This is a genomic window from Variovorax sp. FW301-JW7 (genome assembly GCF_058788795.1).
The window spans coordinates 110,613-164,238 of the sequence record NZ_JBYTBC010000009.1; the positions used below are offsets into that span (position 1 = coordinate 110,613).

The 53,626-nt window shown below is 69.3% G+C and carries 55 protein-coding genes and 2 pseudogenes (2 of these 57 only partly in view); 31 read left to right on the forward strand and 26 right to left on the reverse strand.

Annotated elements, in window-relative coordinates:
• From AC3WQM_RS23290 to AC3WQM_RS23335, 10 genes are all read left to right on the forward strand, one after another.
• Nucleotides 1-107, forward strand: the 3' portion of a protein-coding gene (locus tag AC3WQM_RS23290; protein WP_492682051.1) for a pirin family protein. It extends 748 nt beyond the left edge of the window; the window shows 107 of its 855 coding nt (coding positions 749-855); its start codon lies beyond the left edge, outside the window; its stop codon occupies nt 105-107.
• A gap of 96 nt (nt 108-203) precedes the next feature.
• Nucleotides 204-1,409, forward strand: a complete 1,206-nt coding sequence (locus AC3WQM_RS23295; protein ID WP_492682053.1) for a M20 aminoacylase family protein — start codon at nt 204-206, stop codon at nt 1,407-1,409.
• 39 nt (nt 1,410-1,448) lie between these two features.
• Nucleotides 1,449-2,423, forward strand: a complete 975-nt coding sequence (locus AC3WQM_RS23300; protein ID WP_492682055.1) for a tripartite tricarboxylate transporter substrate-binding protein — start codon at nt 1,449-1,451, stop codon at nt 2,421-2,423.
• A 449-nt stretch (nt 2,424-2,872) separates the two neighbouring features.
• Nucleotides 2,873-4,015 (forward strand): branched-chain amino acid ABC transporter substrate-binding protein, encoded by a 1,143-nt coding sequence (locus tag AC3WQM_RS23305; protein WP_095948363.1) that lies wholly within the window; start codon nt 2,873-2,875, stop codon nt 4,013-4,015.
• A 15-nt stretch (nt 4,016-4,030) separates the two neighbouring features.
• A complete protein-coding gene (locus AC3WQM_RS23310; protein WP_492682057.1) occupies nt 4,031-4,966 on the forward strand; it encodes a 4-hydroxyproline epimerase in 936 nt (311 codons plus the stop codon).
• A gap of 11 nt (nt 4,967-4,977) precedes the next feature.
• Complete coding sequence (locus AC3WQM_RS23315; RefSeq protein ID WP_492682059.1) at nt 4,978-6,081, forward strand: NAD(P)/FAD-dependent oxidoreductase; 1,104 nt, start codon at nt 4,978-4,980, stop codon at nt 6,079-6,081.
• On the forward strand, nt 6,078-6,326 hold the full coding sequence (locus AC3WQM_RS23320; RefSeq protein WP_492682061.1) for a (2Fe-2S)-binding protein: 249 nt from the start codon (nt 6,078-6,080) through the stop codon (nt 6,324-6,326). Before AC3WQM_RS23315 ends, AC3WQM_RS23320 begins: the two co-directional genes overlap by 4 nt.
• Entirely contained in the window at nt 6,323-7,597 is a 1,275-nt protein-coding gene (locus AC3WQM_RS23325) for an FAD-dependent oxidoreductase (protein ID WP_492682063.1), read from the forward strand. Before AC3WQM_RS23320 ends, AC3WQM_RS23325 begins: the two co-directional genes overlap by 4 nt.
• Nucleotides 7,594-8,310, forward strand: a complete 717-nt coding sequence (locus AC3WQM_RS23330) for a GntR family transcriptional regulator (protein ID WP_373866845.1) — start codon at nt 7,594-7,596, stop codon at nt 8,308-8,310. Before AC3WQM_RS23325 ends, AC3WQM_RS23330 begins: the two co-directional genes overlap by 4 nt.
• A 79-nt stretch (nt 8,311-8,389) precedes the next feature.
• Complete coding sequence (locus tag AC3WQM_RS23335) at nt 8,390-9,316, forward strand: fatty acid desaturase family protein (RefSeq protein WP_492682065.1); 927 nt, start codon at nt 8,390-8,392, stop codon at nt 9,314-9,316.
• A gap of 4 nt (nt 9,317-9,320) precedes the next feature.
• On the opposite strand, the gene AC3WQM_RS23340 is transcribed toward AC3WQM_RS23335, so the two are convergent.
• The gene (locus AC3WQM_RS23340; RefSeq protein WP_492682067.1) at nt 9,321-10,217 is read right to left on the reverse strand and encodes an EamA family transporter; all 897 of its coding nucleotides are present in this window, start codon (nt 10,215-10,217) and stop codon (nt 9,321-9,323) included.
• A gap of 88 nt (nt 10,218-10,305) precedes the next feature.
• Here AC3WQM_RS23340 and AC3WQM_RS23345 point away from each other — a divergent pair, with 88 nt between their 5' ends.
• Nucleotides 10,306-11,241 carry a LysR family transcriptional regulator gene (locus tag AC3WQM_RS23345; protein ID WP_492682069.1) on the forward strand — a complete coding sequence of 312 codons (936 nt, stop codon included), beginning with the start codon at nt 10,306-10,308 and terminating at the stop codon, nt 11,239-11,241.
• Here AC3WQM_RS23345 and AC3WQM_RS23350 read toward each other — a convergent pair.
• From AC3WQM_RS23350 to AC3WQM_RS23385, 8 genes are all read right to left on the reverse strand, one after another.
• Nucleotides 11,130-12,344, reverse strand: a complete 1,215-nt coding sequence (locus AC3WQM_RS23350; protein WP_492682071.1) for an acyltransferase family protein — start codon at nt 12,342-12,344, stop codon at nt 11,130-11,132. The genes AC3WQM_RS23345 and AC3WQM_RS23350 overlap by 112 nt on opposite strands.
• Before the next feature lie 34 nt (nt 12,345-12,378).
• Nucleotides 12,379-13,401 (reverse strand): MerR family transcriptional regulator, encoded by a 1,023-nt coding sequence (locus tag AC3WQM_RS23355; RefSeq protein WP_492682073.1) that lies wholly within the window; start codon nt 13,399-13,401, stop codon nt 12,379-12,381.
• An 18-nt stretch (nt 13,402-13,419) separates the two neighbouring features.
• Nucleotides 13,420-13,740, reverse strand: a complete 321-nt coding sequence (locus AC3WQM_RS23360; protein WP_492682075.1) for a hypothetical protein — start codon at nt 13,738-13,740, stop codon at nt 13,420-13,422.
• A gap of 88 nt (nt 13,741-13,828) precedes the next feature.
• Complete coding sequence (locus AC3WQM_RS23365) at nt 13,829-13,999, reverse strand: hypothetical protein (protein WP_180288607.1); 171 nt, start codon at nt 13,997-13,999, stop codon at nt 13,829-13,831.
• Between the two features lie 96 nt (nt 14,000-14,095).
• Nucleotides 14,096-15,538: an ATP-dependent RNA helicase DbpA gene (dbpA, locus tag AC3WQM_RS23370; protein ID WP_492682077.1), complete on the reverse strand. Its 1,443-nt coding sequence runs from the start codon at nt 15,536-15,538 to the stop codon at nt 14,096-14,098.
• 121 nt (nt 15,539-15,659) lie between these two features.
• On the reverse strand, nt 15,660-15,929 hold the full coding sequence (infA, locus tag AC3WQM_RS23375) for a translation initiation factor IF-1 (protein ID WP_099794175.1): 270 nt from the start codon (nt 15,927-15,929) through the stop codon (nt 15,660-15,662).
• Between the two features lie 58 nt (nt 15,930-15,987).
• The gene (locus tag AC3WQM_RS23380) at nt 15,988-16,245 is read right to left on the reverse strand and encodes a hypothetical protein (protein ID WP_099794174.1); all 258 of its coding nucleotides are present in this window, start codon (nt 16,243-16,245) and stop codon (nt 15,988-15,990) included.
• Nucleotides 16,246-16,634: 389 nt separating this feature from the next.
• Nucleotides 16,635-17,876: an MFS transporter gene (locus AC3WQM_RS23385; RefSeq protein WP_492682079.1), complete on the reverse strand. Its 1,242-nt coding sequence runs from the start codon at nt 17,874-17,876 to the stop codon at nt 16,635-16,637.
• A gap of 87 nt (nt 17,877-17,963) precedes the next feature.
• On the opposite strand from AC3WQM_RS23385, the gene pdxR reads away from it, so the two are divergent.
• Nucleotides 17,964-19,430 (forward strand): MocR-like pyridoxine biosynthesis transcription factor PdxR, encoded by a 1,467-nt coding sequence (gene pdxR / locus AC3WQM_RS23390; protein WP_492682081.1) that lies wholly within the window; start codon nt 17,964-17,966, stop codon nt 19,428-19,430.
• 9 nt (nt 19,431-19,439) lie between these two features.
• Here pdxR and AC3WQM_RS23395 read toward each other — a convergent pair whose 3' ends face one another.
• The gene (locus AC3WQM_RS23395; protein WP_492682083.1) at nt 19,440-19,916 is read right to left on the reverse strand and encodes an Lrp/AsnC family transcriptional regulator; all 477 of its coding nucleotides are present in this window, start codon (nt 19,914-19,916) and stop codon (nt 19,440-19,442) included.
• Between the two features lie 120 nt (nt 19,917-20,036).
• On the opposite strand from AC3WQM_RS23395, the gene AC3WQM_RS23400 reads away from it, so the two are divergent.
• Nucleotides 20,037-21,335 carry an aspartate aminotransferase family protein gene (locus AC3WQM_RS23400; RefSeq protein ID WP_492682085.1) on the forward strand — a complete coding sequence of 433 codons (1,299 nt, stop codon included), beginning with the start codon at nt 20,037-20,039 and terminating at the stop codon, nt 21,333-21,335.
• On the opposite strand, the gene AC3WQM_RS23405 is transcribed toward AC3WQM_RS23400, so the two are convergent.
• The gene (locus AC3WQM_RS23405; protein ID WP_492682087.1) at nt 21,332-22,384 is read right to left on the reverse strand and encodes a sugar phosphate isomerase/epimerase family protein; all 1,053 of its coding nucleotides are present in this window, start codon (nt 22,382-22,384) and stop codon (nt 21,332-21,334) included. The genes AC3WQM_RS23400 and AC3WQM_RS23405 overlap by 4 nt on opposite strands.
• A 105-nt stretch (nt 22,385-22,489) precedes the next feature.
• Here AC3WQM_RS23405 and AC3WQM_RS23410 point away from each other — a divergent pair, with 105 nt between their 5' ends.
• Nucleotides 22,490-23,377, forward strand: a complete 888-nt coding sequence (locus AC3WQM_RS23410) for a gamma-glutamyl-gamma-aminobutyrate hydrolase family protein (RefSeq protein ID WP_492682089.1) — start codon at nt 22,490-22,492, stop codon at nt 23,375-23,377.
• An 18-nt stretch (nt 23,378-23,395) separates the two neighbouring features.
• Here the strand turns inward: AC3WQM_RS23410 and AC3WQM_RS23415 are convergent, their stop codons facing one another.
• From AC3WQM_RS23415 to AC3WQM_RS23425, 3 genes are read right to left on the reverse strand one after another with little or no spacing between them, the layout of a single operon-like run.
• Nucleotides 23,396-24,910, reverse strand: a complete 1,515-nt coding sequence (locus AC3WQM_RS23415) for a class I adenylate-forming enzyme family protein (protein WP_492682091.1) — start codon at nt 24,908-24,910, stop codon at nt 23,396-23,398.
• Nucleotides 24,911-24,929: 19 nt separating this feature from the next.
• Entirely contained in the window at nt 24,930-26,570 is a 1,641-nt protein-coding gene (locus tag AC3WQM_RS23420; protein ID WP_492682093.1) for an acyl-CoA dehydrogenase family protein, read from the reverse strand.
• A gap of 37 nt (nt 26,571-26,607) precedes the next feature.
• Nucleotides 26,608-27,444, reverse strand: a complete 837-nt coding sequence (locus AC3WQM_RS23425; RefSeq protein WP_492682095.1) for a thioesterase family protein — start codon at nt 27,442-27,444, stop codon at nt 26,608-26,610.
• Nucleotides 27,445-27,516: 72 nt separating this feature from the next.
• On the opposite strand from AC3WQM_RS23425, the gene AC3WQM_RS23430 reads away from it, so the two are divergent.
• On the forward strand, nt 27,517-28,149 hold the full coding sequence (locus AC3WQM_RS23430) for a TetR/AcrR family transcriptional regulator (protein WP_492682097.1): 633 nt from the start codon (nt 27,517-27,519) through the stop codon (nt 28,147-28,149).
• Nucleotides 28,150-28,158: 9 nt separating this feature from the next.
• Here the strand turns inward: AC3WQM_RS23430 and AC3WQM_RS23435 are convergent, their stop codons facing one another.
• From AC3WQM_RS23435 to AC3WQM_RS23445, 3 genes are all read right to left on the reverse strand, one after another.
• Nucleotides 28,159-28,338, reverse strand: a complete 180-nt coding sequence (locus tag AC3WQM_RS23435; protein WP_062480395.1) for a hypothetical protein — start codon at nt 28,336-28,338, stop codon at nt 28,159-28,161.
• A 95-nt stretch (nt 28,339-28,433) separates the two neighbouring features.
• Nucleotides 28,434-29,315 (reverse strand): N-formylglutamate amidohydrolase, encoded by an 882-nt coding sequence (locus tag AC3WQM_RS23440; protein ID WP_492682099.1) that lies wholly within the window; start codon nt 29,313-29,315, stop codon nt 28,434-28,436.
• A 12-nt stretch (nt 29,316-29,327) separates the two neighbouring features.
• A complete protein-coding gene (locus tag AC3WQM_RS23445) occupies nt 29,328-30,290 on the reverse strand; it encodes a tripartite tricarboxylate transporter substrate binding protein BugE (protein WP_492682101.1) in 963 nt (320 codons plus the stop codon).
• 109 nt (nt 30,291-30,399) lie between these two features.
• Here AC3WQM_RS23445 and AC3WQM_RS23450 point away from each other — a divergent pair, with 109 nt between their 5' ends.
• A complete protein-coding gene (locus tag AC3WQM_RS23450; RefSeq protein ID WP_492682103.1) occupies nt 30,400-31,335 on the forward strand; it encodes a LysR substrate-binding domain-containing protein in 936 nt (311 codons plus the stop codon).
• 4 nt (nt 31,336-31,339) lie between these two features.
• Here the strand turns inward: AC3WQM_RS23450 and AC3WQM_RS23455 are convergent.
• The 3 genes and pseudogenes from AC3WQM_RS23455 to AC3WQM_RS23465 all read right to left on the reverse strand — a co-directional run.
• Nucleotides 31,340-32,137, reverse strand: a pseudogene (locus tag AC3WQM_RS23455) (tripartite tricarboxylate transporter substrate binding protein); the annotation flags it as partial.
• 270 nt (nt 32,138-32,407) lie between these two features.
• A pseudogene (locus AC3WQM_RS23460) lies at nt 32,408-32,584 on the reverse strand (tripartite tricarboxylate transporter substrate binding protein); the annotation flags it as partial.
• A 6-nt stretch (nt 32,585-32,590) separates the two neighbouring features.
• Nucleotides 32,591-35,560 carry a DNA topoisomerase III gene (locus AC3WQM_RS23465; protein ID WP_492682105.1) on the reverse strand — a complete coding sequence of 990 codons (2,970 nt, stop codon included), beginning with the start codon at nt 35,558-35,560 and terminating at the stop codon, nt 32,591-32,593.
• Between the two features lie 84 nt (nt 35,561-35,644).
• Here AC3WQM_RS23465 and AC3WQM_RS23470 point away from each other — a divergent pair, with 84 nt between their 5' ends.
• From AC3WQM_RS23470 to AC3WQM_RS23480, 3 genes are read left to right on the forward strand one after another with little or no spacing between them, the layout of a single operon-like run.
• Nucleotides 35,645-36,373 carry an SET domain-containing protein gene (locus AC3WQM_RS23470; RefSeq protein ID WP_390347754.1) on the forward strand — a complete coding sequence of 243 codons (729 nt, stop codon included), beginning with the start codon at nt 35,645-35,647 and terminating at the stop codon, nt 36,371-36,373.
• Between the two features lie 2 nt (nt 36,374-36,375).
• Entirely contained in the window at nt 36,376-37,191 is an 816-nt protein-coding gene (locus AC3WQM_RS23475) for a biotin--[acetyl-CoA-carboxylase] ligase (RefSeq protein ID WP_492682107.1), read from the forward strand.
• 8 nt (nt 37,192-37,199) lie between these two features.
• Nucleotides 37,200-37,400: a sporulation protein gene (locus AC3WQM_RS23480; protein ID WP_492682109.1), complete on the forward strand. Its 201-nt coding sequence runs from the start codon at nt 37,200-37,202 to the stop codon at nt 37,398-37,400.
• A gap of 6 nt (nt 37,401-37,406) precedes the next feature.
• Here the strand turns inward: AC3WQM_RS23480 and AC3WQM_RS23485 are convergent, their stop codons facing one another.
• Both AC3WQM_RS23485 and AC3WQM_RS23490 read right to left on the reverse strand, forming a co-directional pair.
• Nucleotides 37,407-38,132, reverse strand: a complete 726-nt coding sequence (locus AC3WQM_RS23485; protein ID WP_492682111.1) for a HEAT repeat domain-containing protein — start codon at nt 38,130-38,132, stop codon at nt 37,407-37,409.
• Nucleotides 38,129-39,571: a sensor histidine kinase gene (locus tag AC3WQM_RS23490; RefSeq protein ID WP_492682113.1), complete on the reverse strand. Its 1,443-nt coding sequence runs from the start codon at nt 39,569-39,571 to the stop codon at nt 38,129-38,131. Before AC3WQM_RS23490 ends, AC3WQM_RS23485 begins: the two co-directional genes overlap by 4 nt.
• 143 nt (nt 39,572-39,714) lie before the next feature.
• Between AC3WQM_RS23490 and AC3WQM_RS23495 the strand changes: the two genes are divergently transcribed.
• Nucleotides 39,715-40,671, forward strand: a complete 957-nt coding sequence (locus tag AC3WQM_RS23495; protein ID WP_492682115.1) for a hypothetical protein — start codon at nt 39,715-39,717, stop codon at nt 40,669-40,671.
• A 26-nt stretch (nt 40,672-40,697) separates the two neighbouring features.
• Here the strand turns inward: AC3WQM_RS23495 and AC3WQM_RS23500 are convergent, their stop codons facing one another.
• Nucleotides 40,698-41,372 carry a response regulator transcription factor gene (locus tag AC3WQM_RS23500; RefSeq protein ID WP_056575150.1) on the reverse strand — a complete coding sequence of 225 codons (675 nt, stop codon included), beginning with the start codon at nt 41,370-41,372 and terminating at the stop codon, nt 40,698-40,700.
• Between the two features lie 62 nt (nt 41,373-41,434).
• On the reverse strand, nt 41,435-41,920 hold the full coding sequence (locus tag AC3WQM_RS23505; RefSeq protein WP_062482795.1) for a MarR family winged helix-turn-helix transcriptional regulator: 486 nt from the start codon (nt 41,918-41,920) through the stop codon (nt 41,435-41,437).
• A gap of 146 nt (nt 41,921-42,066) precedes the next feature.
• On the opposite strand from AC3WQM_RS23505, the gene recA reads away from it, so the two are divergent.
• Genes recA through AC3WQM_RS23520 form a run of 3 tightly spaced genes read left to right on the forward strand, consistent with a single transcriptional unit; the run spans nt 42,067 to nt 44,122 of the window.
• Complete coding sequence (recA, locus tag AC3WQM_RS23510) at nt 42,067-43,176, forward strand: recombinase RecA (protein ID WP_062482792.1); 1,110 nt, start codon at nt 42,067-42,069, stop codon at nt 43,174-43,176.
• A 60-nt stretch (nt 43,177-43,236) separates the two neighbouring features.
• Nucleotides 43,237-43,710, forward strand: a complete 474-nt coding sequence (gene recX / locus AC3WQM_RS23515; RefSeq protein WP_492682117.1) for a recombination regulator RecX — start codon at nt 43,237-43,239, stop codon at nt 43,708-43,710.
• Entirely contained in the window at nt 43,679-44,122 is a 444-nt protein-coding gene (locus AC3WQM_RS23520) for an SRPBCC family protein (RefSeq protein WP_492682119.1), read from the forward strand. Before recX ends, AC3WQM_RS23520 begins: the two co-directional genes overlap by 32 nt.
• A gap of 12 nt (nt 44,123-44,134) precedes the next feature.
• Here the strand turns inward: AC3WQM_RS23520 and yiaA are convergent, their stop codons facing one another.
• Nucleotides 44,135-44,575, reverse strand: a complete 441-nt coding sequence (gene yiaA, locus AC3WQM_RS23525; RefSeq protein ID WP_095747315.1) for an inner membrane protein YiaA — start codon at nt 44,573-44,575, stop codon at nt 44,135-44,137.
• A gap of 114 nt (nt 44,576-44,689) precedes the next feature.
• Between yiaA and AC3WQM_RS23530 the strand changes: the two genes are divergently transcribed.
• The 3 genes from AC3WQM_RS23530 (at nt 44,690) to scpC (ending at nt 48,064) form a co-directional block, all read left to right on the forward strand.
• Nucleotides 44,690-45,412, forward strand: coding sequence for a hypothetical protein (locus AC3WQM_RS23530; protein WP_492682121.1), 723 nt, complete (start codon nt 44,690-44,692; stop codon nt 45,410-45,412).
• A 133-nt stretch (nt 45,413-45,545) separates the two neighbouring features.
• The gene (locus AC3WQM_RS23535; protein ID WP_492682123.1) at nt 45,546-46,496 is read left to right on the forward strand and encodes a bestrophin family protein; all 951 of its coding nucleotides are present in this window, start codon (nt 45,546-45,548) and stop codon (nt 46,494-46,496) included.
• A 68-nt stretch (nt 46,497-46,564) separates the two neighbouring features.
• On the forward strand, nt 46,565-48,064 hold the full coding sequence (gene scpC / locus AC3WQM_RS23540; RefSeq protein WP_492682125.1) for a succinyl-CoA:acetate CoA-transferase ScpC: 1,500 nt from the start codon (nt 46,565-46,567) through the stop codon (nt 48,062-48,064).
• Nucleotides 48,065-48,123: 59 nt separating this feature from the next.
• Here the strand turns inward: scpC and argC are convergent, their stop codons facing one another.
• Complete coding sequence (gene argC, locus AC3WQM_RS23545; RefSeq protein ID WP_095950437.1) at nt 48,124-49,047, reverse strand: N-acetyl-gamma-glutamyl-phosphate reductase; 924 nt, start codon at nt 49,045-49,047, stop codon at nt 48,124-48,126.
• A 207-nt stretch (nt 49,048-49,254) separates the two neighbouring features.
• On the opposite strand from argC, the gene sucC reads away from it, so the two are divergent.
• From sucC to AC3WQM_RS23570, 5 genes are all read left to right on the forward strand, one after another.
• Nucleotides 49,255-50,421, forward strand: a complete 1,167-nt coding sequence (gene sucC / locus AC3WQM_RS23550; RefSeq protein ID WP_489060597.1) for an ADP-forming succinate--CoA ligase subunit beta — start codon at nt 49,255-49,257, stop codon at nt 50,419-50,421.
• A 10-nt stretch (nt 50,422-50,431) separates the two neighbouring features.
• A complete protein-coding gene (sucD, locus tag AC3WQM_RS23555) occupies nt 50,432-51,325 on the forward strand; it encodes a succinate--CoA ligase subunit alpha (protein ID WP_489060599.1) in 894 nt (297 codons plus the stop codon).
• Nucleotides 51,326-51,441: 116 nt separating this feature from the next.
• Entirely contained in the window at nt 51,442-52,125 is a 684-nt protein-coding gene (locus AC3WQM_RS23560; RefSeq protein ID WP_489060601.1) for a TerC family protein, read from the forward strand.
• A 28-nt stretch (nt 52,126-52,153) separates the two neighbouring features.
• A complete protein-coding gene (locus tag AC3WQM_RS23565) occupies nt 52,154-52,963 on the forward strand; it encodes a Stp1/IreP family PP2C-type Ser/Thr phosphatase (protein ID WP_489060603.1) in 810 nt (269 codons plus the stop codon).
• Between the two features lie 73 nt (nt 52,964-53,036).
• Nucleotides 53,037-53,626 carry the 5' portion of an FHA domain-containing protein gene (locus tag AC3WQM_RS23570; RefSeq protein WP_099794133.1) on the forward strand. 61 nt of this gene lie beyond the right edge of the window, so the window shows 590 of its 651 coding nt (coding positions 1-590); the start codon lies at nt 53,037-53,039; its stop codon lies off the right edge, out of view.

The following is a 53,626-nucleotide window of genomic DNA, read 5'->3' on the forward strand; positions in this document are numbered from 1 at the left end:
TGATGGGCCATTACTCGGTGCACACGAGCCGCGCGACGCTCGATCGGGGCGAGGCCGAGATCCGCCGCATCGGCGCGAAGCTGCGCGAGGAAGGCCGGCTCGCCTGAGCGACGAACCGCGCGTAAGCCAGCATGCGCCGCGCGGGCGGCTGCGCCAGAATCGTTCGCTTCTGTTTTTCGCGAACGATCCCGCAGCCGCCCGCCATGAATCTCGTCGACGCCTTCGCCGCCCACGCCACCCGTTTCATCGACATCCGGCGCGACATCCACGCGCACCCCGAACTCGGTTTCGAGGAGCACCGCACCTCCGAGAAGGTCGCGAGCCTGCTCACTGAATGGGGCATCGAGGTGCACCGCGGCATCGCGGGCACGGGCCTGGTCGGCGTGCTGCGCAAGGGCACGGGCAGCCGCACCATCGGCCTGCGCGCGGACATGGACGCGCTGCCGCTGCACGAAGCCAACGAGTTCGCCCACAAGTCGACGAACCCCGGCCGCATGCACGCCTGCGGCCACGATGGCCACACGACGATGCTGCTGGCCGCCGCCTGGCACCTGTCGCAGCAAGGGCCGGATGATTTCGACGGCACCGTGCATTTCATCTTCCAGCCCGCCGAAGAGATGGGCAAGGCCGGCGCCAAGAAGATGATCGACGAGGGCCTGTTCGAGCGCTTTCCGTGCGATGCGGTCTTCGGGTTGCACAACTTCCCGGTCGGCGATGTGGGCCGCTTCGCGCTCAACGAAGGCGCGCTGATGGCCTCGAGCAACACCTACAGGATCACCGTGCGCGGGCGCGGCACGCACGCCTCGATGCCGCACACCGGCATCGATCCGGTCGCCGCGGTGGTCACGCTGGCGCAGCAGCTGCAGACCATCGTGGCGCGCACCATTCCCAGCACCGAGCGCGCCCTGCTGGCGGTCACGCAGCTGCAGGGCTCGGATGCGCCCAATGTGATTCCCGATGTGGCGACGGTGGGCGGCACGATCCGCACCTTCTCCATCGAGGCCATCGACAAGCTCGAGGCGCGGCTGCGCGAAGTGGCGGCCGGCGTGGCGGCGGCGCATGGCTGCACGGCCGAGGTGTACTTCAACCGCTCCTCGCCGCCGACCGTGAACCATCCGGCCGAGGCGCGCTTTGCCGCGGGCGTGATGCGCGAGGTGGTGGGCGACGACATGGTCACCGACGACTTTCCTGCCGTGATGGGCGCCGAAGATTTTGCCCACATGCTGCTGGCGCGGCCCGGCTGCTACGCCTTCCTGGGCAATGGCGACGGCGACCACCGGCTCGACGGCCACGGGCCCGGCCCTTGCATCATCCACAACACCTCGTTCGACTTCAACGACGAGATCATCCCGATCGGTGCCAGCTACTTCGTGAAGCTGGTGCAGCGCTGGCTGCCGTCGGGCACCTGAAAAACGACTTTTTTGTTGACGATGAAAGCGGCCACCTCGATGACTTTTCCCCTGTTCACCCGACGTTCGCTGGCTGCGCTTGCAGCCGCCGTGGCCCTGGGCGGCCTTGGTGCCGCGCACGCGCAGCAGCGCGTGATCCACATCATCGTGCCCTTCGGCACGGGCGCCGTGCAGGACACGGTGGCGCGCGCCTTCAACAACGAGCTGGGCGTCGCGCTCGGCGGCAGCGCCATCGTCGAGAACCGCGCGGGCGCGGGCGGCACGGTGGGCGCGGCGGTGGCGGCCAAGGCGTCGGCCGACGGCAACACGCTGGTGCTGGCGGCGGCCAGCCACAACATCGCGGGCTTCCTGTACAGCAAGCTGCCCTACGACCCGCTGAAGGACTTCGTCGGCGTGGCCAACGTGGGCAATGCGGGCTACGTGCTGGCGGTGGCCAGCGGCATGAACGTGGCGAGCACGGCCGACTTCATCAAGGAGGTCAAGGCCAACCCCGGCAAGTACAACTACGCCTCGGCCGGCAACGGCAGCGCCACGCACCTGGCGATGGCGTCGTTCCTCGCGAAGGCGGGGCTGCAGATGACGCACATCCCGACCAAGTCGACCGGCGAAGCCGTCAACGAAGTGCTCGCGGGCCGCGTGCAGGCGGTGATCTCGTCGAGCATCGGCGTGATGGGCTTCCAGGACGACGCGCGCATGAAGCTGCTGGCCTCCACGGGCCAGTCGCGCAGCCCCTTCCTGCCGAAGCTGCCGACGGTGGGCGAGAGCGGCCTGCCGGGCTACGCCTTCGATTCGTGGATTGGCCTCTTGGCACCGGCGGGCACGCCGAAGGCCGAGGTCGAGCGCATCAACGCGGCGGCCAACAAGGTGCTGGCCGATCCGGCGATCCAGGAACGCTTCAAGCGCCTGGGCGTGGAGCCGCGCAGCCAGAGCGTCGACGCCTTCCAGAAGCTGCTGCGTGCGGATTGGGATGCGATGGGGGTGGTGGTGAAGGCTTCGGGGGCGAAGGTCGACTGACCTTTTGTTCCTTGGTTTTTTGGCGCTCTTGTTCGGGGCGCGTGCACAGGACACCGGGTACTCCCCTCCGCGAATGTCCCCCGGGGCTGCGCCCCTCCTCCTTGATTTCGCTGCGGGGAGCACCCGATGCCCTGCGCACGAGGGCACGTTGCGGGTGCTCGCCGATCAACGACTGTGGCTGACAACGGTCACGCCGATGGGGTGCCTTGCGCAGCGAAATCAAGGAGGAGGCCGCAGGCCGGGGGACATTCGCGGAGCAAGGTGCCCCGTCGGCGTGATCGCGCCCCGAACGGCCCGTTCGTTCACAGATATCACAGAACCCCAGCGACCGAAAGAGCGCTTGCCCCACAGATATCCACAAGATATGTGCTTAATATATTTAAACTGAGACAGGTCTCCATGCACGAGGGCCCTGTCGTTTTTCATTGTTCCCAACCCTAGGAAGAAGCATGAAGTCACAAGCAGGCATGGTTTCCTCACTCAGTCTCGCGGGCCTGGTCGCCTTGGCGGTTGCAAGCCCCGCGCAGGCCCAGGAGCAGGTGGTCAAGATCGGCCACAGTGGTCCGCTGTCGGGTCCCAACGCCTTTGCGGGCAAGGACAATGAAAACGGCATCCGCCTCGCCATCGAGGAGCTCAACGCGAAGAAGCTCAGCGTCGGCGGCAAGACGCTGAAGTTCGAGCTGGTCTCCGAAGACGACCAGTGCGACGCCAAGACCGGCGTCAGCGTGGCGCAGAAGTTCGTCGACGACGGCGTCAAGTTCGTCATGGGCCCGTACTGCTCGGGCGTGGCCATTCCGGCCTCGCGCATCTACAGCGACGGCGGCACGCTGGTGTCCACCGTGGGCACCAACCCGAAGGTCACGCAGGGCGGCTACAAGAACCTGTACCGCATCATCGCCAGCGACAACCAGATCGGCGGCGCCATGGCCGTGTACGCGGCCAAGGAACTGAAGGTGAAGAAGGTCGGCGTGATCGACGACCGCACGGCCTTCGGCCAGGGCCTCGCCGAAGAGTTCACCAAGGAAGCGAAGAAGCAGGGCCTCACCATCGTGGGCCAGGAGTTCACCACCGACAAGGCCGTGGACTTCACCGCCATCCTGACCAACATGAAGGGCAAGGCGCCCGAGGCGATCTTCTTCGGCGGCTACGCGCCGCAGGCCGCGCCCATGGCGCGCCAGATGAAGCAGCTGGCCGTGCCCGGCAAGCTGCTGGGCGGCGACACCGTGTGCAGCCCGGCCACCGGCAAGATCGGCGGCGACGCGGTGAACGACCTGGTGTTCTGCGCGCAGGGCGGCTCCATGCTCGAGAAGGCGCAAAGCGGCCCGGCCTTCAAGGAGAAGTTCAAGAAGCGCTTCAACGTCGATCCCGATGCGTACGCCGCCTCGTACTACGACCAGGTGCTGTTCATCGGCGAGTCGATGAAGAAGGCCAACGCCATCGACCCCGACAAGGTCGGCGCCGAGCTCTACAAGGCCACCTACAAGGGCGTGGCCGCCACCTACGCCTACGACGACAAGGGCAACATGAAGCAGGCGCCCATCACCGTCTTCACGTTCAAGAACGCGGCTCCCGTGCCGATCGCCAGCTACTGAGTGAGCCGCACATCCATGCAACGCATCCAGGTCATCGATTCGCACACGGGCGGCGAGCCCACGCGCCTTGTGATCGGCGGCTTTCCCGATCTGGGAAAAGGCTCCATGGCCGAGCGCCGCACGCAGCTCGCAGAGCAGCATGACAAGTGGCGCGCCGCCGCCGTGCTCGAGCCGCGCGGCAGCGACGTCGTGGTCGGCGCGCTGCTGTGCGAGCCGGTGTCGCCCGATGCGGCGGCCGGCGTGGTCTTCTTCAACAACGCCGGCTACCTCGGCATGTGCGGCCACGGCACCATCGGGCTGGTCGCGAGCCTGGCGCACATGGGCCGCATCGGCGTGGGCGAGCACCGCATCGAGACGCCCGTGGGCACGGTGACGACCACGCTGCACGAAGACGGCTCGGTGAGCGTGCGCAACGTGCCCGCGTACCGGCACCTGCACCAGGTGGCGGTCGAGCTGCCGGGCCACGGCACCGTGCGCGGCGACGTGGCGTGGGGCGGCAACTGGTTCTTCCTGGTGAGCGAGCACGGCCAGCGCGTGGCGAGCGACAACCTCGCGGCGCTGACCGACTACACGGCCGCCTTGCGCAAGGCGCTGGCGGCGCAGGGCATCACGGGCGCGAACGGCGCGGAGATCGACCACATCGAACTCTTCGCTGACGACGATGCCGGCGCCGACAGCCGCAACTTCGTGCTGTGCCCCGGCAATGCCTACGACCGCTCGCCCTGCGGCACCGGCACCAGCGCCAAGATCGCCTGCCTCGCGGCCGACGGCAAGCTCGCGCCGGGCGCGGTGTGGCGGCAGGCCAGCGTGATCGGCAGCGTCTTCGAGGCGAGCTACGCGATGGACGGCGACCAGGTCATTCCCACGCTGCGCGGCCGCGCGCACATCAGCGCCGAGGCCACGCTGCTCATCGACGACTCAGACCCCTTCGGCTGGGGCATCCGCCTCTGACACCGGGGCGCATGGACGCGGACGTCATCGTCATCGGCGCCGGCATCGTCGGCGCGGCGTGTGCCCATGCGCTGGCGCAGGCCGGGCGCCGCGTGCGCGTGCTCGACGCGCGCCTGGGCGGGGCCACCGGCGCGGGCATGGGCCACCTCGTGGTGATGGACGACAACGCGGCCGAGCTCGAACTCAGCCGCCATTCGGTCGCGCAATGGCGCGCCCTCGCGCCGCGCCTGGGCGCCGACTGCGCCTACAGCCCCTGCGGCACGCTCTGGATCGCGGCAAACGACGAAGAGATGGCCGAGGCCGAGCGCAAGCAGCAACGGCTGGGCGCGCTCGGCATCGAGAGCCGGCTGCTGGGCGCGAGCGAACTCGCGCGCGCCGAGCCCGCCCTGCGCGCTGGCCTGTCGGGCGCGCTCGAAGTGCCGGGCGACGGCATCCTCTATGCGCCGAACGCGGCGCGCTGGCTGCTCGCGGAGCACGCCGCGTCGGTGCAGGTCGAGCACGCGAAGGTCGAGGCCATCGAGGACGACGGCACGCTGCGCCTGGCCGATGGCAGCCGCCGCACCGCGCCGCAGGTCGTGCTCGCCAACGGCATCGAGGCGACGACGCTGTGTCCCGAGCTGCCGATCCGCCCCAAGAAGGGCCACCTGCTCATCACCGACCGCTACCCGGGCACGGTGCGCCACCAGCTCGTCGAGCTCGGCTACGTGACCAGCGCGCACCACAGCGACGGCGACTCGGTCGCCTTCAACGTGCAGCCGCGCCCCACGGGGCAGCTGCTGGTGGGCTCGTCGCGCCAGTTCGACACGACCGACCTGGCCGTCGAGGCGCCGATGCTCGCGCGCATGCTGCAGCGCACGCTCGACTACCTGCCGGGGCTCGCCGATCTGAACGTCGTGCGCGCATGGACCGGCCTGCGCGCCGCCTCGCCCGACGGCCTGCCGCTGCTGGGCAGGCACCCGTGGCGCGAGAAGCTCTGGCTCGCGGTCGGCCACGAAGGGCTGGGCGTGACCACGGCACCGGGCAGCGCGCACGTGCTCGCGGCGCTGATGACCGGCACGGCGCCCGATTTCGACGCCGCGCCGTATGCGCCACGTGGCCTGCGGGAGCGGGCATGAGCGATCAGACCTTGCTGCACATCGATGGCCAGCCCGTGCGCGTGAAGGCGGGCAGTTCGGTCGCCGCCGCCCTGCGCGTCGCCGGCGGCACGGGCGCGGCGCGCACCTCCGTCACGGGCCAGCCGCGCGCGCCGTTCTGCGGCATGGGCGTGTGCCAGGAATGCCGCGTGCAGATCGACGGGCGGCGCCGCCTCGCCTGCCAGACCGTGTGCGCCGAGGGCATGCGCGTGGAGACGACGGCATGAGCGGCGCGGCGATCGACACCTGCGATGTGCTGGTCGTCGGCGCGGGCCCCGCGGGCATGGCCGCGGCCGTGGCGGCGGCGTCCAGTGGCGCGTCGGTCGTGGTGATCGACGACAACCCCGCGCCCGGCGGACAGATCTGGCGCGACGGCCCCGGCGCGTCGCTGCCGCCGGCGGCACGCCAGTGGCGCGAGGCGCTCGCACGCCACGCGAACCTCCGCGTGCGCAGCGGCACGCGTGTCGTCGCCGCGCCAGCCTCCCACGAGTTGCTGCTCGAAGACGCCGAAGGTGCGGCGCGCGTGCAGTGGAAAAAACTGATCCTGTGCACCGGCGCCCGCGAACTGCTGCTGCCCTTCCCCGGCTGGACGTTGCCCGGCGTGACGGGCGCGGGCGGGCTGCAGGCGCTGATCAAGGCCGGCCTGCCAGTCGAGGGCGAGCGCATCGTCGTCGCGGGCAGCGGGCCCTTGCTGCTGGCCGCCGCCGCCACCGCCAAGGCGGCGGGTGCGCAGGTGCTGCGCATCGCCGAGCAGGCCTCGTTCGCCTCGGTCGCGGCCTTCGCCGCCAGCCTCGTGCGCTGGCCCGGCAAGGCCGTGCAGGCGCTCACGCTGGCCGACACGCAGTACCGCACGGCGTCGCGCATCGTCTCGGCACAGGGCACGGCGCAGGTTGAATCGGTGCGGCTGCGCCAGGGCAGCCGCGAGGTCGAGATGGCCTGCGACCGCATCGCCTGCGGCTTCGGGCTCACACCCAACACGCAACTCGGCCAGCTGCTCGGCTGCGCGCTGGCAGGGCCGGGGCTCGCGGTCGATGCGCTTCAGGCCACGAGCGTCGCGGGCATCTACGCCGCTGGCGAATGCACCGGCTTCGGCGGCAGCGAGCGCGCGCTGGTGCAGGGCACCATCGCCGGCCACGCGGCCGTTGGCGAGACCGCCCAGGCCCGCGCGCACGATCGCGAACGCGCCCGCTGGGGCGCCTTCGCTGCCCAGCTGCACCGCCGCTTCGCGCTGGCCGACGACCTCAAGGCCCTGCCCCGCCCCGACACGCTCGTGTGCCGCTGCGAGGACGTGCCCTTTGCCGCGCTTGCGGCCTGCACCGGCTGGACCGATGCCAAGCTGCACCGCCGCTGCGGCATGGGCGCTTGCCAGGGGCGCGTCTGCGGCGACGCGGCGCAGTTCCTGTTCGGCTGGACGCCGCCCGCGCCGCGCCCGCCGCTGGTGCCGGTCCGCATCGAGACACTGGCCGGGCTCGCAGCGCCCGGCGACGCCCGACAATGACGGCCCCGCCTCAGTACACGCACGAGCACATCCACATCCCCACCATGGCCGCCCCGAAGACCGCTCCCCGACCCCCGCCCAAGCGCCGCGCGGCCGACCTGGCCTACGACGCCATCGAGGCGCTGCTGTCCACCATGCAGCTGGAGCCCGGCAGCCAGATCGTCGAGGCCGAGCTGGCCGAGCGCACGGGCCTGGGCCGCACGCCGGTGCGCGAGGCGCTGATGCGCATGGTGTCGATCGGTCTCATCGTGCAGCAGCCGCGCCGCGGCCTGCTGGTGTCGACCATCGACCTGGCCGACCACCTGGACGTGATCCAGACCCGCCGCGTGCTCGAGCGGCTGATTGCGGCCTGCGCCGCGCGCCGCGCCACCGCGCCGCAGCGCCAGGCCATCGTGCGCTGCGCCGAGGCCATGGTCGAAGCCGCAGGCCGCGGCGACCTGAACGACTACATGCAGGCCGACCGCGCGCTCGACCTCGTCACCCACCAGGCGAGCCACAACGACTCGGCGGTGAAGGCGGTGGTGCCGCTGATCGTGCAGTGCCGGCGCTTCTGGTACGCCTACCAGCACGAGGGCGAGATCGTCGAGGGCGCCAACGCGCACCTCGAACTGGCGCAGGGCATCGCCACCGGCGACGAGGCCGCGGCCATCGCGGGCGCCGAGCGGCTCATGGACTACCTCGAAGTCTTCGCCCGGAAAATCATCGACAAGTAGGCCGAAGGGCCTCGCTCCCGGGCGTTCCCATCGGGGAACTACGCGTGATCTGCCCGCGCCTTCGCCGCATACTGGCCCGATGGCCGCTGCACCCCGCGCTCGACCCGACGATTTCTTCACCCCCGACGAGTGGCAATCGCTCACCACGCGTTCGTCGTGGCGGGGCCTGTGGCTGGTGGCGCACTGTTGGGGCGTGATCGGCGCCGCGATGCTCGTGGGCATCGTGTGGCCGTGGACGATCCCGCTCATGGTGCCGATCGTCGGCACGCGCCAGCTGGGCCTGTTCATCCTCATGCACGACGCCGCGCACGCGGGGCTGCACCGCAATCGCAAGGTCAACGACTGGGTGGGCTACTGGCTGTGCTCGCCCACGCTGCGCGACTACCGGCCGTATCACCTGCAGCACCACCGCTTCGTGCAGCAGACCGAAGACCCGGATCTGGTGCTGTCGGCGCCCTTTCCGATCTCGCGCGACTCGATGTGGCGCAAGGTCGTGCGCGACCTGAGCGGCCAGACCTTCTACAAGCAGCGCTTCGGCCACATCGCCGACGGCATTCGTCAACGTGCGCCGGGCGAATCGGCGCTGCGCGTGTTCGGGCGCGAGCTGGCGAAGGACCGGCGTTTTCTCATCGGCAACGGCCTGGGCCTGCTGGCCTTCGCCGTGGCGGGCTACTGGTGGGCCTGGGTGGCGATGTGGCTGCTGCCGATGGCCACCTGGCTGCCGCTCGTGAGCCGCGTGCGCAACATCGCCGAGCATGCGCTGGTGGCGCAGAACGAGGCCGACCCGCTGCGCCAGGCGCGCACCACGCACGCCGGCTGGCTCGAACGCATCTTCGTGGCGCCCTACTGGGTCAACTACCACTGCGAGCACCACATGTTCACCAACCTGCCCTGCTGGGCGCTGCCGAAGGCGCACCGCCTGCTGCAGCGCCAGGGCGCGACCGCGCGCATGGAAGTGCAGCCGGGCTACCTGAGCCTGCTGCGCCGCGCCGCGCCGGTGGGCTGAAACCTCAGCGGCTGGGTGCGGGCTGCGCCGCCGCCACCGGCTGCGCACCGCGCTGCGCCTGCTGGCTCAGCCAGATGCTCGCGATCACGATGCCGATGCCCGCCATCTGCCAGCCCGAGAGGCTCTGGCCCAGCAAGGCCCAGCCCAGGATCACCGCCGTCACCGGGCTCAGGAAGGCCAGCGGCGCGATCGCCGAGGGCTCCAGCCGCGCCACGCCGCGGAACCACACGATGTAGGTGAGCGCGGCGCCGACCAGGCCGAGCCAGGCGAAGCCGACCCAGTTCATCGCCGTGAGCGCCGGCAGCGGCGGTTCCAGCCACAGCGCCACCGGCAGCAGCAGCAGCCCGCCGGCCGTCAGCTGCCAGGCCGTGAAGGTCAGCGCCGACACCGGCGGCTGCCAGCGGCGGCTCAGCACCGTGCCGAAGGCCATCGACACCGCCGCCGTGAGCGCCGCGGCGATGCCCAGCGCGTCGAGCGCGGCGTTCGGCGTGAGCACCAGCAGCGCCACGCCGCCCATGCCGATCACGGCCGCCGCCACCGACAGCGCGCGCACCGGCGCGCCCAGCAGCAGGCCGGCCAGGAACACCACGAACAGCGGCTGCACCGAGGTGATGGTGGCCGCCACGCCGCCCGGCAGCCGGTAGGCGGCCAGGAACAGCATCGCCCACAGCACCGAGAAGTTCAGCGCCCCCAGCAACAGGATGCGCCCCCACCACGCCCGGGGCGGCAGTTGGCGCACGATGAGCATCAGCAGCAGGCCCGCCGGCAGCGCGCGCAGCAGCGCCACCGTCAGCGGGTAGTTCGCCGGCAGCAGCTCGGTGGTCACGATGTAGGTGCTGCCCCAGACCGCGGGCGCGATCGCGGTGAGCAGGACGTCGGTGGTGCGGTTGTTGGAGGTCATGGCTCGAATCTAGGCCGTTGACCTGTGGTTGTGAATGCTCGAATAATGAATTGATTCTTTACTGCCAGTCGTCAATCGAGCGCCGGCCATGGACCATCTCACCGCCCTCAAGGTCTTTCGCACCACCGCTGCGGCGGGCAGCTTCGCCGGCGCCGCGCGGCAGCTGGGGCTGTCGGCGGCGGCCGTCAGCAAGAACATCGCCGAGCTGGAGGCGCACCTGAAGGTGCGGCTGATCAACCGCACCACGCGCAGCATGAGCCTCACCGAGGCCGGCGCGGCCTACGTGGAGCGGCTCGCGCGCATCCTCGACGACCTGGACGAGGCCGACGCCGCGCTGGCGCCCGTGGGCGCGAGCCCGGGCGGCGTGCTGCGCGTGAGCGCGCCGCTGACCTTTGCGCTGACCTGCATCTCGCCGCACATCCCCGCCTTCATGGCGCGCCACCCCAACCTGCGGCTCGAGCTGAACCTGCAGGACACCCGCATCGACCTGATCGGCGAGGGCTACGACCTCGCGATCCGCGGCAGCGACCGGCTGGAAGACTCGAGCCTGGTCGCGCGCGAGCTCATGACCATGACCCACGTGCTGTGCGGCGCACCCGGCTACTTCGCGGCCCACGGCCGGCCGGCCGCGCCCGAAGACCTGAAGGCCCACGAGTGCGTGCAGTTCACCCTGTCGGGCCACGCGAACAAATGGACCTTCCGTCGCGCCGGGCGCAGCGTGGCGGTGCCGATCGACGGGCGCTACAAGGTCAGCTCCAGCATCGCCGTGCGCGACGCGCTGCTCGCCGGCTTCGGCCTGAGCCTGGTGCCGCGCATCTATGTCGAGCAGGAGCTGGCGGCGGGCCGGCTCGAAGCCGTGCTCGAGGACTGGGAGGCCGACCGCACGCCGGTGTACGCCGTCTACCCCTCGCGTCACCTGGCGGCGAAGACGCGCGCCTTTGTCGACTTCCTGCTGGAGCGGTTTGCGGCGCGGCGACCATTCAGCAGCCGGCCGATGAAGGTGTGGCGCACCATCAGCTGGTAGCTCGCCAGCGCCACGAGCGAGGTGGCCGCGATGTTTAGGCCCATCTTCGAGAGCGCCCCCAGGGGCGCGTTGAACAGCAGGATGCCGAAGCCGATGGTGCCGAGCATGTGCACGAGATACACCCAGTACGAGCTTTCTGAGAGGTATGCGAGCACCGCGTTCTGGCGCGGCAGGTAGCGCACAAAGCCGCCGATCAGCGCCAGGCTCCAGAGCCACGAGGTCGCGTTGTAGGCGAAGGCGATCCAGAACTCGGGGTGCGGCAGGCGGTGCGCATCGGGCCCGCGCAGCGCGCCCAGCAGCGCGAGCGTCACAAGGAAGAAGATCAGCCCGGCCAGCGCATGGCCGGTGCAGCGCGCAGCGAAGCGCGCGAGCAGGCGCTCCTGATCGCGGTGCAGGTACCAGCCGAACACGAAGAACAGGCCGCTTTGCACCCACTCGGCGAACGGCGGCAGGAACGCGCCGCTCTCCATCACGAAGCCGGACGGATGGAAGGCGCCCGTCGCCGCCAGCGGCAGCGCCAGCACCGCGAAGCCCCAGCGGCGTTCCGCCAGCACTGCGAAGCCGCGGGCGATGGCATCGCGCAGTTGTACCGGCACGAAACGCTGCAGCCGCACGCCGGCCCAGGCCAGCACGCTGAACCAGAACAGCTGGTAGAGGAACCACAGGTGCATGGTGTTGAAGGGCGAACCGCCGGGTTGCCGCGCAGGCGTGAGTGCGGTGTCGATGCCCGGCACGCCGCGCACGGTCAGGTGGATGTAGACCATCGCCAGCACCGTGGTCCCCACGAAGAGCAGCGGCCAGAAGATCGCGAAGGGCAGCGCGAGCCGCAGGCTGCGGTTCTTCAGCATGCCGTGGGCGCCGCGCCGCTCGACCAGCAGCGCGACGAAGAAGCCCGCCAGCACGAAGAACACCGGCATGCGAAAGCTGTGGATGAAGAGCAGCAGCAGGTCGGCGACCGGCGAGGTCTTCGGGTCGCGCCAGGGCAGCGGCGAGGCGACGGTGAGGTGGTTGATGGCCACGTGCAGCACGATGCCGAGCCACATCATCAGGGCGCGCAGGTTGTCGAGCGCGTGGAGCCGTTGGGGGGTGTGTGCGTTGTTCATGCGGCCCACTCTCGAGCCTCACGCAACGTCAGGGTCAAGGGGGTGTGGTGGCGTCGGGCCGGGCCAGGGCCAAGGCGCGCAGCAGGTACTCGCGCACGGCGGGCGTGGCGACCGCGCCGGCCTGCAGCACCGGCTCCGCGGCCATCGCCTGCATCAGCCGGGCCGCCAGGGCCGGGTCGTGGTCGGTGAAGGCCTCGAAGAGCTGTGCCCAGGCGCGCGCGATGGCCTGCACGGCGGCGTCGCCGGGCGCAACGCCGCGCGCCTGCAGGTCGGCGAGTTCGTGCGCCAGCCGGCGCCATTCGTCGTCGGGCGGCGGGCCGAGCCGCGCGAGGTCGTCGGTGCTCAGGTGACGCAGCAGCGCGGCCATGCGCAGGCCGATGGCCTGTTCGATGTAGGCGATGAGTTCGGCCGACGGCCCGTTGTCGAGCCGCACCACCGGCTCGCGCCGGTACATCTCGCCCCAGCGCGCGACACGGTCGAAGTTGCTGTCCATCCAGAGGCCCATCAGCGTCATCCAGCGGGCGGCCAGCGGCTGCAGCTGCGAGGCGTCGGCCGGCACGCCGCCGGCCATGCAGGCCGTCACCTCGGCGATCAGCGGCGGCCACAGCGCGGCCACGGCCTTCCCGTTGGTCATCAGCGACTGGACTTCGGCCGGGCTGAAATAGCGCGCGTAGGTGCTCATCTGCTCCAGCGTGGCCAACCAGTCCTGCGGGCCGGGCGGGTCGCCGTCGCTCAGGCGCTGTTCGAGCAGGCCGAGCCGTTCGCGCAGCGCCGTGGCCTGGGCGATCTGCTCGTCGAGCGAGACGATCTGGCGCCGGAGAATGTCCGGCAGCGCCCCACCCTGCGCCGCCAGCAGGCCGCCGATGTCGGCCAGCGGCAGGCCCAGCAGCCGCAGCGCCTGGATCGCGTGCAGGCGGCCGATGTCGGTGGCGTCGTAGAGCCGGTAGCCGGCCTCGGAGCGCGCCGAGGGCACGAGCAGGCCGATGGCGTCGTAGTGGTGCAGCGTGCGCACCGTGAGGCCGGTGCGCCTGGCGAGTTCTCCGACCTTGAGCCGCACCGTGCGCCTCTGCTTTTTCTAATCGTCGGCGGCGACGGGCTCGGGGCCGGGCCAGCCCAGCAGTTCGGCCAGCCGCTGCACGATCCATTCGGCCTCGGCGGGCGACACGCCGGATTCCGGCGTGGCGAGCCCCGCGTGGATGCGCCGCAGGATCTCGCTTTCGACCGGCACCTCGGTGTGGTGCTGGATCTGCGCATGGCCCACGAGGTGACCGGCGAGGTCTTCGCAGATCTCGTAGCGCGCGCGCACCACATCGATCGGCTCGCTCAGGCGCTGGCGCGCGTCGCTGTAGACCGCGAAGAACGAGGGCGGAATGTAGATCTGGTTGTCGTCCGACATGGCGGCCTTGTTTTAAGCGGGCCCAATGACAAAACGCGCCCGGGGGCGCGTTCGTCGTGGCTCCGAAGAAAGAGCCGTGGGGGCTGGATCAGCCGCCCTTGGTGGGGCGCTTGCCCGGGTTCTTCTTGCTGCGCGTGGCGGTGCCGCGTTCCAGGCTGACCTTCTGGCCACCACCGGTGCGAGGCGCGGTGTAGCCGGGCATGGGGGTCGGCTTCGGGCTGGCAAGACGGTCGGCTTCGGTACGGATTTTCTTGGGCATGGAAAGCTCGGATAAAAAAGATGTTCGACCCTCAATTAGGCCACATCGGCAGATTTCACATGCCAAGAGGCGAAACGGCGGGCCATGGGAGGGGTGTCAGGTCGACTGCGGTGTCAGCAGGCGGACCCTGACGCTCTTGCCTTTCACACGCCCGTTGTCGAGCTTGCGTGCGGCTTCTTCGGCAATGCTGCGGTCCACCGCAACATAGGTCGAGTACTCGTTGACGTTGATCTTGCCGACCTGCTCCTTGGCATAGCCGCAGTCGCCGGTCAGCGCGCCCAGCACGTCGCCGGCGCGGATCTTTTCCTTGCGCCCGCCGACGATCTGCAGCGTGGCCATGGGCGGCGTGAGCGGCGCGCCCTTCGCGGGCGTGAGCTCGGCCAGGTTGTGCCATTCGGACTCGCGGCCCTGCAGCTGCTCGATCTTCCCGACGAAGCCCATCTCGTTCATGCTGGCCAGGTTGAGCGCCAGGCCTTCCGAGCCGCCCTGCTGGCCCACGCGGCCGGTGCGGCCCACGCGGTGGATGTGGATCTCGGAGTCGGGCGTCACGTCGACATTGATCACCGCTTCGAGGTGCGAGATGTCCAGGCCGCGCGCCGCCACGTCGGTGGCCACGAGCACCGAGCAGCTGCGGTTGGCGAACTGCACCAGCACCTGGTCGCGCTCGCGCTGCTCCAGCTCGCCGAACAGCGCCATCGCGCTGAAGCCCTGCGCCTGCAGCACCTCGACGAGGTCGCGGCACTGCTGCTTGGTGTTGCAGAAGGCCAGCGTGCTCACGGGACGGAAATGGTCGAGCAGCAGGCTCACGGTGTGCAGCCGCTCGCTGTCCTTCACCTGGTACCAGCGCTGGCGGATCTTGCTGCCTTCATGCTGGGCCTGCACCGTGATCTGCTCGGGGCTCTTCATGAACTGCTGCGCGAGCTTGGCGATGCCTTCGGGGTACGTGGCCGAGAACAGCAGCGTCTGGCGTTCCTTGGGGCACTGGCGCGCCACCGTCACGATGTCGTCGAAGAAGCCCATGTCGAGCATGCGGTCGGCCTCGTCGAGCACCAGCGTGTTGAGCGCCGAGAGGTCGAGGTTGCCGCGCTCCAGGTGGTCCATGATGCGGCCCGGCGTGCCCACGACGATGTGCGCGCCGTGCTCCAGGCTGGCGACCTGCCCGCGCAGCGCGACGCCGCCGCAGAGCGTGACCACCTTGATGTTTTCTTCGGCGCGCGCCAGTCGGCGGATTTCGGTCGTGACCTGGTCGGCCAGCTCGCGCGTGGGGCACAGCACCATCGCCTGGATGGCGAAGCGGCGCGGGTTCAGGTTGGACAGCAGCGCCAGCGCGAAGGCGGCGGTCTTGCCGCTGCCGGTCTTGGCCTGGGCGATCAGGTCCTTGCCGAGCAGGGCGGGCGGCAGTGCGGCGGCCTGGATGGGCGTCATCTGCGTGTAGCCGAGCTGGGTGAGGTTGGCCAGCATCTGGGGCGACAGCGCCAGCGTGGCAAAGCCGTGGGGTTCGGCCTGGAGGCCGCCGGCTGGGGAGGTGGTGGTGTTCATCGTTCGGCAGCCGGAGACAGACAGGAAGACGGAGGAGCAAAAAAAGTGACGGCCCGGAAAAGACAAAGGCCTTGCAGGGCCCCCTCCGGGAGGGCGCTCTGCAAGGCCGGCCGGGCGTCGCTCAGCGGCGGGGCGAGTTGTTGCCCGAGTTGGTCGGCGGGGGACCGCGGCGTTCCAGGTGACGGAACGTGATGCGGCCCTTGGTCAGGTCGTAGGGCGAGAGCTCGAGCGAGACCTTGTCGCCGGCCAGGATGCGGATGTGGTGCTTGCGCATCTTGCCGCCGCTGTAGGCGATCAGCTGGTGACCGTTGTCGAGCGTGACGCGGTAGCGCGAGTCGGGCAGGACTTCGGTCACTGCGCCGTTCATTTCGATCAGTTCTTCCTTGGGCATAAGTGATTACCTCTGAATCGTTCGATGTGTGTTGGAGATGGAATTGGGTGCAATTGTTTCAGGCCGCGCACGGAAGTGCGAGAGGGGCCACGGGTGCGCGTTCGCGCACCCAGCCCAGGCCCTGTTCGATGGCGTAGCCGAGCGCCGCGGCGTGGCTGGCAAAGCGCGGCGTGAAGCGCATCACGCGGTCGTGCATGCCGCTGCCGTGGCCGGAGCGGATCGAGACGGAAGCGGCATAGCCGCCGTCGTCCTGGTGTCGAATGAGCGGGGAAACAAGGTACTTGCCCACCGCGATACTGTGTTGAATGATGTCCATGAAGCCTTGGCGCCACGCGCAGAGACAGCGCGCGAAGAGCCTGAAAAATAATTGAAAACGGACGCGGACCGGCCGCAACGGCGCGGGGGATGCGCAATTCGCTTCAACAGGAACGAAGGCAGTGGTGGCAATCATGGGCGCCCGGTCTGGCGCTCCAACACACTGTGAAGCCGGCTTGAAAATGAGAGGCCTGAAGAATCCAAGGACAGTGCAGGTCAGCCGGCGGGAGTGACGAAATTCTTCGTCGTGGTATCGAAACGAACCCGACATTATAGCTTGCAGGGCATGACAGTTGCTTGTCTTAAAAACAACGCCTGCATGAAAAAGGCCCCGAAGGGCCGTCCACCTTGCGATAGTAGCTATTAAAAATATAGCAATGTATCGCAAGGTCAGGCGCAGGCCGATGCCGGCGAGGCCGGCAGCGCCGCCGACCGGGTCCGCCGCGCCGCGCGCCACAGCAGCACCAGCCCCGCCAGCTGGGCGGCGGCGCCCACCCAGCCCACCGCGCTCACGCCGACCCACGCGATCGTCGCGCCGCCCAGCCCCGAGCCCGCCGCGATGCCCAGGTAGACCGCCGACGCGTTGAGCGACAGCGTCATCGGCGCACGATCGGGCGCCAGCCGGATCAGCCGCACCGCCTGCGCCGGACCGAAGCCCCAGCCGGCGAAGCCCCACAGCGCCGACAGGCCCACGATCAGCGGCAGCGCCAGCCCGCGCGGCAGCATCTGCGCGGCGAACGAGAGCCCGCCCATGATCACCACCAGCGCCAGCGCGAAGCCCCGCGCCATGCGGTCGGCGCCGAAGCGGTCGGTGGCCCAGCCGCCGGTCGCGGTGCCCAGCGCCGCGGCCACGCCGATCGCGAAGAACACCGCGCCCACGCCCTCGGCCCCGAAGCCCAGCGTGTGCCCGAGGAACAGCGCGATGTAGGTGTAGAAGCTGAAGCCGCCCGTGGCCCACAGCACCGTGGCCAGCAGCGCCGGCGCCACGCCGGGTTCGCGTGCCACGGCGAAGGCCGGGGCACGCGGGGCTGCGTCGGCTGGGGCCTGCGCCAGCGTGCGCGGCAGCCCCACGAACAGGCCCCAGGTGGCCAGCGCCGCCACCGCGGCGATCAGCAGGTAGGCCGTGCGCCAGCCGCCCCAGCCCGCGATCCAGGCGCCCAGCGCCACCGCCACGGTGCCGCCGCCGGTCACGATGGCCAGCGCCCGGCCGCGCAGCGCGGGCGACACCATCGCCGCCGCCACCGCGCTGGCCGTCGGCAGGAACACGCCCGCCACCAGCCCGAGCGCGACGCGCGCCAGGGCCAGCTGTGCGATGCCGTGCGCCATCGAGGCCGCCGCCGTGAGGCCCGCGAAGGTCGCCAGGCTGGCGATGAGCAGCGGGCGGCGCCCGAAGCGCGCGAGCAGCGCGGCCATCAGCGGCGAGCCGATCGCATAGCTCAGCGCGAACAGCAGCACCAGCTGGCCGGCCCGCGCGGCGCTGACCTGCAGGTCGGCCGCCAGCACCGGCAGCAGGCCGGCGACCATGAAGCTTTCGGTGCCGATGGCGAAGGCGCCCAGCGCGAGCCAGGCCAGGCCCAGGGGCAGGCGTTCGGCGGGCGGTTGCTGCTGTGAGGTTTCAGGAGCGGTGTGCATGGTGAAGGACTCCATGGATAAGTGTTCCAAGGCCTCCAGAATAGGATTGCAGGCGGCTCTTCAAAAGAACCACAATCGGCAAAGATCATGGAGCCACTTTTCGAGCTTGCCCTGCGCCTGCCGGCCGCCGGTTCGCGCGACCTGCTGCGCGCGCTGCACCGCCAGCTGCGCGACGCCATCCTCGACGGCCGGCTGCAGCCCGGCGCGCGCCTGCCCGCCACGCGCGCGCTGGCGCAGCGGCTGGGCGTGTCGCGCAACACCATGCTGGCGGCCTACGACCTGCTATTGAGCGAGGGCTACCTGCTGGCGCGCCCGGGCTCCGGCACCTACGTGGCCGACACGCTGCCCGCGTTGCGGCGCGGCCGGGCCGCGCCGAAGGAGGCGGGCGCCGCGCCCCGGCGCGATCCGCGGCTGGTGCCGCTGAACCTGCCCGGCGCCGACCTCGCCCCCACGCTGCAACCGCGGGCCGCGCGCGACGACTTCCGCGTCGGCCTGCCCGATGTCGGCGCCTTTCCGTTCGACATCTGGCGCCGCCTGTCCGACCGCGCGCTGCGCCGCGTCGCGCGCCAGACCGCCGACTACGCCGACCCGCAGGGCCAGGGCGCCCTGCGCGAGGCGATCGCGGCGCATGTGTCGTTCACGCGCGCGGTCGGCTGCACGGCCGACGACATCGTGGTCACGGCCGGCGCGCAGCAGGCCTTCGGGCTGCTGGCGCGCATCCTGGTGGTGCCGGGGCGCACGGTGGTGGCGGTCGAGCAGCTGTTCTATCCCTCGCTGCGCGAGGCCATGCTGGCGGCCGGCGCGAAGGTGGTCGCGGTGCCGACCGACAACGAAGGCCTGTGCGTGGACCGCATCCCGCCCGAGGCGCGCGTGGTCTGCGTCACGCCCTCGCACCAGTTCCCCACCGGCGTGGCGATGTCGCCGCCGCGCCGGGCCGCGCTGCTGGCCTTTGCGCGGGCGCGCAACGCCGTGCTCATCGAGGACGACTACGACAGCGAGTTCCGCTTTGCCGGCCGCCCGCTCGACGCGCTGCAGACGCTCGACCGCGCCGGCTCGGTGTTCTACGTCGGCACCTTTTCCAAGAGCCTGTTCCCCGCGCTACGCCTGGGCTTCGTGGTGGCGCCGCCCTGGGCCCGCGCGGCGCTGGTGCGGGCGCGCGAACTGGCCGACTGGCACGGCCCGGTGCTCGGACAGGAGGCGCTCGCGGCCTTCATTGCCGAAGGGCACCTGGCGCGCCACATCCGCCGCATGCGCAAGCTGTACGGCGCGCGCCGCAGCTCCCTGCTCGACGCGCTGGCGCGCCACGGCGCGGGCCGGCTCGAGGCGATCCCGTCCGATGCCGGCCTGCACTTGTCGGCCTGGCTGCACGGCGGCGCGCGCGACCATGTGGTGGTCGAGCGTGCCGCGGCGGCCGGCATCACCTTGCCGCCGCTGTCGCGCTTCGCACTCGATCCGCAGGCGCCCGACGCGCCCAACGGGCTGGCCTTCGGCTATGGCTTGATAGCCGAATCGCAGATCGACGGCGCGATCCGGCGGCTGGTGCGCCTGCTGTAGCGCGTGGGCTCAGGCGCTGTCCAGCGGCAGCCGGGTCGTGAACTTGGTGGTCGACAGCACGATGTCGCTCGAGTAGTTCTCCAGCGCCAGCGCGTCGCCCAGCTGCTCCTGTGCGAAGGCCTGGTAGTCGGGCAGCGAGCGCGCGCAGATCACGAGCACGAAGTCGGTCTCGCCGGCCACGCAGTGGCATTGCAGCACCTGCGGCAGCGCATGCACCTTGCGCTCGAAGGCCCCGATCGCCTCGCGCGTGGTGCTGCGCAGCGACACGCGCGAGATCACCAGCACCGGAAAGCCCACGCGCGCGGCATCGAGGATCGCCACCTCCTCGCGGATCACGCCTGCGCGCCGCAGCCGCTGCACGCGCTTGAGGCAGGCCGAGGGCGAGAGGTTCACGCGCTCGGCCAGCGTCTGGTTCTGCAGGCCCGCGTCGGCCTGCAGTTCGGCCAGGATGCACTGGTCGATGCGATCGAGGGTGCCGGTTTTCATGGTGCCGCCAGTGTGGCGCAAGGCGCGCGCAATCGGCTTCGTTTTCGGGCCCGCACAACGACACCGGATTTCTCGGCCGATGGCTACGCTGGGGCTCCCCCGACGAACAAGGAGCATCCAATGGCCGAAGGCGCAACCTACGACCCCGTGGTCAGCAAGCACCTCGTGCGCTACGGCATGGGGCTGAGCCCGCATGTCATCGTCAAGGCGCGCGGCGCCACGCTGTGGGACGCGCAGGGGCGCGAGATCCTCGACTTCACCTCGGGCCAGATGTGCGCCACCATCGGCCACAACCACCCGCGCATCGTCGCGGCCATCGAGAAGGCCTGCGAAGGCGCGCTGCACCTGTACAGCGGCTTCGTCGGGCCGGCCGTGCCGGCGCTGGCCGGGCGGCTGGCGGCGATGCTGCCGCCGTCGCTGTCGAAATCGCTGTTCCTGTCCACCGGCGGCGAGGCCAACGAGGCCGCCGCGCGCATGGCCCGCGTGGCCACCGGCCGCTACGAGATCGTGGGCCTGAACGGCGGCTGGCACGGCGTGAACGGCGGCATGGCCGCACTCACCTTCGCGGGCCGGCACCACGTCGACTACGGGCCGCGCAAGCCCGGCACCATGTCGATCCCCGCGCCGAACTGCTACCGCTGCCCCATCCGCCATTGCCGCGACGCCTGCGACACCACCTGCCTCGATGTCGGCTTCGACATGGTCGATGCGCAGTCCAGCGGCTCGCTCGCGGCCTTCATCGCCGAGCCGGTGCTGAGCTCGGGCGGCGTGATCGTGCCGCCGCCCGGCTACTTCCCGAAGCTGCAGGCCAAGTGCCGCGAGCGCGGCATGCTGCTCATCCTGGACGAAGCGCAGACCGCCTTCGGCCGACTGGGCAGCAACTTCGCGTTCGAGCAAATGGGCGTGGTGCCCGACTTCCTTACCGTGTCGAAGACGCTGGGCGGCGGCCTGGCCATCGGTGCCACGGTCACCAGCGAAGCGATCGAACAGGATTGCCACGAGAAGGGCTTCGTGCACGTCACCTCGCACGTGTCCGACCCGCTGCCGGCCGAGGTCGGGCTGGCGGTGCTCGACGTGCTCGAGGAAGAAGGGCTCAACCAGCGCGCCGCCGCCATGGGCGAGCGCCTGAGCCGGGGCCTGGCCACGCTGAAGGCGCGGCACGAGGTGATCGGCGACGTGCGCGGTCACGGCCTGCTGCAGGGCGTGGAACTGGTGAAGGACCGCGAGACCCGCGAACCCGACGCCGAGCGCGGCCGCGCCATCACCGACGCCTGCATGGCGCGCGGCCTGAGCATGAACATCGTGGCCGTCGGCGGCATGGCGGCCGTGTGGCGCATCGCGCCGCCGCTGAACGTGAAGCCGGAGGAAATCGATCGCGGCCTCGAAATACTCGACGACGCGATCCGGGCGGTGAGTTAGATCCCGAGCATCCGCCGGTTCGCCGCCACGTCCGCCCCGCCGGCCGCGAAGTCGTCGAAGGCGCGGTCGGCCACGCGGATGATGTGGTCGCGGATGAAGGCGGCGCCCTCGCGCGCGCCGTCTTCCGGGTGCTTGATGCAGCACTCCCATTCGAGCACCGCCCAGCCCGGGAAGTCGTACTGCGCCATCTTCGAGAAGATGGCCTTGAAGTCGACCTGCCCGTCGCCCAGCGAGCGGAAGCGCCCGGCCCGGTTGATCCAGCTCTGGAAACCGCCGTACACGCCCTGCTTGCCGGTCGGGTTGAACTCGGCGTCCTTCACGTGGAAGAGCTTGATGCGCTCGTGGTAATGGTCGATGTAGGCCAGGTAATCGAGCTGCTGCAGCACGAAGTGGCTCGGGTCGTACAGCAGGCAGGCGCGCGGGTGGTTGCCCACGCGCTCCAGGAACATCTCGTAGCTCACGCCGTCGTGCAGGTCTTCGCCGGGATGGATCTCGTAGCCCACGTCGACGCCCACGGCGTCGAAGGCATCGAGGATCGGGCGCCAGCGGCGCGCCAGTTCGTCGAAGGCTTCCTCGATGAGGCCGGCCGGGCGCGGCGGCCACGAATACAGGTACGGCCAGGCCAGCGCGCCCGAGAAGGTCGCGTGCGCCGTGAGCCCGAGGTTGGCCGAGGCCTTGGCCGCATGGTGCAGCTGCTGCACCGCCCACTGCTGGCGCGCGACGGGGTTGCCGCGCACCTCGGGCGCCGCAAAGCCATCGAAGCCCGCGTCGTAGGCCGGGTGCACCGCGACCAGCTGACCCTGCAGGTGGGTCGAGAGCTCGGTGATCTCCAGGCCGTGACCCGCGAGCAGGCCCTTGATCTCGTCGCAGTAGGTCTTGCTCTCGGCGGCGCGCTTCAGGTCGATGAGGCGCGTGTCCCAGCTGGGGATCTGCACGCCCTGGTAGCCGAGGCCCGCGGCCCATCCGGCGATGGCGTCGAGCGAGTGGAACGGGGCCGTGTCGCCCGCGAACTGGGCCAGGAAAATGCCCGGCCCCTTGATCGTCTTCATGCGTGTCTCCTGATGCGCCGCACAGCATACTTCGGGGGTTCGGCTGACACACGACCGAAGTTCGATGGGCGCACAATGAACTTTGTCCACAGGGAACCCATCGACATGTCTCAGCCTGTCGCCGCCCGGCTCAAGATCGGCTTGTCCGCCTGCTTCTCGCACGCCGACCCGGCCCGCTCGCTTTTCACGAACAAGACGCTGCAGTACGTCGAACAATCGATCGCGCATTGGCTCATGTCGGCCGGCGCGATGGTGGTGATGGTGCCCTGCCCCACGGGCGCAACGGCGCGCGGCGACACCAAGCTGTCGCACTACGCCGAGTGGCTCGACGGCGTGGTGATGCACGGCGGCGCCGACGTCTGGCCCGGCAGCTACGGCGAGGAGCCTTTGAAAGACGCCTGGATCGGCGACCAGATCCGCGACCTGTACGACCTCGCGCTGGTCGAGGCCTTCGAGCAGGCCGGCAAGCCGATCTTCGGCGTGTGCCGCGGCCTGCAGCTGATCAACGTGGCCTTCGGCGGCACGCTCTACCAGGACATCGAGGAACAGCACGGCCACCCCGAGACGGTGCGCCACCGCGACCCGGTGACCTACGACCAGAACTTCCACCAGATCGAGATCGTGCAGGGCACGCGCCTGTCGAAGCTGTACCCCGAGGTGCACACGGCGCGCGTCAACAGCATCCACCACCAGGGCATCAAGGGGCTCGCGCCGGGCTTCGAGGTCGAGGCCTGGAGCCTGCCCGACCGCGTGCCCGAGGCCATCCGCCGCCGGCCCGAGAAAGGGCGCGGCTACATCGCGGCGACCCAGTGGCACCCGGAGTTCCACAAGTACGGCAGCACCGAGACGGTGGACGACACGCCCATCCTGCACGACTTTTTATGGGCCTGCGCCACCGCCCGCGTGGCGCCGCGCACGAGCATGCGCGAGATGCAGGGGCGCATTCGCAACCGGGCGTCCCGGTTGCTGCGGCAGGCGTTGTTGCGGCGCTGAGCGAAGCGCCGCTGCGCGTCAGGCTGCGTCGCGCAGCTGGTGCTTCAGCAGCTTGCCCGTCGCCGTGCGCGGCAGGCTCTCGCGCACTTCGAAGATGCGCGGAATCTTGTAGCGCGCCAGCCGGTCTTCGAGAAAGCGCACCAGCTCGCGCGCCTCGAGCGCGCGCCCGCCGCGCGCCACCAGCACGGCCGTCACGGTCTCGCCCCACTCGGGGTGCGGTCGGCCGATGACGGCCACGTCCTGCACGTCGGGGTGGGCGCCCAGCGCGTCTTCCACTTCCTTCGAATAGACGTTCTCGCCGCCCGTGATGATCATGTCGCGCAGCCGGTCGACGATGAACAGGAAGCCGTCCTCGTCCACCCGCGCCAGGTCGCCCGTGCGGTACCAGCCTTGCGCGTCGAAGGCCTCGGCGCTCGCCTGCGGGTTGTCGAGGTAGCCCTGCATCGCGGCCGGCGAACGCAGGTGGATCTCGCCGACCTCGCCCGCGCCGCAGCGCCGGCCGTCGGGGTGGCGCACCTCGATCGCCACGCCGGGCACGCCCGCGCGGCCGATCGAGCCGGCCTTGGCGATCGCGTCTTCCGGGTAGAGCACCGTGCCCAGCGGGCCCGATTCGGTCATGCCGTAGACCTGCACGAAGCGGTCGCTGCGGTAGCTGTCGGCCAGCTTGCGCGCCATGTCGGCGCCGAGCGGGCCGCCGCCGTAGGCCCATAGCCGCATCGCGCTGAAGTCGTAGCGTTGCACGTCGGGCACCACCGACAGCGGCGCCAGGAAGGCGATGGGCGCGCCGAAGGTGAAGGTGATGCGTTCTTCGGCCAGCGTGTCGAGAAAGGCCTTGGGCGCGTACTCGCGCAGCAGCACCACGGTGCCGCCCATCAGCAGCGTGCCCAGCAGCCAGTTGTTGAGCGGCGACGAATGCCACACCGGCATCGCGACCAGCGTGCGCTCGTTGCGCGTGAGCGACATGCCCGCCGCCGTGCACACCGCCGCCATGAAGACGTTGCGGTGGCTGTGCAGGCAGCCCTTGGGCTTGCCCGTGGTGCCCGAGGTGTAGAGCACCTGGGCCAGCGTGTCGGTGCCGGGCGCCGGGGCGTCGTCGCCCAGCGGCGCGGCCTGCGCCACGAGGTCGTCGAACATCGGCAGGCCGTCGGCGGCGCTGTCGGTCGCGAGCCAGTCGCAGCGGTGCGCGATGCGCGCGACGACCTGCGTGGCGAGCGTGCCGTCGGCCACGCACAGGCGCACACCCGCGTGGGCCAGCACGTAGTCGATCTCCGGCGCCTGCAGCTTGTGGTTGACCGGCACCACGGCCGCGCCGAGGCGCCAGGCGCCGAACATCGCGGCGACGAAGCCGACCGTGTTGAAGCACAGCAGCGCGACCTTGTCGCCAGGGCCCACGCCCTGGTCGCGCAGCACGGTGGCGGCGCGGCGCGAGAGGTCGGCGAACTCGGCGTAGGTCCACGCGCGGCCCGCGGCGCGCAGACATTCGTGGTCAGGCTGGGTGCGGGCGTGCTGGTCGAGCAGGGAAACGAAATCCATCCGTGTCGTCTCCGCGTGCTCAGTGCCAGGCCGCGCGCACCAGCGCGCCGGGGTCGCTGGTGCCGGCGCTGATGCCGGTCACGGGGCCCCAGTCGGGATCGAAGCGGCTCGACACGAAGGCCGCCGCCGCGAGCGGGCTCGCGTGCTGCAGCATCAGGCCGGCCTGCGCCGCGCGCACCAGCCGCTGCGTGAAGCGGCGCGCCTGGCGCTCCAGGTCCTGCGGCGCGAGCTGCACCATCTGGCGCAGGGCCTGCACCTCGGCCTGCAGGCGGGTTTCGCCGGCGGTCACTTCCTGCAGGTGGTCGAGCACGAGGTGCGCGTCGTCGGGGTTGCGCGACACGGCGCGCAGCACGTCCAGGCACATCACGTTGCCCGAGCCTTCCCAGATCGAGTTGACCGGCGCCTCGCGGAACAGGCGGCCCATCGGGCCGTCTTCCACGTAGCCGTTGCCGCCGAACACCTCCATCGCCTCGCCGGTGAGCGCCACCGCGCGCTTGCAGTTCCAGAACTTGGCGGCGGGCGTGAGCAGGCGGCGCCAGGCCGTGTCCAGCGGCGCGGGCGAGCCGAAGCGCGACGCGAGTTCCATCGCCAGCAGCGTGGCGCTTTCGGTTTCCAGCGCCATGTCGGCCAGCAGCTCGGTCATCACCGGCTGGTCGACCAGCGCCTTGCCGAAGGCGAAGCGGTTGCGTGTGTAGTGCAGCGCCTGCGCGAAGCCCTGGCGCATGAAGCCGGCGCTGGCGAGCGCGCAGTCCAGCCGCGTCACGGTGGCCATCTCGATGATGGTCGGGATGCCGCGGCCCTCGTCGCCCACCAGCACGCCCCAGGCCTCCTTGAACTCGACCTCGCTGCTGGAGTTGGAGCGGTTGCCGACCTTGTCCTTCAGGCGCTGGATGTGGATCGCGTTCTTGCTGCCGTCGGGCCGCCAGCGCGGCACGAAGAAGCACGAGGAGCCGTGCTCGTCGGTCTTGGCCAGCACCAGGTGGCCGTCGCACATCGGCGCCGAGAAGAACCACTTGTGGCCGGTGATGAGGAACTCTTCGCCCCATGGGCCCTGGCCGGCCGGCACGGCGCGCGTGGTGTTGGTGCGCACGTCGCTGCCGCCCTGCTTCTCGGTCATGCCCATGCCGACGGTCATCGAGGTCTTGCCTTCGAGCGGGATGTCGCGTGGGTCGTGCACGTGGGCGGCGAGCTTGTCGCGCAGGTCGGCGTACAGCGCGGCGTTGCGGCGCATCACGGGGATGCAGGCCTTGGTCATGGTGGTCGGGCAGGTGGAGCCCGACTCGATCTGGCTGTGCATGTACAGCGAGGCGCCGTAGCCCACCCAGGCCGAGGGCCGCTCGTCGAAGAACGGCAGGTTGGCGATGCCGTTGCGCCGCGCGATCGACATCATGGTGTGCCACGCGGGGTGGAACTGCACGCTGTCGATGCGCGTGCCGGTGCGCGAGTGGGTGTGCAGCTCGGGCTCGTGGCGGTTGGCGTCCTCGGCGGCGCGCAGCGTGGCCTCGGCGCCGTACTCGGCGCCCTGGCGCACCAGCTCGTCGTCGCGCCAGGCGGCGCCGCCGCGCCCCACCGCGCCGCGCAGCGCGGGGTCGCTGGTGTAGACGTTGTAGTCCTTGAGCTCGGGGACCTGGTTGTCGGGGTGGATGCCGGTGGTGGTCATGGCGTTGTCTCCGTGAAGCGGTGAAAGAGGGGCGTGTTCAGGTGGCGGCGGCGCGTTCGCGCACCACCAGCGTCTGGGTCGCGAGGCCGATGAGGCCGCGCGTGTCGTACAGGTGGGACACCGTGAGGCCCGCGCCGCCGGCGTGCATCTCGGTGCTGGCGCGCAGGCCGATCCACTCGCCCTCGGGCACGCGGAACAGGTTCAGGCTGAGGTCGGCGTTCGAGAACAGGAAGTCGGCGGGCGACAGCACCCAGCTCAGGCCGTTGCCGAAGTCGGCCGCCGCCGCCGCGCGCATCGCGGGCGAGGTGGTCACGCCATGCACCAGCGGCACCGCCAGCCGGAACCACGCGGCGCCCGCGCCGGGCTGCGCGATGTCGCCTTGGGCCAGGCGCGATTCGACGGCGGTCTGGTGGAACGAGAGGCCGTCGGGCAGGCCGGGAATGCGCAGGCGCTCGGTGCAGTCTTCGGGCAGCGGGCGCAGTTCGCGCGGCACGTCGCCCGCGGGCAGGTTCGACGGCAAGGTCAGCGGCGATGTCTTCAGCAGCAGCGCATGCGCGCGGGCCACCACCGTGTCGCCCGCGAGCAGGTCGATGCCCACGCGCACCGTGGCGCGCGAGGCCTGCGACTGCGTGCGCGTGGTCAGCGGTGCCACCGGCACCGGCTTCACCAGCTCCAGCGTGAGCCGCGCCAGCTGCCAGCCGGGGCCGGGCGCGGCGCGTTCGGCGATGTGCGCGAGCAGCGCGGCAGGCGCGCCACCGTGCTGCGCGCGCGGGTCCCACGGGCCGCGCGAGAGGGTGTCGGGCTGCCACGCGTCGCCCTCGCCGGTGTAGACGGCGGGGGGCGTTGTCTCGGGGGCACGGTCGGGCGAGGTCATTGCAGAATGCCTTTTGATGGGATCAAAAATTCTAGGAACAACCCGCCCCCAAGGTGTTCGGGTTCGGCGGCCATGACCGGCGCCCGTATACCCGCCGCCGCCCCGAGGAGGAAGCCGCGCCAGTCCCGCGCGCGCCACACCTCGCAGGCCTTGCAGGAAGCCTTTGTTCGGCTTTTGGTCGAGAAGGGCTACGCCGCCATCACGATCCGCGAGATCGTGGCTGTGGCGGGCACGGGCCTGGGCAGCTTCTACGAGTACTTCGAGAACAAGGAGGACCTGGCGCGCGTGTGCCTGCACCTGCGCTCCAAGGCGCTGCTGCTGGACATGCGCGCGGTCGTGGCCGCGAACGCGGGCCGGCCGTGGCGCGAGATCGTCGACGCGGTGATCGATGCGCAGCTCGACGCGCACCGCGCGCAGCCCGTGGCTTGGGGCGCGCACTACCTGCTGGAGCGGCACCTCTCCAGCCCCGAGGCCTACCGCAAGATGTACGACCGCTTCGTGGCCGAATGGGTCGGCGTGCTGGACGCGGCGGGCGATGTGCGGGCCGACGGCCCGCAGAAGAAGGAAGCGGCGCGCGTGTGCCAGACCATCATCTACGGCCTGGTCGCGCACACCCACATCGGCACGGGCGGGCGGCCCGACCTGCAGACGCTGTCACGCCAGTTGCGCGATGCGCTGCGGGGCTACCTGGCGACGGTGGCCTGAGGCTCTCGCTCAGCGCGACGACTTGTTCGTCGTGCCGCTGACGCCGGCGTCGATGGTGCCGAACACCGTCACGCCGCTGCCCGATGAAGACGTGGAGGAGGAAGAAGACGGCGACGGCGCGGTGCCGGCGCAGCCCGAGACCAGCAGACCGGTCGCAAGGACGGCGAGGGCGGCAAGGATCGACTTCACGGCAGGACTCCAGAGAACAAAGGACGTCCCACTATAGGCCGGGGGCTCCGGCCGCCCTGTAACAAAGACACCAGCCCCTGCAGGGGCGGCGTTGTTCAGCCCGCAACGCGCGGGTCGGTCGCCAGCAGCATCTCGACCATCGAACGCAGGTCGACCTGCAGCCGCGCCGCGCCGGCCTCGTCGAGCGCCAGCGTGGCCTCGTCCATGTAGAGCTTGCGGTTGATCTCGACCTGGATGCTGTGCCGGTTCGCCGCCGGGTCGCCGTGGCGGCGCACCAGCTCCACGCCCTTGTACGGGTGGTTGTAGTCCACGCTGTAGCCGCGTGCGCGCAGGTGCTCGCACAACTTGTGCGACAGCGCCGGGTCGGCCGTGCTGCCGTCGCGGTCGCCGATCACGAAGTCGGCGTGCGCCAGCCCCGGGAAGTCGGTGGCGTGGCTGCCCGCGATGGCGGGCATCGAGTGGCAGTTGATGTGGATGCTGTAGCCGTGCCGCGCGTGCGCTTCGTCGATGGCCTGCGCCACCGCCGCGTGGTACGGGCGCCAGCACTGGTCGATGCGCTGGCGCACCTCGGCCACCGTGAGCGGCCGGTCGTAGATCGGCAGGCCCTCGTCGGTGAGCTTCCAGATCAGGCCCTTGCCCAGGCGCACCTTCGACAGCACGCGCGGGTCGCTAGACACCGGCTCGGTCCACGGGCCGTCGAGCATCGTGGTGTCGACCTCGGTCATGTCGCGGTTGGCGTCGAGGTAACTGCGCGGAAAGTGCGCCTCGATCCAGGCGGCGCCCCTGTCGCTCGCGAAAGCGTAGAGCTTCTCGACATGGGTGTCTTCGGCCCGGCGCAGCGTGGCGAGCTCGCACACGGGCCGGAAGTCCTCGGGGTAGACGGTGCCGCTGTGCGGGGAGTCCAGCACCAGCGGGGTGTGCCCGGCGACGCTCGTCACCTGGGCGCGGGTTTGAATCAGTTTCAGGACTGGATGCATAGGCGGTGTCGGTCAGTCCAATCGGATGCGCGCGAAGGCGGCCACCTTCTTCATCTTCTCGATCTCGCTCGCGATCTGCTTCGTGAACTCGGCCGGCGTGGTGCCCGAGGCGTACAGCCCCTGCAGCGCCAGGCGCTCGCGCACCGCGGGGTCCTTCAGCGCCGTGGCCACGGCCTGCTGCATGCGCAGCACCAGCTCGGGCGGCGTGCCGGCGGGCGCGATCATGCCGAACCACGACGGGTCGTTGCTGGCCGCGTAGCCCAGCTCGCCGTAGGTCGGCACCTCGGGCAGCACGTCGAGGCGGCCGCTCCAGGACACGGCCAGCGCCTTCAGCTTGCCGGCCTTCACGTGCGGCAGCGACGAGGCCACCTGGTCGAAGTACACCGGCACCTGGCCCGCGAGCACGTCGTTGATGGCCGGGCCTGCACCGCGGTAGGGGATGTGCACCATCGAGGTTCCGGTGCTGCTCTTGAACAGCTCGCCCCACATGTGGCCGATGGTGCCGTTGCCCGGCGAGGCGTACGACACCTTGCCGGGGTTGGCCTTCAGGTACTTCACGAGTTCCGCGAAGCTGCCGACCGGCAGCACGGCCGGGTTGATGACGATCACGCCTGGCGCCTTCACCAGCTCGGTCACGGCGGCAAAGCCCTTGATCGGGTCGTAGGGCAGCTTCTGGTAGACGGCCGGGTTCACGCCGTGCGTGGACAGCGTGGCCACGCCGAAGCTCAGGCCGTCGGGCGTGGCGCGTGCCAGCTCGGCCATGCCGATCGAGCCGCCCGCGCCGGCGCGGTTGTCGATCACCACGGGCTGCTGGAGGATCTTGGCCAGGGGCTCGGAGAGCACGCGGGCCGTGATGTCGGTGGCGCCGCCGGGCGGGAAGGGCACGACCAGGCGGATCGGCTTGCCTTGGGCAAAGGATATTCCTGGGGCGAAAGAAGCGGCAGCCAGGGTGGAGAGGAAATGACGACGTTGCATGAGGGTTCTTCCAATGGAACGATGAGTGAATGTGCAAAGCTGCAGCTCACCTGAAGCAAAGGATATACCCGATATCATTCCAATCTGGAATGAATTGATGGGCTCCCCCATGCCGCTGCGACGCCTCAACCCGCCCCTGAACCTGCTGCGCGCCTTCTCCACCGTGGTGCGCTTCGGCGGCGTGTCGCGCGCGGCCGAGGCGCTGCACCTCACGCAGGGCGCGGTGAGCAAGCAGGTGCAGGAGCTCGAGCGCTGGATCGGCGCGCCGCTGTTCGAGCGCAGCCGCAAGCGCCTGGCGCTCACGCCGGCCGGCGAGCGCTACGAGAAGGCGGTGCGCGCCCTGCTGGCGCAGCTGGAGGCGGCCACGCTGGAGCTGATCACCAGCGGTGACGGCGGCGGCGCGCTGCACCTGTCGACCCTGCCCACCTTCGGCGCCAAGTGGCTGATTCCGCGCCTGCCCGACTTCCAGCAGCGCCACCCGCAGATCACGCTGCATTTCGTGCCCTTCGTGCACGGCTACGACTTCGAGCGGCCCGAGCTCGACTGCGCCATCCTGTTCGGCGACGGCCATTGGCCCGGCGCGCGCTCGCACTACCTCGCGGGGCAGGACGTGGCGCTGATTGCCCCGCGCGCCGCGCAGGCCGAGGCCGCCATCCGCACGCCGCAGGACGTGGCGCGCTGCACCCTGCTGCGCCACGTGAGCGTGCCGCAGTCGTGGCTGCACTGGAGCGAGGCGCACGGCGTGCGCGGGCTCGACCCGCTGGCCGGGCTGCAGTTCGACCAGTTCCAGACCATGATCCGCGCCGTCATGGCCGGCATGGGCGTGGCGCTGGTGCCGCGCTGCCTGGTGCAGGACGAAATCACGTCGGGGCTGGTGGAAGAGCCGCTGCCCCACGGCGGCTACCGGGGCAGCGAGGGCTACTGGTTCTGCTACCCCGAGGGGCGCGGCCAGCTGGCCACGCTGGACCATTTCCGCCACTGGCTGCTGGCCGAAGTCGACCGCAGCGGGGAAGCGACGGCGCTGCCGCTGGCTGCGCCGGCCTGAGAAGTTACTCGGGCTTCGCGCCCGACGCCTTCACCGCCGCACCCCAGAGCCCGATCTCGCTCGCCACGAAGCGGTCGAACTCGGCGCCGCTCGTGGGCGCCGGCTCGGAGCCCCGGTCGCGGATGAAGCGCGCCATCTGCTCGCTCTTGAGGATGTCGGTCACCTCGTGGTTCAGCCGCGCCACGATCTCGGACGGCGTGCCGCGCGGCGCCATCAGGCCGAGCCAGCCGACGGCTTCGAAGTTTTTCGTGCCCGCCACGCCGCTCTCGCGCACGGTGGGCACCTCGGGCAACTGCGACGAGCGCGTGGCTGACGTCACCGCCAGCGCAACCGCCTTGCCCGCCTTGATGTGCGGCAGCGCGGCCGTCACCGAGTCGACCATCAGCGGCACCTGGTTGCCCAGGAAATCCGCCTGCGCCGGCCCGCTGCCCCGGTACGGAATGTGCGTGATGAACACATGCGCCGCCGACTTGTACATCTCGCCCGACAGGTGCTGCGTGCCGCCGATGCCGGCGCTCGCGTAGCTCAGCTTGCCGGGCTCGGCCTTGGCGCGCGCCGTGAGGTCGGCCAGCGTGCGGATGCCGCTTTCGGGCGTGGCCAGGAACACCAGCGGCACCTTCGCGATCAGCGAGATGCCGACCAGGTCGCGGCGCGGGTCGAAGCCCGGCTTGGCGTAGAGCGTCTGGTTCACCGCCATCGCGCTGCCCGCCACCACGAGCGTGTAGCCGTCCGCCGGCGCGCGCACCACGAACTCGGTGCCGATGTTGCTGCCCGCGCCCGCCTTGTTGTCGACGATCACGGGCGAGGGCCTGTTCACACTATTTCTAGCGTCGCGTTGGCTGGCAAAGGGGCTGGCTGCAAGGCGCCCGTGCGCAGCAAGGCTGAAGCCTTGCAAGCGCGGGCAACGCCGCAGACGGCCCCTTTGCCAGCCAACCCGAAGGGAAGGTCTGCCACGACGGGCCACTCGGCGTTGCGCTCCTTGCGTGTGCGCATGCACACGCGGCGTCACGCGCCTTGATTGGCCCGCCGTGGCAGACCTTCGCGACGCCAGAAATAGTGTGAACAGGCCCTAGCCCAGCCGCTTGCCGAGCTGTTCGGCGAGCGCGCGGGCAAAGATGTCGGTGGCCTGCCCGGGTGGGAAGGGCACGACCAGCTTGACAGGCTTGTCAGGCCACGCGGCGGCCTGGGCCAGGCCCGCGCCGCCCAGCAGCGCGGCGGCACACAGGGCGGCGAGGTGTCGGCGCTGCATGCGTCGTCAGGCCGCGTCGGGCGCCGAGAGGTGCTTGCCCACGATGCCCGCGAGTTCGAACATCGTCACCTGGTCCTTGCCGAACACGGGCTTGAGCTTGGCGTCGGCATTGATCGCGCGCTTGTCGGTCGCGTCCTGCAGGTTGTTGGCCTTGATGTAGTCCCACAGCTTCTTGATGACCTCGGTGCGCGCCACCGGTTCGGCGCCGATCACCGCGGCCAGCGAGTCGCTGGGCTTGAGGCCCGCGCCCGGCTTGCGTGGCTTGGCCGCCTTCTTCTCGGCCGGTGCCTTCTTGGCGGCGGGCGTCTTCTTCGCCGCGACCTTCTTGGCCGCTGCGGTCTTCGCGGCCGGCTTGCCGAAGGTCTTGCGCGGCGGGAACTTGCTGCCGCCTTCGCGCGGTGCGAACTCGAAGGTCACCTTGCCTTCTTCGGCGTTCCACGTGAGGAAGGCCTTGAAGGCGCGGCGCGTGCGCATCGAGACGAACTTGTCGAGCAGGTCGGTCTTGCCGGTGGCGAGCAGCTTCTCCATCTGGTCGCGCTCGACCGGTTGCTGCAGGATGATCTTGCCGGTCTTGAAGGTGCAGCTGGGGGTCGGCTGCTCGTTCGTCGGCACCGACTTCTCGCAGACGTAGTTGCTGCCGTGATCGAACACCGGCGCGCCGCACACCGGGCACGGGCCCACGGTGTCCTGCTGGCTGAAGTCGACGATCTCGCCGCTCTCGGCGTTCTTGTCGTCGCCGAAGTCGAACTCGAGCTTCCAGTTCTTCGCTTCTTCCTCGTCGTACTTGAGGATGATCTCGGCCGTGAAGGGCCAGCCCGCCTTGGAGCGGAAGCCGTCGAGCGGGCCGATGTGCTTGTCGCGCACCAACGCCTCGGCCTCGACCACCTCGAAGGTGCGCCCGGCCGGCGACTTGCCGAACGAGAAGCCGCAGGCATCTTCGCCCGTGCCGCTCTTGCCGGTGCAGCCGTAGCGGCGGTAGTTTTCCTTCACGACGCCACCGCAGTTCGGGCAGGGCGTGGCGAGCGTGGCGTAGTCGCCGGGCACGGTGTCGCGGTCGTACTCCTTGGCCTTCTTGACGATGTGCTCCGTCATCTCGGCGATCTCGCGCATGAAGGCGTCGCGGCTCAGCGCGCCCTTCTCCATCTGCGCGAGCTTGTACTCCCACTCGCCCGTGAGCTCGGCCTTGGAGAGCTCTTCCACGCCCAGGCCGCGCAGCAGCGTCATGAGCTGGAAAGCCTTGGCGGTCGGAATGAGTTCGCGGCCTTCGCGCAGCATGTACTTCTCGGCGATCAGCCCTTCGATGGTGGCCGCGCGCGTGGCTGGCGTGCCCAGGCCCTTTTCCTGCATGGCCTCGCGCAGCTCGTCGTCGTCGATGGTCTTGCCGGCGCCTTCCATGGCGCCCAGCAGCGTGGCTTCCGAATAGCGTGCCGGCGGACGCGTCTTCAGGCCCTTGAGGTCGGCCGACTCGGTGTTCACAATTTCGCCCGGCTTCACCGGCACGAGGCGCTTGCCGTCCTTGTCGTCTTCCTTCTCGTCGTCCTGGGCTTCCTTGCCGTAGATGGCGAGCCAGCCCGGCTTCACCAGCACCTTGCCGTCGGTGCGGAAGGGGTACTTCTTGCCGCCCTGCTCCACCGTGCTGATGCGGGTGGTCACCTGGTGCTCGGCGCTCGGGAAGAACACCGACAGGAAGCGGCGCACCACGAAGTCGTACAGCTTCTGCTCGGCCTCGCTCAGGCCGCTCGGGGCTTGCAGCGTCGGGATGATGGCGAAGTGATCCGACACCTTGGCGTTGTCGAAGATGCGCTTGTTGGGCTTGACGTAGTTGCCGTCGACCGCCTGCTGCGCGAACGGCGCCAGGTGCTTCATGCCGCTGCCGGCGAGCATTTCCATGGTCTGCTTGACGACCGGCAGATAGTCTTCCGGCAGCGCGCGCGAATCGGTACGCGGGTAGGTCAGCGCCTTGTGGCGTTCGTACAGGCTCTGCGCCAGCGCGAGCGTGGTCTTGGCGCTGAAGCCGAAGCGGCCGTTGGCCTCGCGCTGCAGCGAGGTCAGGTCGAACAGCGCGGGCGAGGCCTGCGTGGTGGGCTTGCTCTCTTCGGTGACCGTGGCGGGCTTGCCGCGCGAGGCGTCGGCGATGGCGCGGGCTTCCTGCTCGGACCACACGCGGTCGGCGCGCTGCTCGGCATCGGGCTCGCCGTTGGCCAACAGCGGCGCGTTGGCTTTCTTCCAGTCGGGGTTGAACCACTTGCCGGGGTACTGGCCGGCCTCGGCGGCGAAGCTGCCGTGGATTTCCCAGTACTCGCGCGAGACGAACTTGCGGATCTGCTCTTCGCGCTCCACGACGACGGACAGCGTGGGCGTCTGCACGCGGCCCACGGTCGTGAGGAAGAAGCCGCCGTCGCGCGAATTGAATGCCGTCATGGCGCGCGTGCCGTTGATGCCCACCAGCCAGTCGGCCTCGGAGCGCGAGCGCGCGGCGTCGGCCAGGCCCTGCATCTGCTTTTCGGTGCGCAGCGCGTCGAAGCCGTCGCGGATCGCCTGCGGCGTCATCGACTGCAGCCACAGGCGCTTGACCGGCTTGCCCAGCGGGCTCTTGCCGCCGGCGTACTGCTCGATCAGGCGGAAGATCAGTTCGCCCTCGCGGCCCGCGTCGCAGGCGTTGATGAGCTGCGTCACGTCCTTGCGCTTGGCCTGCTTGACCACGGCGTTCAGGCGCGTCTTGGTCTTGTCGACCGGCTTGAGGTCGAAGTGCGGCGGGATCACCGGCAGGTTGGCGAAGCTCCACTTGCCGCGCTTGACGTCGAATTCCTCCGGGGCCTGGATCTCGACCAGGTGGCCCACGGCGCTGGTCACGACGTAGGTGTCGTTCTCGAAATGCTCGTCATGTTTGTCGAACTTGCCGGCCACCGGCGTGAGGGCCCGGACGATGTCCTGGGCCACCGACGGCTTTTCTGCGATTACCAAAGTCTTTGTCATCTGAGGGCTCTCTATACTCTGCGGCTTCCGCGTGCGCACGCGCGCACACGCATGTGTGCATATTCAACCTAACAGACTTCGGCGATGCCTTCCAAATCCCCACTTTCCGCCGGCCGCGACAAGGAAGCCGCCCCCGTGACCGAGCCCGAGGCGCGTTCCGCCGCCACGCGCTCCGGTGGCCGGCGCATCCAGATGCGCCGCTCGGACGTCCATGGCAACGGCGTGTTCGCCCTGCAGGACCTGGCCGAAGGTGAAACGCTGATCGAATACAAGGGCGAGGTCATCAGCTGGAAAGAGGCGCTGCGCCGCCACCCGCACGACCCGACCCAGCCGAACCACACCTTCTACTTCCACATCGACGACGGCCGCGTGATCGACGGCAACGTGAAGGGCAACGACGCGCGCTGGATCAATCACTCGTGCGAGCCGAACTGCGAGGCCGACGAAGTCGATGGGCGCGTTTATATCAAGGCGCTGAGAAACATCGCCGCCGGCGAGGAACTCAATTACGACTACGGCCTGATCATCGACGAGCCGTACACCGAGAAGCTGCTGTCCGAGTTTCCGTGCTGGTGCGGCTCCGAGATGTGCCGCGGCACGCTGCTGACGCCCAAGGACGAGGACGAGGAAAAAGACAAGAAGAAAAAGAAGAAGGCCAAGAAAAAAGCCGAGAAGAAGAAGGCCGAGGCCAAGGAAGCGAAGAAGGCTGAAAAGAAAGCCGAGAAGAAAAAATCGGACAAGAAGGCCGACAAGAAAAAGGCCGACGGCAAGAAGAAGTCCAAGGGCGACGCCCCGGCCGCCGCCGGAGACTGACGATGGGCACGACGCCGGCCAGCGCCTGGTTCGAAGACCGGATCGCCGCGACGGTTGCGCCGCTGCTGCCCGGCTTCGCGGTCGAGGCCGTGGCCGAAATCGATTCCACCAACACCGAGCTGATGCGCCGTGCGCGCGCCGGCCGCACCGACCCCGTGCTGCTCGTGGCCGAGCGCCAGACGGCGGGGCGCGGTCGTCTCGGCCGCCCGTGGCAGAGCGCGCAGCAGCCCGAGGCGCCCGCTTCCCTCACCTTTTCGCTCGGCATGCCGCTGGCGCCGGCCGACTGGTCGGGCCTGTCGCTCGCCGTGGGCGTGAGCGTGGCCGAGAGCCTCGACCCGACGGGCGCGCACCAGGTCGGCCTCAAGTGGCCCAACGACATCTGGGTGAACGACCGTAAGCTGGTCGGCATCCTCATCGAAACCGCGATGCCGCAGACGGCCCGGCCCGATGCCGCGCGCTACCTCGTGGTGGGCATCGGCATCAACATCGGCCCGCGCGAGGGCGACGGCATGCGCACGCCGCCGGCCTGGCTGCGCCAGTGGCAGCCCGATGCGTTCGCCCCCGAGGTGCTGCAGGCACTGGCCGAGCCGCTGGTGCGCAGCGTGCTCGCCTTCGAGGCCCATGGCTTCGCGCCCTTTGCCGAACGCTTTGCGGCGCGCGACGTGCTGCGTGGGCGCGAGGTGACGCTCAGCGACGGCACCGCCGGCCTGTGCGAAGGCGTGGCCTGGGGCGGCGAGCTGCAGGTGCGCACCGATGCCGGCCTGCAACTGATCTCGAGCGACGAGGTGAGCGTGCGCCCGCGCGGCATGTCTTTCTGAGCGAGGGCATGAAGCTGCGCCTGGTCCTCATCGCCCTGCTCGCCGCCAACGCGGGCTACTGGCTGTGGACGCGCGGCGACCTGGCCGGCTTCGGGCTCGCACCGGCGGCGCTCGACGAGCGCGAGCCGCAGCGCATGGCGCGGCAGATCCACCCCGAGTGGTTGCAGATCCGCAAGGAAGCCAAGCCTTCGGGCGCGCCTGCGCCCTAAGCTGGATCAGGCGACAGCCGCGCGCGCGAACATGCGCCGCGCCTTGGCCAATGCGGTCTGCAGCTTTTCTTCGGACGGCGGCTCGTGTGAGCTGGAACTCAGGCCGAACTTCTTGCCCGCGATTTCCTGCACCGCGACCAGGATGCCGCCGAGCACGACCGGATCGATCTCGGTGTCGAGCGCCTGGCGCAAGGGCTCGAGCGCCTTGGGCGCGGCGCTGCGGCGGTTGAATACGATCTGCATCAGCGCGCTCGCGGCCCATCGGCGGTTCGCGGCGACGGCGTCGTGCGCGAGCAGCGGCGCGACCTTGGCGATGTCGGTCGTGCCGCCGAGCCAGCCGATCACCCACAGCCCCTTGCAGCGCAGGTCGTCGTGTGATGACGCGAGCGCGGCGCGCGCGAGGGCCGTGGTCTCTTTCAGCCGGCGGCCCTTGCGGTACTTGAAGCCGCCGAGCAGCTGCAGCACCGTGGCCTGCATCGCGGGGTCGGGCTCGCGGTCGAACTGTGCGAGCAGGTGGTCTTCGGCTTCGTCGCCGCGCTCGCCGAACTTGCGGCACAGCCAGTCGTAGAGCTCGCTGTCCATGCCGGTGTCGTGCAGCAGCGTGTAGTGGAAGGCGAGCGCCTCGGCTGAATCCTGTTCCAGCAGATCGGCGCCGAAGTCGAACATGTCCGACACGTCGGTGTCGAGGCGGATTTCCAGGAAGCGTTGGCGCAGCGTGTCGAGCGGATTCATTCCGACGGGGCCTCCTCGAAGCGCACGGTGAAGAGCGCGCCCGGCGGATGCTTGCCGGGGTGCGCGTCTTCGAGCTTGACCCGCGCGCGGTGCTGGTTGGCGATCTCGCGCACGATCGGCAGGCCCAGCCCGGAGCCGTCGGCCTCGTTGCCGAGCACGCGGTAGAAGGGCTCGAACACCAGCTCGCGGTCGGCCTCGGCGATGCCGGGGCCGTTGTCTTCCACCTGCACCAGCTGCACATGGCCGAAAGGGTCGGCCAGCACGCGCGCGGTGATCACGCCGGGGCGCTCGGGCGTCGAGGGCGTGTAGTTGAGCGCGTTGTCGACCAGGTTGCGCACCAGCTCCTTGAGCAGCGTCGGGTTGCCGTCGACCATCACGCCGGGCGCGCCGGCCTGGACGCCGTCGTAGCCCAGGTCGATGCGCTTTTCGATGGCGCGCGGCACGGCCTCGCGCACCACCTCGATGGTCAGCCGCGCGAGGTCGCAGGGCTGGCAGTGCGTCATGGCGCTGGTGCCCTCGGCGCGCGCCAGCGACAGCAGCTGGTTCACGGTGTGGGTGGCGCGCACGCTGGCGCGGCCGATCTGCTTGAGCGACTGCTTGAGCTCGTCGGCGTTGGCGCCCTCGCGCTGTGCCAGGTCGGCCTGCATGCGCAGGCCCGCGAGCGGCGTCTTGAGCTGGTGGGCCGCGTCGGCCAGGAAGCGCTTCTGCGTGAAGATGGAGTCGTTGAGCTTGTCGAGCAGCTCGTTCACCGACGACACCAGCGGCACCACCTCGAGCGGCACCGAGGACTCGTCGAGCGGGCTCAGGTCACCGGGGCGGCGCTCGCGGATGCGCGCCTCGACCACCGACAGCGGCTTGATGCCGCGCACCAGCGCCAGCCAGATCAGCAGCACCGCCAGCGGCAGGATCGCGAACTGCGGCAGCAGCACGCCCTTGATGATCTCGGTGGCGAGCACCGCCTGCTTCTCGCGCGTCTCGGCCAGCTGCAGCAGCGAGGGCGGCACGTCCTCGCTGCCGCTGGGAATCCACAGCGAGGCCACGCGCACCGGCTGGCCGTGCACGGTGCTGTTGTGCAGCAGGACCACGTTGGTGCCGGGCGGGTCGTCCACGTTGGGCTGCGGCAGGTCGCGCTCGCCGTGCAGCAGCGTGCCGTGGCCGTCGAGCAGCTGGTAGTAGATGTGGCCGGCGTCGTCGGCGCGCAGGATCTCGCGCGCCGATTGCGACAGCACGAAGTGCGTCTGCCCCTCTTTCACCGTGACCAGCTCGGCCAGCACCTTCACGTTGTGCTCCAGCGCGCGGTCGAAGGGCGCGTTGGCGATGCCCTGCGCCACCAGCCACGTCACGCCGATGCTCACCGGCACGAGCAGCAGCAGCGGCGTGAGCATCCAGTCGAGGATCTCGCCGAACAGGGAGCGCTGGGCGCGCTGGAAGAGCTTCAAGGGAGTTCCTGGCAAGGCGAAAGAACGCGGGCGAGCGTGAACTAGTACTGCGATTCGCAGGTGTGACGTTTCATTGACAAGGTGTGACTGGTTGTAGCCTTGACGTGCAGTTTCTGCAATTCAAAAACATCAGGGAAGAAATCATGAAGCAAAAGACAGTGGGCGGCTGCCCCAAGCCGCTCTGGATGGTCGCGACCGTGTTGGCCGCCAGCGTGGGTGTCACCGCATGCGGCGGTGGAGGTGGCGGAGGCGGTGGGGGTGGCATGCCGATGCTGCCGATCGCACCGGTTCCGGCGCCCGCCCCCGCACCCTCCCCGGCCCCCGCGCCTGCACCCGCCGAGAACCGCGCCGCTGTGCCGGGCTCCGAGCCGCTGCCCTCGCTGAGCGCGCCGCAGCCCGGCTCCACCGCCGCGGTGGGCAACGACAGCGAAGGCATCTACGCCGCGGGCGTGCGCGGGCTCGCCTTCATCGGCGCCAACGGCGCGATCGCGCGCAGCTTCACCGTCGGCACGCTGTGGGGCTCGCTGAAGGTCACGGGGCTCGACTGGTCGTTCAATCCCGACACCGAGTTCTATTTCATCGACGCCTCGCAGGTCACCGGCTCGGGCACCTTCGCGCCGAAGAAGACGATGAACGGCACCTATGCCTACGGCACCCGCGCCCCGGCCGATTTCGGTCCCCTGACCTACACCGTCGAGAACGCGCTGGCGGTGTCGCAGGCGAGCGTGGTGGGCACCTGGTCCAACAACGACAGCAGCCTCGGCGTGACGGTCCAGGTCGACGACAAGGGCGTGTTCACCGGCAGCACGAGCGGCGTGCAGATCGGCCAGTGCACGCTCTCGGGCACCGTCGCCCTGGCGCAGCCCGGCACGGCCAAGAACATGTACGACCTCACGCTGAAGGCGGTGAATGCCGCGACGGCCAGCAAGGACGACTGCAAGCTCACCCTGGCCGCCACCGGTTCCTATGCCGGGCCGGCGGCCATCGGGCTGGTGCCGGCGGGCGTGTACGAGAGCAACGGCTACTTCCGCAGCCTCATGTTCCTGATCCGTTCGAACACCGGCGCCACGCTGCTGGTCGGCCTGCGCAAGCAGCCCTGACGGCGTTCTGCGCGGGCGGGGCAGGCTCAACCGGGAATCTTCTCGAGGCAGTAGCCCAGCCCGCGCACCGTCGCGATGCGCACCGGTCCTTTTTCGATCTTCTTGCGCAGGCGGTGGATGTAGACCTCGATGGCGTTGATGCTCACCTCTTCGCCCCATTCGCACAGCCGGTCCACCAGCTGGTCCTTGCTGACCAGCCGGCCGGCGCGCTGCAGCAGCACTTCGAGCAGGCCCAGTTCGCGCGCCGACAGCTCGATCATCTTGCCGTCGATGGTCGCCACGCGGCCGGCCTGGTCGTAGACCAGCGGGCCGTGGCGGATCGCGTTGCTGGTGGCGCCCATGCCGCGTCGCGTGAGGGCGCGCACGCGCGCCTCGAGCTCCTGCAGGCTGAAGGGCTTGGCCATGTAGTCGTCGGCGCCGTGGTCCAGGCCCTTCACGCGCTCTTCCACGCTGTCGGCCGCCGTGAGCACCAGCACCGGCAGCTGCGAGCCGCGCGCGCGCAGGCGCTTGAGGATCTCGATGCCGTGCAGGCTGGGCAGCCCGAGGTCGAGGATCAGCAGGTCGAACTCGCTGTGGGTCATGAGCGCGGTGTCGGCCTGCGAGCCGTTGGCCACGTGATCGACCGCCGCGCCCGAGGTGCGCAGGCTGCGCAGCAGGGCATCGGCCAGCACCTGGTCGTCTTCGGCAATCAGTATTCGCATGAGCCACCTCCGGCGGATTCAGGCGCCATGCCGGCGCTGTTCACATTTGTCTCAACGCGAGTCTAGCCCGCTGTATAGGCTTCGAGTCCGATGGTTACCACGGTGGCGATCTCGTCGCCCACGCTGGCGCGGAACTCGCGCTCGGTCTGCGTCACGGCGCGGCGGAAGGCGTCCAGCCAGGCCAGCCCGTCGGCGGTGAACAGCACGCGCCGCGCGCGCGCATCGAGCGGGTCGGGCCCGCGCGTGACCAGCCCCCAGGCCTCGCACTGGTCGACCAGCGTGCCCATGGCCTGCTTGGTCATGCCGGCGCGCTCGGCCAGCTCGGTCAGGCGCGAGCCCTCGCGCGCCAGGTGCCGCGTGATGTGGATGTGCGCCGCGCTCACCTGGGCGCGCGCCGCCAGGTTCGACAGCGCCAGTGGCACGTCGATGTCGTGCGCCATGAGCGCCAGCACGCGCTCGTCGAAGCGGCGCATCGCATGGCCCAGCAGGCGGCCCAGGTGGGTCTGGCGCCAGGCGTCGGGATCGGTGGGAAAGGCGGGGTCGGCCATGGCCTTAGATGGTAAGGCAAACTGACTTTAAAGTGGGTTTGCGAAACGCCATGAGCCCCTACACTACTGTTCAAGCATCCAGCCTGTGGTTAAAAGCAGATGGATGAACCCCGACACAAACCGTTGATATTCAAGGAGATTTCCACATGGACGCAGTCGTCAAGGGCGCAAGCATCTCGGTCGCCAACAGTGAAAAGGCCAAGGCCCTGCAGGCCGCGCTGGCCCAGATCGAAAAGCAGTTCGGCAAGGGCACGATCATGCGCCTGGGCGAAGGCGAGGCGCTCGAAGACATCCAGGTGGTGTCCACCGGCTCGCTGGGCCTGGACATCGCCCTGGGCGTCGGCGGCCTGCCCCGTGGCCGCGTCGTTGAAATCTACGGCCCGGAATCCTCGGGCAAGACCACGCTCACGCTGCAGGTGATTGCCTCCATGCAGAAGCAGGCCGGCACCTGCGCCTTCGTCGACGCCGAGCACGCGCTCGACGTGCAGTACGCCCAGAAGCTCGGCGTGAACCTGTCCGACCTGCTGATCAGCCAGCCGGACACCGGCGAGCAGGCGCTCGAAATCGTCGATTCGCTGGTGCGCTCGGGCGCCGTCGACCTGATCGTGGTCGACTCGGTCGCCGCGCTCACGCCCAAGGCCGAAATCGAAGGCGAAATGGGCGACTCGCTGCCCGGCCTGCAGGCCCGCCTGATGAGCCAGGCGCTGCGCAAGCTCACGGCCACGATCAAGAAGACCAATTGCATGGTCATCTTCATCAACCAGATCCGCATGAAGATCGGCGTGATGTTCGGCTCGCCCGAAACCACCACCGGCGGCAACGCGCTGAAGTTCTACGCCTCGGTGCGCCTGGACATCCGCCGCATCGGCACCATCAAGAAGGGCGACGAAGCCATCGGCAACGAAACCAAGGTGAAGGTGGTCAAGAACAAGGTCAGCCCGCCGTTCAAGACGGCCGAGTTCGACATCCTGTTCGGCGAAGGCATCAGCCGCGAGGGCGAGATCATCGACATGGGCGTGAACGCCAAGATCATCGACAAGTCGGGCGCCTGGTACGCCTACAACGGCGAGAAGATCGGCCAGGGCCGCGACAACGCCCGCGAGTTCCTGCGCGAGAACCCCGACCTGTCGCGTGAGATCGAGAACAAGGTGCGCGAGTCGCTGGGCATTCCGCTGCTCGCGGCCGACGCCGGCAGCGAACCCGAGAAGGCCGAGAAGCCTGCCAAGGCCTCGAAGGCCGACAAGGCGGCGGAGTAAGTTCGAGATAAGCGGCCTTCGCGCAGTGCGTGGGCCGCGTGAGCGACCCACCACCCCCGAATGGCCTTCAGCGCCCCCTCCCTCAAAGGCCGCGCCCTGCGCCTCCTGAGCCAGCGCGAGCACTCGCGCGCGGAGCTGGAGCGCAAGCTGGCCAAGCACGAGGAAGAGCCCGGCACGCTGGCCCAGGCGCTCGACGAGCTGGCCGCCAAGGACTTCATCAGCGAGCCGCGCGTCGTCGCCTCGGTGCTGCACCAGCGCGCCGCCCGCTCGGGCGCGCTGCGCGTGAAGCAGGAACTGCAGGCCAAGGGCATCGCGCCCGAAGCCATCGCGCAAGCGATGGCCGGCTTGCAGGAGACGGAAGTCGAGCGCGCCACGGCCCTGTGGCGCCGCCGCTTCGACGCGCCGCCCGCCGATGCGAAGGAGCGCGCAAAGCAGATGCGATTCCTGATGGCGCGCGGTTTCTCGGGCGCCGTCGTGTCCAAGGTGCTCAGGAGCGACTTCGATGACACAAGCGACGACCCCAACGGCGAATGAAGGCGACGCGGCCCTGTCCCGCGTCATCACGCAGCGCGTGCACTGCGAATGGCGCGACGCCTATGCGCTCGCGTCCGACCCGAAGCGATTGCCTGACTGGGCCAGCGGCCTCGCGAAGAGCGCGCTGGTGCCGCACGGCGACCACTGGATCGTGCGCACGCCCGAAAGCGGCGAGGCCCGCATGCGCTTTGCGCCGCCCAACGACCTGGGCGTGCTCGACCACTGGGTGGCGCCCGAAGGCGTGCCCGAGGTCTACCTGCCGTTTCGCGTGATCGGCGTGGCGCCGGGTGTGTGCGAGCTGCAGTTCACGCTGCTGCGCCAGCCGCACATGGACGATGCGGCCTTTGCGCGCGACGCCGACTGGATCGCGCGCGACCTGCAGGCCCTGCGCCGCCTGCTCGAGGCGGGCTGAGCCCGGCCTGGCTTACTCGGTGGCCGTGACGTCGTCGGCCAGCGGGTTCTCGGCCTTGTACGCGGCGATGTCGCGCACGTTCTTCTGCACCGCCACCGCGCCGAACAGGCTCAGCAGGAAGGCCATGGCGTAGAAGCCCTTCTCGCTCGCAGCCAGCGAGGCGTTGAACAGGCCCACGGCCAGCAGGCCCACCGACAGCAGCAGCGAGACCCAGCACAGGCCAAAGTAGATGCCAGTGACCGAGATGCCCTCGAGCCGATCGCGCACCGTCTTTTGCAGCGACACGGCCGAGAACAGGCCGTACATGAGGATGGTGAAGTAGTAGCCCTTCTCGTTGAGCTGCATCGCGGCATTCCATAGCCCGAGCAGGTACACGATGGCACCGATGATCAGCGCGGCCCAGGAGGCGGCGACGAATGCAGCGGTCGGTTTCTGAAATCTGACGGTTCCCATGGCGATCCTCCTCGTTGTTGTGTGGCGCGATTATGGTGCGGGAAGGCGGTGGCATGATCGCCAGCGACCGGCCTCCCAGGAGGCGGCTTTCCAAAAAAACCGGAGGAACCGTTCATGTCGTCACCACCCGCTCAACCGCAGTCTCTCGTTCGCACCGGCGCCAAGGCCGGCTTCGCCTTCGCCGGCTCGGCCATCAAGGGCGCGCTGATCGGCCTGTTCCTTGGCGGTGGCGTGTTCTTCTACTACCTGAGCCAGCTGCAAGGCTCGGGCAACCCGGCGGCGCGGGCCGGTGGCGCGGGCGCCATCCTGGCGCTGATCATGTCGCCGCCGCTGCTGGTGGCCGTGCTGCTGTCGTTGTTCATTGGTGTGTACTTCCTGCTCGGCGTGCAGCGGGGCCGCGCCCGCGCGATGCAGCACCTGGTCGCAGCGCGCGGCGAGGCCGTGTCGCAGCGGCTGGGCGACGCCATCGCGGGCCGCATCGAGGCCATGCCGCGCACCCACGGCGGCCTGCAGCGCGTGGCCGACTGGCTCTCACCCGACGCCCTGTGCCAGCAACTCGCGCCGGTGCTCGGCGAAGGCCGGGCCGTGCGCGCGGTGGTCGGCTTCGTGCTGGGCCGCCTGCCCCTGAGCGACATGCTGGCCGAGTGGCAGCAGGAGCGTGCCGCGCACGGGGCGACGGCGCCGGCGACGGGCGAAGACCCTGCCCTGCGCGCCCTGCTCACGCGCCGCATCCACGAGGTGCTGCAGGAGATGGCGACGCCCTCGCGCAAGCTCTTCTACATCGCGCTGGTGGCGCAAGCGGTCCTGCTGGGCGTGGGGCTGTGGCTCGTGCGCTGAGCCCGACCGTCTTCGTTGGTCTTGAGGCGCGCAGCAGCTGCGGCGCTGACGCCTCGGCGACAATCAGCGCCCGCGCGGGCCTTGCGGTGTGCGCGGCCTCCATGCCTGCCTGTCTCCCCTGCCCCCCGCTTTCATGATCGTCCGGAAACGCCCGTCCGGGCTCAAGCTGTTTCTGTCCTGGCGGGGCTCCGTCCTGCCGCGCATCGCCGCGGCACTCACGCTCAACGTGATCGTGGCCATCGTCGTCACGGTACTGCACGGGCGCTTCGGTTCCATCAAGATTCCGCTCGGCACCGTGCCCTTCGCGCTGCTCGGCCTGCCGCTGGCGATCTTCCTGGGCTTTCGCAACACCGCGGCCTACGACCGCTTCTGGGAGGCGCGCAAGCTCTGGGGCGAGGTGATCCTGCGTTCGCGCAACCTGGCGCGGCAGTGCCAGAGCCTCATCGACGGCGATGCGCCGGTGAACGCCGGCGCCGACACCGTCCGGCGCCTGGACGACCTGCGCGTGCGCATGACCCTGCGCGCCGCGGCCTTCGCCCATGCGCTGCGCCACCAGCTGCGCGGCACCGACGCCGCCGCCGACACCCGGCCCTTCCTGCGCGAAGTGGAATGGCTGGGCCTGACCCAGGTCGCCAACCGGCCGCATGCGCTGCTGATGCACATGGGCGCCGACCTGCGCGACGCGCTGCGCGCGCGGCGCATCGACCCGGCCCTGGCGGCGGGCGTCGACGGCACGCTGTCGGCGCTGAGCGCGGCGGCTGCGTCGTGCGAGCGCATCCTCAGCACGCCCATTCCCTTTTCGTACACGCTGCTGCTGCACCGCACGGCGTACCTGTATTGCTACCTGCTGCCCTTCGGGCTGGTGGACTCGGTCGGGTTCATGACGCCGGTGGTGGTGCTGATCGTGGCCTACACCTTCTTCGGCCTGGACGCGCTCGGCGACGAGATCGAGGAGCCCTTCGGCACCGAGTCGAACGACCTGCCGCTCGAGGCCCTGTGCCGCACGCTCGAGATCGACCTGTGCCAGTCGGTGGGCGCTCCGGCGCCGGCGCCGCTGGTGCCGGTCGACTACTTCCTGCGCTGACACCCGCCGCGCGCGCGGTGCCGGCTTTTCTTTTCCCTGCCTGACGAAAGAAAGACGTTTTGTCCCCCATGCCGCACGAAGACCGCATCCGCCTGCCCGCCCTGCGCAGCAGGATCACCACCGCCGAGGCCGCCGCCGAATGGATTCGCGACGGCATGGTGGTCGGCATGAGCGGGTTCACGCGCGCCGGCGACGCCAAGGCCGTGCCGCTGGCGCTCGCGGCCCGCGCGCGCCGCGCGCCGATGAAGATCACGCTGATGACCGGCGCTTCGCTCGGCGGCGACGTGGACCGCCAGCTCACCGAGGCCGGCGCCATCAGCCGGCGCATGCCGTTCCAGGTCGACACCGTGCTGCGCCAGGCGATCAACCGCGGCAAGGTGATGTTCATCGACCACCACCTGTCGGAAACGGTCGAGATGCTGCGCACGCGGCAGATTCCGCCGATCGACATCGCGATCATCGAGGCCGTGGCCATCACCGAGACCGGCGCGCTCGTGCCGAGCACCTCGATCGGCAACAGCGCGAGCTTCGCGATCCTGGCCGACAAGGTGATCGTCGAGATCAACACCTCGCAATCGACCGCGCTCGAAGGGCTGCACGACATCTTCATTCCCAAGCACCGCCCGCAGCGCGAGCCGATGCCGCTGGTGGCGCCGCACGACCGCATCGGCACCAGCGCCATCCAGATCCCGCCCGAGAAGATCCTGGGCATCGTCATCACCGACAAGGCCGACAGCACCTCCACGGTATTGCCGGCGGACGCCGAAACCGCGGCCATCGCGGCGCACCTGGTGGCCTTCTTCGAGCGCGAAGTGGCGCAGGGCCGGCTCACCGAGCGGCTGCTGCCGCTGCAGGCGGGCATCGGCACGGTCGCCAACGCAGTGATGTCGGGGCTGGGCGCGGGGCCGTTCGAGCACCTCACGATGTATTCGGAGGTGCTGCAGGACTCGACCTTCGACCTGTTCGACGCCGGCAAGCTGGACTTCGCCTCGGGCTCGTCGATCACGCTGTCGCCCGCGAAGGCGCGGCAGGTGTTCGGCGACCTGGCGCGCTACAAGGACCGGCTGGTGCTGAGGCCGCAGGAGGTGAGCAACCACCCGGAGATCATCCGGCGGCTGGGCATCATTGCGCTGAACACGGCGCTGGAGGCCGACATCTACGGCAACGTCAACTCGACCCACGTGCTGGGCACGCACATGATGAACGGCATCGGCGGCTCGGGCGACTTTGCGCGCAACGCCTACCTGTCGATCTTCGCGACCAAGTCGGTGGCCAAGCAGGGTGCGGTGTCGAGCATCGTGCCGATGGTGTCGCACGTGGACCATGCGCCGCAGGACGTCGACATCCTGGTCACCGAGGTGGGCCTGGCCGACCTGCGTGGGCTGGCGCCGCGCGAACGGGCGGCGGCGATCATCGCGAACTGCGCGGCCGAGCCGTACCGCGCGATGCTGCAGGATTACCACGCGCGCGCCGTGGCGACCTGCGGCGGCCACACGCCGCACCGGCTCGAAGAGGCGTTTTCGTGGCATGTGCGCTACCGCGACACGGGCACGATGCGGGCCGACTGAAAGCAGAAAGGCCGGTCCTTGCGGGCCGGCCTTTCTTGTCTGTCAGCGCTGGAAGTGGCTCAGAGCGCCAGCATCAGCTTGAGGTTCTGCACCGCGGCGCCGCTGGCGCCCTTGCCCAGGTTGTCCAGGCGCGCGATCACCACGGCGTGGCGGTGGTCCTCGTTCGGAAACACGCGGATCTCGAGCTGGTTGGTGTCGTTGAGCGCCAGCGCGTCGAGCTTGCCGTCGTCGGTCGGCGGCAGCACCTTCACGAACTGCTCAGGCGTGTTGCTCTTGGCATAGTGCGCGGCCAGGGCGTCCTGCAGGTCGCCGGCCTTGGGCTTGCCGGGCAGCAGGTCGAGGTGCAGCGGCAGCTGCACCAGCATGCCCTGCTTGAAGTTGCCCACCGACGGAATGAAGACCGGGCGGCGCGTGAGGCCGGTGTAGGTCATGATTTCGGGGATGTGCTTGTGCTTCAGGCCCAGCGCGTAGGTCTCGAACAGCGGCGCCTTGCCGGCCTCGTAGTCCTCGATCATGGTCCGGCCGCCGCCGGAGTAGCCGCTCACCGAAGGCAGCGACACCGGGAAGTCGGCCGGCAGCAGGCCCGCATCGACCAGCGGGCGCACCATGGCGATCGCGCCGGTGGCGTAGCAGCCGGGGTTGCCGACGCGGTCGGCCTGGGCCACGGCCTGCCAGTGGCCTTCGACGAGTTCGGGAAAGCCGAAGACCCAGCCCGGCGCGATGCGGTGGGCGGTCGAGGCGTCGATGATCTTGGGCTTTTTACCCGGGAGCTGGTCGATCAGCGCGACCGATTCGCGCGCCGCGTCGTCGTGCAAACACAGCACCACGAGGTCGACGCCGGCCATCAGCTCGCGCTTGGCGGCCACGTCCTTGCGCAGCTCGGGCGCGATGCTCACGAGCTCGATTTGCGGCATCGTTTGCAGCCGCTCGCGAATTTGCAGGCCGGTGGTGCCGGCTTCGCCGTCGATGAAAACCTTGGCCATATCGGAGTATGCGTAGGGTGGCTAGAAGAAAGTACGTATTGACCGCAACCGCGCATCAAGTATTGGTGCGGCGCACCATGATACAGTCCGCGGTTGTTCGCCGCCCCCAGCCGTCAGGCTGCCGTCGCCCGCGAACAACAGAGCAGAAACAACAGTCTCACTCCCGATCTCCCGTTCTCAACCTCCTCCTTCCGAGAGACATCCCTCATGAAGATTCACGAGTACCAAGGCAAGGAAATCCTTGCCAAGTTCGGCGTGCCGGTGCCGCGCGGCATTCCGGCCTATACGGTTCAGGAGGCGGTCGAGGCCGCCCAGAAGCTTGGAGGCCCGGTCTGGGTCGTCAAGGCCCAGATTCACGCGGGTGGCCGCGGCAAGGGCGGCGGCGTCAAGGTCGCCAAGTCGATCGAAGACGTCAAGAAGCTGGCTGGCGAGATCCTCGGCATGCAGCTCAAGACCCACCAGACCGGCCCTGAAGGCCAGAAGGTGCGTCGCCTCTACATCGAAGACGGCGCCGACATCAACAAGGAATACTACATTTCGGCCGTGACCGATCGCGCGACGCAGAAGATCGCGTTCATCGCTTCGAGCGAAGGCGGCATGGACATCGAGGAAGTGGCCCATTCCACCCCCGAGAAGATCATCACGGTCTACGCCGACCCCAAGGACGGCCTGACTGACGCGCAAGCCAAGGAAATCGCCGACGGCATCGGCATGCCGGCCGATTCGACCGCGCAAACGGTCGACATCCTGAAGAAGCTCTACACCTGCTACATGGAGACGGACGCCTCGCTGGTCGAGATCAACCCGCTCAACCGTGACAGCAAGGGCAACGTCATGGCGCTGGACGCCAAGTTCAACTTCGACAGCAACGCGCTGTTCCGCCACCCCGAAATCGTGGCCCTGCGCGACCTGGACGAAGAAGACGCGGCCGAAGTCGAAGCCTCGAAGTTCGACCTCGCCTACATCTCGCTGGACGGCAACATCGGCTGCCTGGTGAACGGTGCCGGCCTGGCCATGGCCACCATGGACACCATCAAGCTGTTCGGCGGCGAGCCGGCCAACTTCCTGGACGTGGGCGGCGGTGCCACCCCCGAGAAGGTCACGGAAGCCTTCAAGATCATGCTGAAGAACAAGAACGTGGAAGCCATCCTCGTGAACATCTTCGGCGGCATCATGAAGTGCGACACCATCGCCACCGGCGTGATCGCAGCCTGCAAGGCTGTGAACCTGCAAGTGCCGCTGGTCGTGCGCATGAAGGGCACCAACGAAGTCGAAGGCAAGAAGCTGCTGGCCGAGTCGGGCCTGCCGATCATCAGCGCCGACACCATGGCGGACGCGGCCCAGAAGGTCGTGGCAGCAGTCAAGAAGGCCTAAGGAACAAGTCATGTCGATCTACATCAACAAAGACACCAAAGTCATCACGCAAGGCATCACCGGCAAGACCGGTCAGTTCCACACCGAGAAGTGCCAGGAATACGCGAACGGCAAGAACGCCTTCGTGGCCGGCGTGAACCCGAAGAAGGCCGGCGAGTCGATCTTCAACATCCCGATCTTCGGTTCGGTGAAGGAAGCCGCCACGCAGACCGGCGCCACCGTGTCGGTGATCTACGTGCCGCCAGCAGGCGCCGCGGCCGCCATCTGGGAGGCCGTTGAGGCCGACCTGGACATGGCGATCTGCATCACCGAAGGCATCCCGGTTCGCGACATGCTCGAAGTGCGCAACAAGATGAAGGCCAAGGAAGCGGCCGGCGGCAAGAAGACCTTGCTGCTGGGCCCGAACTGCCCCGGCCTGATCACGCCCGACGAAATCAAGATCGGCATCATGCCCGGCCACATCCACCGCAAGGGCCGCATCGGCGTGGTCTCGCGTTCGGGCACGCTGACGTACGAAGCCGTGGCTCAACTGACGGAAATCGGCCTGGGCCAATCGTCGGCAGTCGGCATCGGCGGCGACCCGATCAACGGCCTGAAGCACATCGACGTGATGCAAGCCTTCAACGACGATCCCGAAACCGACGCCGTCATCATGATCGGTGAAATCGGCGGCCCGGACGAGGCTGACGCAGCCCGCTGGTGCAAGGACCACATGAAGAAGCCGGTCGTCGGTTTCATCGCCGGTGTCACTGCCCCTCCCGGCAAGCGCATGGGCCACGCCGGCGCGCTGATCTCGGGCGGTGCCGACACGGCCGAAGCCAAGCTCGCCATCATGGAAGAGTGCGGCTTCACCGTGACGCGCAACTTCTCGGAGCTCGCCAAGCTGCTCAAGGGCAAGCTGTAAAAAGCACCAGGACCGCTGGCGGCGCTCCCGCCGCTCGCAATACCACGCAGAAATAAGAAAGCGCCCGCATTGAGTTGCGGGCGCTTTTTTCAATACAACACAGTGGGATCAGAGACATGGAACTTCTTCAAAGCACAGACTTCTGGATCGGTCTGATCAAGATCGTCTGGATCAACATCATCTTGTCGGGCGACAACGCCGTCGTGATTGCCATGGCGGCGCGATCGCTGCCGCCCGCGCAACAGAAAAAAGCCGTGCTGTTCGGCTCGGGCGCGGCCGTGGTGCTGCGCATCGTGCTGACGGTGGTGGCGGCCAAGCTGCTCGCGCTGCCTTACCTGCAGATCATCGGCGGTGCCTTGCTGCTGTGGATCGGGCTGCAGCTGCTCAGCGAGGACGACGAGGGCGAAGGCGAGTCCAAGGAATACGGCAGCATGTTCGTGGCCGTTCGGACCATCCTCTTGGCCGACTTGGTGATGAGCCTGGACAACGTGATCGCCGTGGCGGCCGCCGCGCAAGGCAGCATGGTGCTGCTGGTGTTGGGTCTGGCCATCAGCATCCCCTTGGTGATTTTCGGCAGCACGCTCATGATCAAGCTCATGGAACGTTTCCCGATCATCGTCATGCTGGGCGCCGCGCTGATCGGCTGGGTCGGCGGCGAGACCATCGTGAGCGATGTGTCGCTGCACGACATGCTGGCAGCCAACCCCTGGATGCACTATGCGGGCGCCATCGCCGGCGTGGTGATCGTCGTGGGTCTGGGCCGCCTCCTGCAACGGCGCGCACGCGCTGCTGCGCACTGATCTTCTAAAAAGCGAGCGCTGACAAACGATGGCAGGTGTTGGCGTTTCCCTTTTCTCCAGTCGACCGGCGCTGAGCTGGGAGTTTGCGGCGCTGACCGATGTCGGGCGCCTGCGCGCCCACAACGAAGACGCGGTGCATGTCGACCCGGCCCTCGGCCTGGCGCTGCTGGCCGACGGCATGGGCGGCTATAAGGGCGGCGAGGTGGCCAGTGCCATGGCCATTTCGCTGATGCACGCGAGCTTCGGCCGCTGGTTCGCCCAGGCCGGCATGCAGGCACCCGCCCGCGTGGTCCGGCGTGCGTTGCAGGCGGCCACCGACGAGGCCAACGGCGCCATCCTCCAGGCCGGCATCACCCACGAAGAACTGCGGGGCATGGGCACGACCCTGGTGCTGGCGGCGTTTCGCCCGCAGCGCGTGGTGGTCGGGCACATCGGCGATTCGCGCTGCTACCGCCTGCGCAACAACAAGCTGGAGCAGCTCACGCGCGACCATTCGCTGCGCCAGCAGCAGCTCGACGCCGGGGCCATCACCCCCGAAGAGGCCCTGAATTCCCCCACCCGCAACCTCGTGACGCGGGCCGTGGGCGTGGAGGCCCAGGTCTTGCTGGAGATGCACGAGCACAGCGCCAGGCCGGGCGATCTCTACATGCTGTGCTCCGACGGGCTCAGCGAGATGGTGTCGGATGCGCAGCTTTTCACGCTTTTGACTCGCGATCTCGGGCTCAAGGAGATGGCTTCACTTTTGGTTGCAATTTCAAACGACAATGGCGGACGGGATAACATTTCAGTTGTTCTGGCCAAGGCGGGCGTCAGCGAAGCGACCCGCGGGGCCATGTAGCAGCCAACCCAGGCGGCGGACCGTTTGCGCCGCCTGACGGTGCTGGATCTTTGCAAACGGGGAGTAATCGGCCATGCCGAAGATGATCATTTCGGTCGATGGCGTCGTCATCGGTCAAGTGGCGCTCGCCAAGAATCGCACGACGTTGGGCCGGCGCGCCTACAACGACATCGTGATCGACAATCTCGCCGTCAGCGGCGAGCATGCCGTGCTGCACATGAGCGGCGGCGAAGTCGAAATTGAAGATCTCAACAGCACCAACGGCACCTACGTCAATGCGCTGGCCATCCAGAAGCAGGCGCTCCAGGACAACGACGTCATCGAGGTCGGCGGCTGCCGCATCCATTTCCGCTCGCACAGCAACCTCATGGTCGGCCCCGGCTCCGTGCGGGCCTCGCTCTCCGAGTATTCGGCCCCGATGCCGCTCTCGTCGGCGCCCACCGAATCGGGCGCGCTGGTCGAGCTGGGCGTGCCCATGCTGCGCGTGCTCTCGGGCGCCAACGAAGGCCAGGACGTCCCGCTGCAGAAGGTCGTCACCACCATTGGCAAGCCTGGCGTGGCCGTGGCCGTCGTCACGCGCCGCCGTCAGGGCTACGTGGCGGCCACCGTCGTGGGCAGCGTCACGCTCAACGGCGTGCAACTGGGCGCCGAGGCCGTCGCGCT

Coding starts and splice junctions, on each gene's coding strand:
- AC3WQM_RS23295 (WP_492682053.1), top strand. CDS start 204: ATGAATCTCGTCGACGCCTTCGCCGCCCACGCCACCCGTTTCATCGAC.
- AC3WQM_RS23300 (WP_492682055.1), top strand. CDS start 1,449: ATGACTTTTCCCCTGTTCACCCGACGTTCGCTGGCTGCGCTTGCAGCC.
- AC3WQM_RS23305 (WP_095948363.1), top strand. CDS start 2,873: ATGAAGTCACAAGCAGGCATGGTTTCCTCACTCAGTCTCGCGGGCCTG.
- AC3WQM_RS23310 (WP_492682057.1), top strand. CDS start 4,031: ATGCAACGCATCCAGGTCATCGATTCGCACACGGGCGGCGAGCCCACG.
- AC3WQM_RS23315 (WP_492682059.1), top strand. CDS start 4,978: ATGGACGCGGACGTCATCGTCATCGGCGCCGGCATCGTCGGCGCGGCG.
- AC3WQM_RS23320 (WP_492682061.1), top strand. CDS start 6,078: ATGAGCGATCAGACCTTGCTGCACATCGATGGCCAGCCCGTGCGCGTG.
- AC3WQM_RS23325 (WP_492682063.1), top strand. CDS start 6,323: ATGAGCGGCGCGGCGATCGACACCTGCGATGTGCTGGTCGTCGGCGCG.
- AC3WQM_RS23330 (WP_373866845.1), top strand. CDS start 7,594: ATGACGGCCCCGCCTCAGTACACGCACGAGCACATCCACATCCCCACC.
- AC3WQM_RS23335 (WP_492682065.1), top strand. CDS start 8,390: ATGGCCGCTGCACCCCGCGCTCGACCCGACGATTTCTTCACCCCCGAC.
- AC3WQM_RS23340 (WP_492682067.1), bottom strand. CDS start 10,217: ATGACCTCCAACAACCGCACCACCGACGTCCTGCTCACCGCGATCGCG.
- AC3WQM_RS23345 (WP_492682069.1), top strand. CDS start 10,306: ATGGACCATCTCACCGCCCTCAAGGTCTTTCGCACCACCGCTGCGGCG.
- AC3WQM_RS23350 (WP_492682071.1), bottom strand. CDS start 12,344: ATGAACAACGCACACACCCCCCAACGGCTCCACGCGCTCGACAACCTG.
- AC3WQM_RS23360 (WP_492682075.1), bottom strand. CDS start 13,740: ATGTCGGACGACAACCAGATCTACATTCCGCCCTCGTTCTTCGCGGTC.
- AC3WQM_RS23365 (WP_180288607.1), bottom strand. CDS start 13,999: ATGCCCAAGAAAATCCGTACCGAAGCCGACCGTCTTGCCAGCCCGAAG.
- dbpA (WP_492682077.1), bottom strand. CDS start 15,538: ATGAACACCACCACCTCCCCAGCCGGCGGCCTCCAGGCCGAACCCCAC.
- infA (WP_099794175.1), bottom strand. CDS start 15,929: ATGCCCAAGGAAGAACTGATCGAAATGAACGGCGCAGTGACCGAAGTC.
- AC3WQM_RS23380 (WP_099794174.1), bottom strand. CDS start 16,245: ATGGACATCATTCAACACAGTATCGCGGTGGGCAAGTACCTTGTTTCC.
- AC3WQM_RS23385 (WP_492682079.1), bottom strand. CDS start 17,876: ATGCACACCGCTCCTGAAACCTCACAGCAGCAACCGCCCGCCGAACGC.
- pdxR (WP_492682081.1), top strand. CDS start 17,964: ATGGAGCCACTTTTCGAGCTTGCCCTGCGCCTGCCGGCCGCCGGTTCG.
- AC3WQM_RS23395 (WP_492682083.1), bottom strand. CDS start 19,916: ATGAAAACCGGCACCCTCGATCGCATCGACCAGTGCATCCTGGCCGAA.
- AC3WQM_RS23400 (WP_492682085.1), top strand. CDS start 20,037: ATGGCCGAAGGCGCAACCTACGACCCCGTGGTCAGCAAGCACCTCGTG.
- AC3WQM_RS23405 (WP_492682087.1), bottom strand. CDS start 22,384: ATGAAGACGATCAAGGGGCCGGGCATTTTCCTGGCCCAGTTCGCGGGC.
- AC3WQM_RS23410 (WP_492682089.1), top strand. CDS start 22,490: ATGTCTCAGCCTGTCGCCGCCCGGCTCAAGATCGGCTTGTCCGCCTGC.
- AC3WQM_RS23415 (WP_492682091.1), bottom strand. CDS start 24,910: ATGGATTTCGTTTCCCTGCTCGACCAGCACGCCCGCACCCAGCCTGAC.
- AC3WQM_RS23420 (WP_492682093.1), bottom strand. CDS start 26,570: ATGACCACCACCGGCATCCACCCCGACAACCAGGTCCCCGAGCTCAAG.
- AC3WQM_RS23425 (WP_492682095.1), bottom strand. CDS start 27,444: ATGACCTCGCCCGACCGTGCCCCCGAGACAACGCCCCCCGCCGTCTAC.
- AC3WQM_RS23430 (WP_492682097.1), top strand. CDS start 27,517: ATGACCGGCGCCCGTATACCCGCCGCCGCCCCGAGGAGGAAGCCGCGC.
- AC3WQM_RS23440 (WP_492682099.1), bottom strand. CDS start 29,315: ATGCATCCAGTCCTGAAACTGATTCAAACCCGCGCCCAGGTGACGAGC.
- AC3WQM_RS23445 (WP_492682101.1), bottom strand. CDS start 30,290: ATGCAACGTCGTCATTTCCTCTCCACCCTGGCTGCCGCTTCTTTCGCC.
- AC3WQM_RS23450 (WP_492682103.1), top strand. CDS start 30,400: ATGCCGCTGCGACGCCTCAACCCGCCCCTGAACCTGCTGCGCGCCTTC.
- AC3WQM_RS23465 (WP_492682105.1), bottom strand. CDS start 35,560: ATGACAAAGACTTTGGTAATCGCAGAAAAGCCGTCGGTGGCCCAGGAC.
- AC3WQM_RS23470 (WP_390347754.1), top strand. CDS start 35,645: ATGCCTTCCAAATCCCCACTTTCCGCCGGCCGCGACAAGGAAGCCGCC.
- AC3WQM_RS23475 (WP_492682107.1), top strand. CDS start 36,376: ATGGGCACGACGCCGGCCAGCGCCTGGTTCGAAGACCGGATCGCCGCG.
- AC3WQM_RS23480 (WP_492682109.1), top strand. CDS start 37,200: ATGAAGCTGCGCCTGGTCCTCATCGCCCTGCTCGCCGCCAACGCGGGC.
- AC3WQM_RS23485 (WP_492682111.1), bottom strand. CDS start 38,132: ATGAATCCGCTCGACACGCTGCGCCAACGCTTCCTGGAAATCCGCCTC.
- AC3WQM_RS23495 (WP_492682115.1), top strand. CDS start 39,715: ATGAAGCAAAAGACAGTGGGCGGCTGCCCCAAGCCGCTCTGGATGGTC.
- AC3WQM_RS23500 (WP_056575150.1), bottom strand. CDS start 41,372: ATGCGAATACTGATTGCCGAAGACGACCAGGTGCTGGCCGATGCCCTG.
- AC3WQM_RS23505 (WP_062482795.1), bottom strand. CDS start 41,920: ATGGCCGACCCCGCCTTTCCCACCGATCCCGACGCCTGGCGCCAGACC.
- recA (WP_062482792.1), top strand. CDS start 42,067: ATGGACGCAGTCGTCAAGGGCGCAAGCATCTCGGTCGCCAACAGTGAA.
- recX (WP_492682117.1), top strand. CDS start 43,237: ATGGCCTTCAGCGCCCCCTCCCTCAAAGGCCGCGCCCTGCGCCTCCTG.
- AC3WQM_RS23520 (WP_492682119.1), top strand. CDS start 43,679: ATGACACAAGCGACGACCCCAACGGCGAATGAAGGCGACGCGGCCCTG.
- yiaA (WP_095747315.1), bottom strand. CDS start 44,575: ATGGGAACCGTCAGATTTCAGAAACCGACCGCTGCATTCGTCGCCGCC.
- AC3WQM_RS23530 (WP_492682121.1), top strand. CDS start 44,690: ATGTCGTCACCACCCGCTCAACCGCAGTCTCTCGTTCGCACCGGCGCC.
- AC3WQM_RS23535 (WP_492682123.1), top strand. CDS start 45,546: ATGATCGTCCGGAAACGCCCGTCCGGGCTCAAGCTGTTTCTGTCCTGG.
- scpC (WP_492682125.1), top strand. CDS start 46,565: ATGCCGCACGAAGACCGCATCCGCCTGCCCGCCCTGCGCAGCAGGATC.
- argC (WP_095950437.1), bottom strand. CDS start 49,047: ATGGCCAAGGTTTTCATCGACGGCGAAGCCGGCACCACCGGCCTGCAA.
- sucC (WP_489060597.1), top strand. CDS start 49,255: ATGAAGATTCACGAGTACCAAGGCAAGGAAATCCTTGCCAAGTTCGGC.
- sucD (WP_489060599.1), top strand. CDS start 50,432: ATGTCGATCTACATCAACAAAGACACCAAAGTCATCACGCAAGGCATC.
- AC3WQM_RS23560 (WP_489060601.1), top strand. CDS start 51,442: ATGGAACTTCTTCAAAGCACAGACTTCTGGATCGGTCTGATCAAGATC.
- AC3WQM_RS23565 (WP_489060603.1), top strand. CDS start 52,154: ATGGCAGGTGTTGGCGTTTCCCTTTTCTCCAGTCGACCGGCGCTGAGC.